The 57,071-nt window shown below is 54.3% G+C and carries 55 protein-coding genes, 1 other RNA gene and 1 other annotated feature (1 of these 57 running past the window's edge); of the genes, 43 read left to right on the forward strand and 13 right to left on the reverse strand.

Annotation, left to right across the window (positions count from 1 at the left end; translation table 11 throughout):
• The first annotated feature begins 116 nt into the window (after nt 1-116).
• The 15 genes from DBY68_RS20225 to selO all read left to right on the forward strand — a co-directional run bounded on the left by DBY68_RS20225 (nt 117) and on the right by selO (nt 13,560).
• Nucleotides 117-353, forward strand: coding sequence for a hypothetical protein (locus tag DBY68_RS20225; RefSeq protein WP_108476852.1), 237 nt, complete (start codon nt 117-119; stop codon nt 351-353).
• A 549-nt stretch (nt 354-902) separates the two neighbouring features.
• Nucleotides 903-2,831 (forward strand): threonine--tRNA ligase, encoded by a 1,929-nt coding sequence (gene thrS / locus DBY68_RS20235; RefSeq protein WP_108476851.1) that lies wholly within the window; start codon nt 903-905, stop codon nt 2,829-2,831.
• A gap of 3 nt (nt 2,832-2,834) precedes the next feature.
• Nucleotides 2,835-3,377 carry a translation initiation factor IF-3 gene (infC, locus tag DBY68_RS20240; RefSeq protein ID WP_071843507.1) on the forward strand — a complete coding sequence of 181 codons (543 nt, stop codon included), beginning with the start codon at nt 2,835-2,837 and terminating at the stop codon, nt 3,375-3,377.
• 91 nt (nt 3,378-3,468) lie between these two features.
• Nucleotides 3,469-3,666, forward strand: coding sequence for a 50S ribosomal protein L35 (gene rpmI / locus DBY68_RS20245; protein ID WP_001124225.1), 198 nt, complete (start codon nt 3,469-3,471; stop codon nt 3,664-3,666).
• Between the two features lie 52 nt (nt 3,667-3,718).
• Nucleotides 3,719-4,075, forward strand: a complete 357-nt coding sequence (rplT, locus tag DBY68_RS20250; RefSeq protein ID WP_000124850.1) for a 50S ribosomal protein L20 — start codon at nt 3,719-3,721, stop codon at nt 4,073-4,075.
• Between the two features lie 117 nt (nt 4,076-4,192).
• Nucleotides 4,193-4,317 (forward strand) — a sequence feature (Phe leader region).
• Nucleotides 4,198-4,242 carry a pheST operon leader peptide PheM gene (pheM, locus tag DBY68_RS22965; RefSeq protein ID WP_001386830.1) on the forward strand — a complete coding sequence of 15 codons (45 nt, stop codon included), beginning with the start codon at nt 4,198-4,200 and terminating at the stop codon, nt 4,240-4,242. (Overlaps the previous feature by 45 nt.)
• 62 nt (nt 4,318-4,379) lie before the next feature.
• Nucleotides 4,380-5,363, forward strand: coding sequence for a phenylalanine--tRNA ligase subunit alpha (pheS, locus tag DBY68_RS20260; RefSeq protein ID WP_108476850.1), 984 nt, complete (start codon nt 4,380-4,382; stop codon nt 5,361-5,363).
• Nucleotides 5,364-5,378: 15 nt separating this feature from the next.
• Nucleotides 5,379-7,766, forward strand: a complete 2,388-nt coding sequence (gene pheT, locus DBY68_RS20265) for a phenylalanine--tRNA ligase subunit beta (protein ID WP_108476849.1) — start codon at nt 5,379-5,381, stop codon at nt 7,764-7,766.
• A 4-nt stretch (nt 7,767-7,770) separates the two neighbouring features.
• Complete coding sequence (gene ihfA, locus DBY68_RS20270) at nt 7,771-8,070, forward strand: integration host factor subunit alpha (RefSeq protein ID WP_003030571.1); 300 nt, start codon at nt 7,771-7,773, stop codon at nt 8,068-8,070.
• 100 nt (nt 8,071-8,170) lie between these two features.
• Complete coding sequence (btuC, locus tag DBY68_RS20275; RefSeq protein ID WP_108476848.1) at nt 8,171-9,151, forward strand: vitamin B12 ABC transporter permease BtuC; 981 nt, start codon at nt 8,171-8,173, stop codon at nt 9,149-9,151.
• Nucleotides 9,152-9,180: 29 nt separating this feature from the next.
• Nucleotides 9,181-9,732 carry a glutathione peroxidase gene (locus tag DBY68_RS20280; RefSeq protein ID WP_108476847.1) on the forward strand — a complete coding sequence of 184 codons (552 nt, stop codon included), beginning with the start codon at nt 9,181-9,183 and terminating at the stop codon, nt 9,730-9,732.
• Complete coding sequence (gene btuD / locus DBY68_RS20285) at nt 9,732-10,478, forward strand: vitamin B12 ABC transporter ATP-binding protein BtuD (RefSeq protein ID WP_108476846.1); 747 nt, start codon at nt 9,732-9,734, stop codon at nt 10,476-10,478. The genes DBY68_RS20280 and btuD overlap by 1 nt, the downstream gene beginning before the upstream one ends.
• A gap of 122 nt (nt 10,479-10,600) precedes the next feature.
• The gene (locus tag DBY68_RS20290; RefSeq protein ID WP_108476845.1) at nt 10,601-11,062 is read left to right on the forward strand and encodes an NlpC/P60 family protein; all 462 of its coding nucleotides are present in this window, start codon (nt 10,601-10,603) and stop codon (nt 11,060-11,062) included.
• Nucleotides 11,063-11,342: 280 nt separating this feature from the next.
• Nucleotides 11,343-12,056, forward strand: coding sequence for an EAL domain-containing protein (locus DBY68_RS20295; protein ID WP_108476844.1), 714 nt, complete (start codon nt 11,343-11,345; stop codon nt 12,054-12,056).
• Nucleotides 12,057-12,117: 61 nt separating this feature from the next.
• The gene (selO, locus tag DBY68_RS20300) at nt 12,118-13,560 is read left to right on the forward strand and encodes a protein adenylyltransferase SelO (RefSeq protein ID WP_108476843.1); all 1,443 of its coding nucleotides are present in this window, start codon (nt 12,118-12,120) and stop codon (nt 13,558-13,560) included.
• 92 nt (nt 13,561-13,652) lie between these two features.
• Here selO and hemP read toward each other — a convergent pair whose 3' ends face one another.
• The 3 genes from hemP to DBY68_RS20315 form a co-directional block, all read right to left on the reverse strand.
• Entirely contained in the window at nt 13,653-13,880 is a 228-nt protein-coding gene (gene hemP, locus DBY68_RS20305) for a hemin uptake protein HemP (protein ID WP_199538679.1), read from the reverse strand.
• A gap of 99 nt (nt 13,881-13,979) precedes the next feature.
• Complete coding sequence (aroH, locus tag DBY68_RS20310; protein ID WP_015964189.1) at nt 13,980-15,026, reverse strand: 3-deoxy-7-phosphoheptulonate synthase AroH; 1,047 nt, start codon at nt 15,024-15,026, stop codon at nt 13,980-13,982.
• 153 nt (nt 15,027-15,179) lie between these two features.
• On the reverse strand, nt 15,180-16,013 hold the full coding sequence (locus DBY68_RS20315) for a pyruvate, water dikinase regulatory protein (protein WP_108476842.1): 834 nt from the start codon (nt 16,011-16,013) through the stop codon (nt 15,180-15,182).
• A gap of 340 nt (nt 16,014-16,353) precedes the next feature.
• Here DBY68_RS20315 and ppsA point away from each other — a divergent pair, with 340 nt between their 5' ends.
• Nucleotides 16,354-18,732 (forward strand): phosphoenolpyruvate synthase, encoded by a 2,379-nt coding sequence (gene ppsA / locus DBY68_RS20320; RefSeq protein WP_108476841.1) that lies wholly within the window; start codon nt 16,354-16,356, stop codon nt 18,730-18,732.
• A gap of 195 nt (nt 18,733-18,927) precedes the next feature.
• Nucleotides 18,928-21,297 carry a glycoside hydrolase family 3 N-terminal domain-containing protein gene (locus DBY68_RS20325; protein ID WP_108476840.1) on the forward strand — a complete coding sequence of 790 codons (2,370 nt, stop codon included), beginning with the start codon at nt 18,928-18,930 and terminating at the stop codon, nt 21,295-21,297.
• Here DBY68_RS20325 and rprA read toward each other — a convergent pair.
• Together rprA and ydiK are read right to left on the reverse strand one after the other, a co-directional pair.
• Nucleotides 21,297-21,404, reverse strand: an RNA gene (rprA, locus tag DBY68_RS20330) — antisense sRNA RprA. The genes DBY68_RS20325 and rprA overlap by 1 nt on opposite strands.
• A 171-nt stretch (nt 21,405-21,575) precedes the next feature.
• Entirely contained in the window at nt 21,576-22,697 is a 1,122-nt protein-coding gene (gene ydiK / locus DBY68_RS20335) for an AI-2E family transporter YdiK (protein ID WP_108476839.1), read from the reverse strand.
• Between the two features lie 236 nt (nt 22,698-22,933).
• On the opposite strand from ydiK, the gene DBY68_RS20340 reads away from it, so the two are divergent.
• The gene (locus tag DBY68_RS20340; protein WP_108476838.1) at nt 22,934-25,990 is read left to right on the forward strand and encodes an FAD-binding and (Fe-S)-binding domain-containing protein; all 3,057 of its coding nucleotides are present in this window, start codon (nt 22,934-22,936) and stop codon (nt 25,988-25,990) included.
• Nucleotides 25,987-26,397 carry a 1,4-dihydroxy-2-naphthoyl-CoA hydrolase gene (gene menI / locus DBY68_RS20345; RefSeq protein ID WP_108476837.1) on the forward strand — a complete coding sequence of 137 codons (411 nt, stop codon included), beginning with the start codon at nt 25,987-25,989 and terminating at the stop codon, nt 26,395-26,397. Before DBY68_RS20340 ends, menI begins: the two co-directional genes overlap by 4 nt.
• Before the next feature lie 37 nt (nt 26,398-26,434).
• Here menI and DBY68_RS20350 read toward each other — a convergent pair whose 3' ends face one another.
• On the reverse strand, nt 26,435-26,626 hold the full coding sequence (locus DBY68_RS20350) for a YegP family protein (protein WP_108476836.1): 192 nt from the start codon (nt 26,624-26,626) through the stop codon (nt 26,435-26,437).
• Between the two features lie 371 nt (nt 26,627-26,997).
• On the opposite strand from DBY68_RS20350, the gene sufA reads away from it, so the two are divergent.
• The 7 genes from sufA (at nt 26,998) to DBY68_RS20385 (ending at nt 33,634) form a co-directional block, all read left to right on the forward strand.
• Nucleotides 26,998-27,366 (forward strand): Fe-S cluster assembly scaffold SufA, encoded by a 369-nt coding sequence (gene sufA, locus DBY68_RS20355; protein ID WP_015964198.1) that lies wholly within the window; start codon nt 26,998-27,000, stop codon nt 27,364-27,366.
• An 11-nt stretch (nt 27,367-27,377) separates the two neighbouring features.
• Nucleotides 27,378-28,865: a Fe-S cluster assembly protein SufB gene (gene sufB / locus DBY68_RS20360; protein WP_108476835.1), complete on the forward strand. Its 1,488-nt coding sequence runs from the start codon at nt 27,378-27,380 to the stop codon at nt 28,863-28,865.
• Between the two features lie 16 nt (nt 28,866-28,881).
• Nucleotides 28,882-29,628: a Fe-S cluster assembly ATPase SufC gene (sufC, locus tag DBY68_RS20365; protein ID WP_108476834.1), complete on the forward strand. Its 747-nt coding sequence runs from the start codon at nt 28,882-28,884 to the stop codon at nt 29,626-29,628.
• Nucleotides 29,603-30,877 carry a Fe-S cluster assembly protein SufD gene (gene sufD, locus DBY68_RS20370; RefSeq protein ID WP_108476833.1) on the forward strand — a complete coding sequence of 425 codons (1,275 nt, stop codon included), beginning with the start codon at nt 29,603-29,605 and terminating at the stop codon, nt 30,875-30,877. Before sufC ends, sufD begins: the two co-directional genes overlap by 26 nt.
• Entirely contained in the window at nt 30,874-32,094 is a 1,221-nt protein-coding gene (gene sufS / locus DBY68_RS20375) for a cysteine desulfurase SufS (protein ID WP_108476832.1), read from the forward strand. The genes sufD and sufS overlap by 4 nt, the downstream gene beginning before the upstream one ends.
• 12 nt (nt 32,095-32,106) lie before the next feature.
• Nucleotides 32,107-32,523 (forward strand): cysteine desulfuration protein SufE, encoded by a 417-nt coding sequence (sufE, locus tag DBY68_RS20380; protein ID WP_108476831.1) that lies wholly within the window; start codon nt 32,107-32,109, stop codon nt 32,521-32,523.
• 103 nt (nt 32,524-32,626) lie between these two features.
• Nucleotides 32,627-33,634, forward strand: coding sequence for a L,D-transpeptidase family protein (locus DBY68_RS20385; protein ID WP_108476830.1), 1,008 nt, complete (start codon nt 32,627-32,629; stop codon nt 33,632-33,634).
• Nucleotides 33,635-33,697: 63 nt separating this feature from the next.
• Here DBY68_RS20385 and DBY68_RS20390 read toward each other — a convergent pair whose 3' ends face one another.
• Complete coding sequence (locus DBY68_RS20390; protein WP_007374746.1) at nt 33,698-33,934, reverse strand: major outer membrane lipoprotein; 237 nt, start codon at nt 33,932-33,934, stop codon at nt 33,698-33,700.
• A gap of 312 nt (nt 33,935-34,246) precedes the next feature.
• Entirely contained in the window at nt 34,247-35,659 is a 1,413-nt protein-coding gene (pykF, locus tag DBY68_RS20395; RefSeq protein WP_108476829.1) for a pyruvate kinase PykF, read from the reverse strand.
• Nucleotides 35,660-36,151: 492 nt separating this feature from the next.
• Between pykF and fumD the strand changes: the two genes are divergently transcribed.
• The gene (gene fumD, locus DBY68_RS20400; RefSeq protein WP_108476828.1) at nt 36,152-36,364 is read left to right on the forward strand and encodes a fumarate hydratase FumD; all 213 of its coding nucleotides are present in this window, start codon (nt 36,152-36,154) and stop codon (nt 36,362-36,364) included.
• Between the two features lie 18 nt (nt 36,365-36,382).
• Here the strand turns inward: fumD and DBY68_RS20405 are convergent, their stop codons facing one another.
• A complete protein-coding gene (locus tag DBY68_RS20405; protein WP_108476827.1) occupies nt 36,383-37,021 on the reverse strand; it encodes a TetR family transcriptional regulator in 639 nt (212 codons plus the stop codon).
• 128 nt (nt 37,022-37,149) lie between these two features.
• Between DBY68_RS20405 and DBY68_RS20410 the strand changes: the two genes are divergently transcribed.
• The 4 genes from DBY68_RS20410 (at nt 37,150) to DBY68_RS20425 (ending at nt 42,299) form a co-directional block, all read left to right on the forward strand.
• Nucleotides 37,150-39,000, forward strand: a complete 1,851-nt coding sequence (locus DBY68_RS20410) for a sugar phosphate isomerase/epimerase and 4-hydroxyphenylpyruvate domain-containing protein (protein WP_108476826.1) — start codon at nt 37,150-37,152, stop codon at nt 38,998-39,000.
• Nucleotides 39,001-39,079: 79 nt separating this feature from the next.
• On the forward strand, nt 39,080-40,426 hold the full coding sequence (locus DBY68_RS20415) for an MFS transporter (RefSeq protein ID WP_108476825.1): 1,347 nt from the start codon (nt 39,080-39,082) through the stop codon (nt 40,424-40,426).
• Nucleotides 40,416-41,249 carry a shikimate dehydrogenase gene (locus DBY68_RS20420; RefSeq protein WP_108476824.1) on the forward strand — a complete coding sequence of 278 codons (834 nt, stop codon included), beginning with the start codon at nt 40,416-40,418 and terminating at the stop codon, nt 41,247-41,249. Before DBY68_RS20415 ends, DBY68_RS20420 begins: the two co-directional genes overlap by 11 nt.
• Nucleotides 41,250-41,576: 327 nt before the next feature.
• The gene (locus DBY68_RS20425; protein WP_108476823.1) at nt 41,577-42,299 is read left to right on the forward strand and encodes a substrate-binding domain-containing protein; all 723 of its coding nucleotides are present in this window, start codon (nt 41,577-41,579) and stop codon (nt 42,297-42,299) included.
• On the opposite strand, the gene DBY68_RS20430 is transcribed toward DBY68_RS20425, so the two are convergent.
• The 4 genes from DBY68_RS20430 to DBY68_RS20445 all read right to left on the reverse strand — a co-directional run bounded on the left by DBY68_RS20430 (nt 42,285) and on the right by DBY68_RS20445 (nt 46,092).
• The gene (locus tag DBY68_RS20430; RefSeq protein WP_108476822.1) at nt 42,285-43,034 is read right to left on the reverse strand and encodes an ABC transporter ATP-binding protein; all 750 of its coding nucleotides are present in this window, start codon (nt 43,032-43,034) and stop codon (nt 42,285-42,287) included. The two genes, DBY68_RS20425 and DBY68_RS20430, sit on opposite strands and share 15 nt — an antisense overlap.
• A complete protein-coding gene (locus tag DBY68_RS20435) occupies nt 43,031-44,038 on the reverse strand; it encodes an iron ABC transporter permease (RefSeq protein WP_108476821.1) in 1,008 nt (335 codons plus the stop codon). The genes DBY68_RS20430 and DBY68_RS20435 overlap by 4 nt, the downstream gene beginning before the upstream one ends.
• On the reverse strand, nt 44,025-45,092 hold the full coding sequence (locus DBY68_RS20440; protein WP_233503912.1) for an ABC transporter substrate-binding protein: 1,068 nt from the start codon (nt 45,090-45,092) through the stop codon (nt 44,025-44,027). The genes DBY68_RS20435 and DBY68_RS20440 overlap by 14 nt, the downstream gene beginning before the upstream one ends.
• Nucleotides 45,093-45,273: 181 nt before the next feature.
• Nucleotides 45,274-46,092 carry a DNA-binding transcriptional regulator gene (locus DBY68_RS20445; protein WP_113856985.1) on the reverse strand — a complete coding sequence of 273 codons (819 nt, stop codon included), beginning with the start codon at nt 46,090-46,092 and terminating at the stop codon, nt 45,274-45,276.
• A 187-nt stretch (nt 46,093-46,279) separates the two neighbouring features.
• Between DBY68_RS20445 and DBY68_RS20450 the strand changes: the two genes are divergently transcribed.
• The 12 genes from DBY68_RS20450 to nagZ form a co-directional block, all read left to right on the forward strand.
• Nucleotides 46,280-47,944, forward strand: a complete 1,665-nt coding sequence (locus DBY68_RS20450) for a bifunctional 3-(3-hydroxy-phenyl)propionate/3-hydroxycinnamic acid hydroxylase (RefSeq protein WP_108476819.1) — start codon at nt 46,280-46,282, stop codon at nt 47,942-47,944.
• 1 nt (nt 47,945) lies between these two features.
• The gene (mhpB, locus tag DBY68_RS20455) at nt 47,946-48,890 is read left to right on the forward strand and encodes a 2,3-dihydroxyphenylpropionate/2,3-dihydroxicinnamic acid 1,2-dioxygenase (protein ID WP_108476818.1); all 945 of its coding nucleotides are present in this window, start codon (nt 47,946-47,948) and stop codon (nt 48,888-48,890) included.
• A 15-nt stretch (nt 48,891-48,905) separates the two neighbouring features.
• Nucleotides 48,906-49,772 (forward strand): 2-hydroxy-6-oxonona-2,4-dienedioate hydrolase, encoded by an 867-nt coding sequence (mhpC, locus tag DBY68_RS20460; protein ID WP_108476817.1) that lies wholly within the window; start codon nt 48,906-48,908, stop codon nt 49,770-49,772.
• 9 nt (nt 49,773-49,781) lie between these two features.
• Entirely contained in the window at nt 49,782-50,588 is an 807-nt protein-coding gene (gene mhpD, locus DBY68_RS20465) for a 2-keto-4-pentenoate hydratase (protein WP_108476816.1), read from the forward strand.
• Entirely contained in the window at nt 50,585-51,535 is a 951-nt protein-coding gene (mhpF, locus tag DBY68_RS20470; RefSeq protein WP_108476815.1) for an acetaldehyde dehydrogenase, read from the forward strand. The genes mhpD and mhpF overlap by 4 nt, the downstream gene beginning before the upstream one ends.
• Entirely contained in the window at nt 51,532-52,545 is a 1,014-nt protein-coding gene (gene mhpE / locus DBY68_RS20475; RefSeq protein WP_015964221.1) for a 4-hydroxy-2-oxovalerate aldolase, read from the forward strand. The genes mhpF and mhpE overlap by 4 nt, the downstream gene beginning before the upstream one ends.
• A gap of 122 nt (nt 52,546-52,667) precedes the next feature.
• Nucleotides 52,668-53,885, forward strand: a complete 1,218-nt coding sequence (gene mhpT, locus DBY68_RS20480) for a 3-(3-hydroxy-phenyl)propionate transporter MhpT (RefSeq protein ID WP_108476814.1) — start codon at nt 52,668-52,670, stop codon at nt 53,883-53,885.
• Nucleotides 53,886-54,104: 219 nt separating this feature from the next.
• The gene (gene hinT / locus DBY68_RS20485; RefSeq protein ID WP_015964223.1) at nt 54,105-54,461 is read left to right on the forward strand and encodes a purine nucleoside phosphoramidase; all 357 of its coding nucleotides are present in this window, start codon (nt 54,105-54,107) and stop codon (nt 54,459-54,461) included.
• Between the two features lie 3 nt (nt 54,462-54,464).
• Nucleotides 54,465-54,839 (forward strand): YcfL family protein, encoded by a 375-nt coding sequence (locus tag DBY68_RS20490; protein ID WP_108476813.1) that lies wholly within the window; start codon nt 54,465-54,467, stop codon nt 54,837-54,839.
• Between the two features lie 22 nt (nt 54,840-54,861).
• A complete protein-coding gene (lpoB, locus tag DBY68_RS20495; RefSeq protein WP_167405854.1) occupies nt 54,862-55,500 on the forward strand; it encodes a penicillin-binding protein activator LpoB in 639 nt (212 codons plus the stop codon).
• On the forward strand, nt 55,481-56,305 hold the full coding sequence (gene thiK / locus DBY68_RS20500) for a thiamine kinase (RefSeq protein ID WP_108476811.1): 825 nt from the start codon (nt 55,481-55,483) through the stop codon (nt 56,303-56,305). The genes lpoB and thiK overlap by 20 nt, the downstream gene beginning before the upstream one ends.
• 11 nt (nt 56,306-56,316) lie before the next feature.
• Nucleotides 56,317-57,071 carry the 5' portion of a beta-N-acetylhexosaminidase gene (gene nagZ / locus DBY68_RS20505; RefSeq protein WP_108476810.1) on the forward strand. The gene runs 271 nt beyond the window's last position, so 755 of the gene's 1,026 nt are visible here — the first part of the coding sequence; the start codon lies at nt 56,317-56,319; its stop codon lies beyond the right edge, outside the window.

Here is a 57,071-nt window from a genome sequence, read left to right on the forward strand (position 1 = left end):
CACGAAAAGCTAAATAATGGGGCTGGTCAAAAGTGTGATCTGGATCTACACTGTTATCAAGGGTGAAAAATGACGCCCGGATTCAAAAGTGCTAATCAAACCAGAGAATAACCATTATGAAAAATATTAAAATCGCAACGGCAGCAGCTGTGCTGTCTGCACTTTCATTCGGTGTTTTTGCCGCTGAACCTGCAACGCCTTCTGCCAGTACTCCTGTTACCCAGCACGTCGGAATTACCTCCGCACATGACGTTGAAGCGGGCTCAAACATCGCGCCTGGCTCTCAATCCACTGGTCATTCCATGGATGATGCCTTTAATGTGCATACCCTGGTCGCAGGCGAGTGGTCCTGATAGCATCACGCCTTATTAATAAGAATTACTTATTGTTTGGTGGTCAGAAAAAGCCGGGTAAAGATGTACCGGTTTTTCTATTTTTAAGTTTTAGCTGATTGGCCGTTAATTGTCAGAATTGCCTACAAAAATGGCAGGTCTGTTAATTTTTCTATTTCCTATCCTCACACCGACAACATTGCTACAACGATTAGAATGTTAATCGATAGCACTTTTTGTTTATTTTTCCCTTCCTATCACGCGTCATTCTCCTGACCAAAATCTTTTCGCTTCCTGCAAACTTTTCGTGGCTCTCCGGTTTGTTGTTGGAGGGAAAAGCAGCATTAGAAGCGGTGAAGGGGAATTGCGGCTTTAATCGGGTAACAATGATGTGTAAACTAGCTAACGGTGTTATCAACAAGCGGATGTAGGTGGCCTCTGTACCTTGTATCGATGCCTCATATTTCGCAGAGTGAAGCGGGAATCAGTCCATAACTTGTTGATAAATTTCATTATATTGTTTTGTATGTGCTCTTTCGTGTGGGGCACCACTGCAAATAAGGACATAACATGCCTGTAATTACTCTTCCTGATGGCAGCCAACGCCATTACGACCACGCAGTAAGCCCAATGGATGTGGCTCTGGATATCGGTCCAGGGCTGGCAAAAGCCACTATCGCCGGTCGCGTTAATGGTGAACTGGTCGATGCGTCTGATGTGATTGAAAACGATGCAACCCTTTCTTTGATTACCGCGAAAGATGAAGAAGGGCTGGAGATCATTCGTCACTCCTGCGCACACCTGCTCGGTCACGCGATTAAACAGCTCTGGCCGAACACAAAAATGGCAATCGGTCCGGTTATCGACAACGGCTTCTACTATGACGTTGATCTTGACCATACCCTGACCCAGGAAGACATCGACGCGCTCGAGAAACGTATGCACGAGCTCGCCGAGAAAAACTACGATGTTATCAAGAAGAAAGTCAGCTGGCATGAAGCCCGCGAGACTTTCGTGAAACGAGGTGAAGTCTACAAAGTTTCCATCCTTGATGAAAACATCGCGCATGATGACAAGCCTGGCTTGTATCATCACGAAGAATATGTCGACATGTGCCGCGGTCCGCACGTGCCGAACATGCGTTTCTGCCATCACTTCAAACTGATGAAAACCGCAGGCGCGTACTGGCGTGGCGACAGCGACAATAAAATGTTGCAGCGTATCTACGGTACCGCGTGGGCAGATAAAAAAGCGCTGAATGCGTATCTGCAACGCCTGGAAGAAGCGGCAAAACGCGATCACCGTAAAATCGGTAAGCAGCTCGACCTGTATCATATGCAGGAAGAAGCGCCGGGTATGGTCTTCTGGCACAACGACGGCTGGACTATCTTCCGTGAGCTGGAAGTGTTCGTGCGTTCGAAACTGAAAGAGTACCAGTATCAGGAAGTTAAAGGTCCGTTCATGATGGACCGCGTGCTGTGGGAAAAAACCGGTCACTGGGATAACTACAAAGACGCAATGTTCACCACCTCTTCTGAGAACCGTGAATACTGCATCAAACCAATGAACTGCCCAGGCCACGTTCAGATCTTTAACCAGGGTCTGAAATCCTACCGCGATCTGCCGCTGCGTATGGCGGAATTCGGTAGCTGCCACCGTAACGAGCCGTCAGGCGCGCTGCATGGCCTGATGCGTGTACGTGGATTCACCCAAGATGATGCGCATATCTTCTGTACTGAAGAGCAAATCCGCGATGAAGTGAACGCGTGTATTCGTATGGTCTACGATATGTACAGCACCTTTGGCTTCGAGAAAATCGTCGTCAAACTCTCCACTCGCCCGGAAAAACGTATCGGTAGCGACGAAATGTGGGATCGTGCTGAGGCGGACTTAGCGGTAGCGCTGGAAGAAAACAATATCCCGTTTGAGTATCAATTGGGTGAAGGCGCATTCTACGGTCCGAAAATTGAATTTACCCTGTATGACTGCCTCGATCGTGCATGGCAGTGCGGTACTGTCCAGCTGGACTTCTCCTTGCCGTCTCGTCTGAGCGCCTCTTATGTAGGCGAAGACAACGAGCGCAAGGTTCCGGTAATGATTCACCGTGCAATTCTGGGGTCGATGGAACGCTTTATTGGCATCCTGACCGAAGAGTTCGCTGGCTTCTTCCCAACCTGGCTTGCGCCAGTGCAGGTGGTGGTCATGAATATTACTGATTCTCAGTCTGAATATGTTAACGAATTGACCCGTAAACTACAAAATGCAGGCATTCGAGTAAAAGCAGACTTGAGAAATGAGAAGATTGGCTTTAAAATCCGCGAGCACACTTTACGTCGTGTCCCTTATATGTTGGTCTGTGGTGATAAAGAGGTGGAAGCAGGCAAAGTCGCCGTTCGCACCCGCCGCGGTAAAGACCTGGGCAGCCTGGACGTAAATGAAGTGATCGAGAAGCTGCAACAAGAGATTCGCAGCCGCAGTCTTCAACAACTGGAGGAATAAGGTATTAAAGGCGGAAAACGAGTTCAAACGGCACGTCCGAATCGTATCAATGGCGAGATTCGCGCCCAGGAAGTTCGCTTAACAGGTCTGGAAGGCGAAGCGCTGGGAATTGTGAGTCTGAGAGAAGCAATCGAAAAAGCTGAAGAAGCTGGAGTAGATTTAGTTGAAATCAGCCCTAACGCCGAACCGCCAGTTTGTCGTATCATGGACTACGGCAAGTTCCTTTATGAAAAGAGTAAGTCTTCTAAGGAACAGAAGAAAAAGCAAAAAGTTATCCAGGTTAAGGAAATTAAATTCCGTCCTGGTACCGACGATGGCGATTATCAGGTAAAACTCCGCAGCCTGATTCGCTTTCTGGAAGATGGCGATAAGGCCAAGATCACGCTGCGTTTCCGCGGTCGTGAGATGGCCCACCAACAGATTGGTATGGAAGTGCTGACGCGCGTCCGTGACGATCTGAGTGAACTGGCAGTGGTCGAATCCTTCCCGACGAAGATCGAAGGCCGCCAGATGATCATGGTGCTCGCTCCTAAGAAGAAACAGTAAGGCCATCAAGTAATCATTCCTGTGGGCCTCGGCTCACAGGGTGATTCGCCTTTGTTTCGTTTATTAACAATGCGAAGTGGAAGTTATTAAAATGCCAAAAATTAAGACCGTACGCGGTGCTGCTAAGCGCTTCAAAAAAACCGGTAAAGGTGGTTTTAAGCATAAGCACGCTAACCTGCGTCACATTCTGACCAAAAAAGCTACCAAGCGTAAACGTCACCTGCGTCCGAAAGCCATGGTTTCCAAAGGCGATCTGGGCCTGGTCATCGCGTGCCTGCCGTACGCATAAGCCGTTAACGTTTTTTTAACTTTTTAATTAGAATAGATACAGGAGAGCACATATGGCTCGCGTAAAACGTGGTGTAATTGCACGTGCACGTCACAAGAAAATTTTGAAACAAGCTAAAGGCTACTACGGTGCGCGTTCTCGCGTATACCGCGTTGCCTTCCAGGCTGTTATCAAAGCAGGTCAGTATGCTTACCGTGACCGTCGTCAACGTAAGCGTCAGTTCCGTCAACTGTGGATTGCACGTATCAACGCTGCAGCACGTCAGAACGGTATTTCTTACAGCAAATTCATCAACGGCCTGAAAAAAGCCTCTGTTGAAATCGACCGTAAGATCCTGGCTGATATCGCCGTATTCGACAAAGTAGCGTTCACCGCTCTGGTTGAAAAAGCGAAAGCAGCTCTGGCATAAGCCAGTTGAAAGAGGGAGCTTGTCTCCCTCTTTTCGTTTCAACGCTATCAAAACATTGACTTTTATTGTGGCAGGCCTTTCAATAAACGTCTTACAAACTTTACCCTTAAGGTAACGCAAGCATGAATGCTGCTATTTTCCGCTTCTTTTTTTACTTTAGCACCTGAAACCAGGAGGCTAGCGCGTGAAAAAAGAAACGAAAAACAGCGCCTGAAAGCCTCCCCAGTGGAGGCTTTTTTCGTTTGTACAGCACAAAAATTAAGTCCAACGAACCAGTGTCTTCACCGACACAATGAGGAAAACCATGTCACATCTCGCAGAGCTGGTTGCCAGTGCGAAGGCAGCCATTAACCAGGCCTCGGATGTCGCCACGTTAGATAACGTTCGCGTCGAGTACCTTGGCAAAAAAGGGCATCTGACCCTTCAGATGACAACACTGCGTGATCTGCCGCCAGAAGAGCGCCCGGCAGCAGGTGCGGTCATTAACGAAGCAAAGGAGCAGGTTCAGCAGGCGATGAACGCCCGCAAAGCTGAGCTGGAAAGTGCGGTGCTGAACGCCCGTCTGGCTGCCGAAACCATCGACATCTCCCTGCCGGGGCGTCGTATTGAAAACGGTGGTCTGCATCCGGTTACCCGTACTATCGACCGTATTGAAAGTTTCTTCGGTGAGCTCGGCTTTACCGTGGCGACCGGCCCGGAAATCGAAGATGATTATCACAACTTCGATGCACTGAATATTCCAGGACATCACCCGGCACGTGCTGACCACGACACTTTCTGGTTTGATGCCACGCGTTTGCTGCGCACCCAAACCTCCGGCGTACAGATCCGTACCATGAAGGATCAGGAGCCGCCAATCCGTATCATTGCGCCGGGTCGCGTATATCGTAACGACTACGACCAAACGCATACCCCGATGTTCCATCAGATGGAAGGTCTGATCGTTGATAAAAATATCAGCTTTACCAATCTGAAAGGTACGCTGCATGACTTCCTGCGTAACTTCTTTGAAGAAGATCTGCAGATTCGTTTCCGTCCATCCTATTTCCCATTCACCGAACCGTCTGCGGAAGTTGACGTGATGGGGAAAAATGGTAAATGGCTGGAAGTGCTGGGCTGCGGTATGGTTCACCCGAACGTGCTGCGCAATGTCGGTATTGACCCGGAAGTATACTCAGGTTTCGCCTTCGGTATGGGGATGGAACGTCTGACCATGCTGCGTTATGGCGTCACCGATTTACGTGCATTCTTCGAAAACGATCTGCGTTTCCTCAAACAGTTTAAATAAGGGCAGGGCAAAACAATGAAATTCAGTGAACTGTGGTTACGCGAATGGGTTAACCCGGCCATCGATAGCGAAGCGCTGTCCGGTCAAATCACCATGGCTGGCCTGGAAGTTGACGGTGTTGAGCCTGTTGCGGGCACCTTCAACGGTGTGGTTGTTGGTGAAGTGGTTGAGTGTGGTCAGCACCCGAACGCTGACAAACTGCGCGTAACAAAAGTGAATGTTGGCGGTGAGCGCCTGCTTGATATTGTCTGTGGCGCGCCAAACTGCCGTCAGGGCCTGCGCGTGGCGGTAGCCACCATCGGTGCCGTACTGCCGGGCGACTTCAAAATTAAAGCCGCAAAACTGCGCGGTGAACCGTCTGAAGGGATGCTGTGCTCTTTCTCCGAGCTGGGTATTTCCGACGACCATAGCGGCATTATTGAACTGCCAGCAGATGCGCCAATCGGCACCGATATCCGTGAATACCTGAAACTTGATGACAACACTATCGAAATCAGCGTGACGCCGAACCGCGCCGACTGCCTGGGTATCATCGGTGTTGCTCGTGACGTGGCCGTGCTGAATAAACTGCCGCTGGTCGAGCCTGAAATCACGCCGGTTGCTGCCACTATCAACGACACGCTGCCTATCACCGTTGAAGCTGCCGACGCCTGTCCGCGCTATCTGGGACGCGTAGTGAAAGGCATCAACGTTAAAGCGCCAACCCCGCTGTGGATGAAAGAAAAACTGCGTCGCTGCGGGATTCGCTCCATTGACGCGGTAGTTGACGTCACCAACTACGTGCTGCTCGAACTGGGCCAACCGATGCACGCATTCGATAAAGATCGTATCGAAGGCGGTATCGTCGTGCGCATGGCGAAAGAGGGCGAAACGCTGGTTCTGCTTGACGGTAGCGAAGCGAAACTGAAATCCGATACCCTGGTTATTGCTGACCATCACAAAGCGCTGGCAATGGGCGGCATCTTTGGTGGTGAACACTCTGGCGTGAATGGCGAAACGCAAAACGTTCTGCTGGAGTGCGCATTCTTCAACCCGCTGTCTATCACGGGTCGCGCGCGTCGTCATGGCCTGCACACGGACGCCTCTCACCGCTATGAGCGTGGTGTCGATCCGGCGCTGCAGTACAAAGCCCTGGAGCGCGCCACCCGCCTGCTGATGGATATCTGCGGCGGCGAAGCAGGCCCGGTTATCGATGTCACCAACGAATCCACGCTGCCGAAACGTGCGAGCATCACCCTGCGTCGCACTAAGCTGGATCGCCTGATTGGTCACCATATTGCTGATGACGTGGTGACCGACATTCTCCAGCGTCTGGGCTGTGAAGTGACCGTCGGTAACGACCAGTGGCAGGCCGTTGCGCCGAGCTGGCGTTTTGACATGGAGATTGAAGAAGACCTGGTAGAAGAAGTTGCGCGTCTGTTTGGTTATGACAACATCCCGAACGAGCCAGTGCAGGCCGGTCTGGTGATGGGGAGCCATAAAGAAGCTAATCTGTCGCTTAAGCGCGTGAAAACGATGCTGAATGACAAAGGCTACCAGGAAGTGATTACTTATAGCTTCGTCGATCCGAAAGTGCAGCAACTGATTCACCCGGGCGAAGAAGCGCTGATTCTGCCAAGCCCTATCTCCAGCGAAATGTCTGCGATGCGTCTTTCTCTCTGGAGCGGCCTGCTGACCACCGTGGTCTATAACCAGAACCGTCAGCAGAACCGCGTGCGCATCTTTGAAACCGGTCTGCGCTTTGTGCCGGACACCCAGGCACCGCTGGGTATTCGTCAGGACCTCATGCTGGGCGGCGTGATTTGTGGCAACCGCTACGAAGAGCACTGGAACCTGGCAAAAGAGACCGTTGATTTCTATGATTTAAAAGGCGATCTCGAAGCTGTTCTCGATTTGACCGGTAAACTGTCTGATATTCAGTTTAAAGCTGAAGCCAATCCGGCACTGCATCCGGGCCAGTCGGCGGCGATTTATCTGAAAGGTGAACGTATTGGTTTCATTGGGGTTGTTCACCCGGAACTGGAACGTAAACTGGATCTCAACGGTCGCACACTGGTGTTCGAACTGGAGTGGAACAAGCTCGCAGACCGCGTGGTTCCTCAGGCGCAGGAGATTTCTCGCTTCCCGGCAAACCGTCGTGATATCGCGGTTGTGGTGGCAGAAAACGTACCGGCAGCGGATATTTTGGCCGAATGTAAGAAAGTTGGCGTAAATCAGATAGTTGGCGTAAACTTATTTGACGTGTACCGTGGTAAGGGTGTTGCGGAGGGGTATAAGAGCCTCGCTATCAGCCTGATCCTTCAGGATACCAGCCGTACACTTGAAGAAGAGGATATTGCCACTACCGTTGCCAAGTGTGTAGAGGCATTAAAAGAGCGATTCCAGGCATCATTGAGGGATTGAACCTATGGCGCTTACAAAAGCTGAAATGTCAGAATATCTGTTTGATAAGCTTGGGCTTAGCAAGCGGGATGCCAAAGAGCTGGTTGAGCTGTTTTTTGAAGAGATCCGTCGTGCTCTGGAAAATGGCGAACAGGTTAAACTTTCCGGTTTTGGTAATTTTGACCTGCGAGACAAAAATCAACGCCCGGGTCGTAACCCGAAAACGGGCGAAGATATTCCCATTACAGCCCGGCGCGTGGTGACCTTCAGACCCGGTCAGAAGTTAAAAAGCCGTGTCGAAAACGCGACGCCCAAAGAAGAGTAATTTGCACTAACCAAAAAGGCCGCTATGCGGCCTTTTTTCTTTTCCCGCGCGTGGAACCACCGTAAAATCAAACACCTCTCTTGCTGGCACATGGAATACTATGCTGGACTACGTACATCTTCAGCAGCGGCGCAATCGGCGCTGGCTCAGGGTACTGGCGCTCACGCTGCTTATAGCGCTGACGATCAGCCTGTGTGCCGGAGACCAGTGGATCGCCCCAGGCAACTGGTTTAGCGCTACCGGAAAGCTCTTTATCTGGCAAATTCGCCTGCCGCGCACCGTTGCAGTTCTGCTGGTCGGCGCCGCGCTGGCGTTGTCTGGCGCGGTAATGCAGGCGTTGTTTGAAAATCCGCTGGCGGAGCCTGGCCTGCTGGGGGTTTCGAATGGTGCTGGTGTCGGGCTGATTGCCGCGGTCATGTTAGGGCAGGGAATGCTGCCTGGCTGGGCGCTCGGTCTGTCGGCTATCCTCGGGGCATTGCTTATCACCTTTATACTGATGCGTTTTGCCAGACGGCATCTTTCCACCAGTAAGCTACTCTTAGCCGGTGTGGCGTTGGGTATTATCTGCAGCGCGCTAATGACCTGGGCCGTTTACTTCTCGACGTCTTTTGATTTGCGCCAGCTTATGTACTGGATGATGGGTGGCTTTGGTGGAGTTGACTGGCAACAAAGTTGGCTAATGCTGGGGCTGATTCCGGTTATCGTGTGGATTTGCCTGCAATCGCAGCCGTTAAATTTACTGGCGCTGGGTGAAACGTCTGCCCGGCAGCTTGGTGTCCCCCTCTGGCTGTGGCGTAAGCTGTTGGTGATCGCCACCGGTTGGCTGGTTGGCGTCAGCGTGGCGCTGGCGGGTGCAATCGGCTTTGTCGGCCTTGTGGTGCCACATATGCTGCGATTGTGTGGCCTGACCGATCACCGGGTGCTGCTGCCCGCCTGCGCACTGGCGGGGGCAAGCACGCTACTGGTGGCGGATATCATTGCGCGTCTGGCGCTTCAGGCGGCAGAACTTCCTATCGGTGTTGTGACGGCAACCACGGGAGCGCCCGTGTTTATCTGGCTATTATTGCGAACCGGGCGTTGAGGCTCAGTACCTAATCTAATGAGGATATTATGGGAAACTCGATTCTGAACATTGAGGTTACAACGATTGATGGTGAAAAAACGACGCTGGAACGTTTCAAAGGCAACGTTTTGTTAATCGTGAATGTGGCATCGAAATGCGGGTTAACGCCGCAGTATGAACAGCTGGAAAGTCTGCAAATGTCTCTTGAAGATGAAGGCTTTGCGGTACTGGGATTCCCCTGCAACCAGTTCCTGGGGCAGGAGCCGGGAAGTGAAGAGGACATTAAAACATTCTGCCGCACCACCTATGGCGTGACATTCCCCATGTTTAGCAAAATCGATGTTAATGGCGGCGGACGTCATCCGCTCTATCAGACCCTAACGCGTGCCGCGCCAAAAGCGATTGCGCCTGGGGGCAGCGAATTTTACGAAAAAATGGTCAACAAAGGACGTGCGCCCGCCGAGCCTGGAGACATACTGTGGAATTTTGAAAAATTCCTTGTTGGTCGTGATGGTCACGTCATCGCACGTTTCTCGCCGGATATGACACCGGAAGATCCGATTCTGATTAATGCGATTAAAAAAGCACTGGCTCTGTGATGACAATGCTGATGCAACTGCAAGAGGTCTGCGAAGGAACGCGTTTAACGCGGTTTAGCGCGGAGGTGCACGCTGGCGAGATAATTCATCTCGTGGGGCCAAATGGTGCGGGGAAGAGCACGCTACTCACCCGCATGGCGGGATTGAGTTTCGGAAAGGGCGTCGTTACGCTAAATGGAAAACCGTTAAGTGAATGGGCATCGCGGGAACTGGCGCAAAGGCGCGCGTATCTCTCTCAGCATCAGGCACCGCCATTCGCCATGCCTGTCTGGCATTTTCTTCTTTTGCATCAGCATGATAAAACCGAACATACACTGTGCGCACAGGTGACGGAAGCGTTAGGCCTGGTGGATAAACTGGGCCGTTACGTCAATCAGCTCTCCGGTGGTGAGTGGCAACGTGTACGGCTGGCGGCGGTGATCCTGCAGATTCATCCCTCAGGCAATCCTCATGGTCAGCTTCTGCTACTGGATGAACCCATGAACAGCCTCGATGTTGCACAGCAGGCCGCGCTGGATAGTGTACTGGACGCGTTGCGCGCTCGCGATATTGCGATAGTGATGAGTAGCCACGATCTCAACCATACGTTACGTCATGCCGATCGCGTATGGCTGTTATGCAAAGGGCAATTAATCGCCAGCGGGGCAACGGAAGATGTGTTAACGCCCAATTCACTTTTTAGCGCCTATAATATTTCATTCCAGCGACTGGAGATTGCCGGCCACCAGATGCTGGTTGCCGGTTAAGTCTGTCCGGGAAAACGAAATACGGGTGCCAGCGAAACATTAAGTGTCATTGCTGACTTGCCAGGGAATAAGTAACCGGGCTAAATTATCGGGAAATTAAAAAAAGTGAGGATTCGCCGGATATGCGATTCTTGATTATTTTCATAACGGCTTTATTTTTGGCGGGATGTAGTCACCATGCGCCGCCGCCCAATCCAAGATTATCGGATTCGATAACCGTAATTGCTAACTTAAACGATCAGTTGCGCAACTGGCACGGTACACCTTATCGCTACGGTGGGATGAATCGTCGTGGAATTGATTGTTCCGGATTTGTCTTAACCACGTTTCGCGATAAATTCGAAATGCAGTTACCGCGTGAAACGCGTCAACAGGCAAAGATTGGCACTGAGATTGATAAAGACGATCTTCTTCCAGGCGATCTGGTGTTCTTCAAAACCGGCTCAGGGGACAGTGGCCTGCACGTGGGAATCTATGACACGGATAATCAGTTTATTCACGCATCGACCAGCCAGGGCGTCACGCGATCATCGCTGGACAACGTCTACTGGCGCAAGAAGTTTTGGCAGGCCAGACGAATTTAATGTAGGAATGACGAAGGGGCGCGATGCCCCTTCGGTGTATTTAAACTAAAGCTATTTTAAAAAAGATTACAACTCATTATTGTTTTTGTTAACAACATGAGGGTTAACTGGTCATAGATTGTATTAATCTATGCTTTTCGATTACAATCATTACATTCCAGCGAAGGAATGCGAAAATAAAACGGAAAATGAAAGCAATCCGACTAGAATCAATCGACCCACGTTTATTGTTTTGTGACTTCAGGACCCTTGAAATGACTTATCGAGAAGGGCTGTCGCAATGATTGTAACCCTTGACCGTGCCTGGCGTTCAGAGCTGTTATTTTTACCTGCCCGAAATGCCAAAGGTAAACTGATTGGTTTAAAAGTCGTTGCACATTTTATTGGTGTAGAAAATTCTGTACGCATCCCGACGAATCTCATCCTGCCGAAACTAACGCCCGATGAGGAGTTAGTACTTTTTCGCGAAAAGCTCGCTCTGCTTAATACCTGCCAACTCTTTTTTATTCAACATCAGGTGACCGCGTGGCTTTCTGTCACACCTGCTATTGTTGATACTTTACTCAAGGATGCTATCCTGGCGGCTGAGCTTTCACGTTACCCCTTTGTTGAACTGGTGGTGAGTGAACGTTTTCCTGGTCTTAACCAACCGGATGATACTCATCCACTCACGTTTCTGGCGAAATGCTTCCCTCTGGCGTTAGCAAACTTTGGTTCCGGTGAAGCCTCAACGCGGGCTGTATTTGCTGGATTGTTTCAGCGCATTGTTATCGACCGCCACTTTGTTCAGCGTCAATTGGATTCCGCTTCTTTTGAGCCCTTTATTCGTGCCATTACCACGCAAATTCAGCCTTATTGTCAAAGCATTATGATTGCGGGAATTAATACGGAATCGGCACGTGAGCGGGTATTACCTTTTGGATTTAGCGGCATGATGGGGGAGCTATGGCCCGCCGTCCCGGAATCCTCATTGCTGACGCTGGTACAGGGATAACCCTGAAGATTGCCGGGTGTTTAAACGGGCATTAACCCCTACACTACAGGCAGGAGGATCTATGACCCTGTCTTTTACTACCCGCTGGCGCGATGAGCTGCCAGATTTTTACAGCGAACTCAATCCGACGCCGCTAAAGAACGCCCGCCTGATATGGCATAACACAGCGCTTGCCGATGAACTCGGTATTGAGCCATCCCTCTTTGCGCCTGAACGTGGCGCTGGCGTGTGGGGCGGAGAAGAATTGCTCCCCGGCATGAAACCGCTGGCGCAGGTGTACAGCGGCCATCAGTTTGGCGTCTGGGCGGGGCAACTGGGCGATGGACGCGGCATCCTGCTGGGTGAACAGCAGTTGCCTGACGGCTCGTCCATTGACTGGCATCTGAAAGGCGCTGGCCTTACTCCGTATTCGCGTATGGGGGATGGCCGCGCCGTGTTGCGCTCAACCATACGCGAGAGTCTGGCTTCGGAAGCGATGCATTATCTCGGCATTCCCTCCACGCGTGCGCTCTCCATTGTCACCAGCGATACCCCTATCCAGCGTGAAACCGTTGAACAGGGTGCGATGCTCGTGCGTATCGCACAAAGTCACGTTCGTTTCGGGCACTTTGAGCATTTCTACTATCGTCGTGAAATGGACAAGGTTAAGCAACTGGCCGATTTTGTCATTCGTCATCACTGGCCGCAACTTCACCAGGAGGCGGATCGCTACGCACTCTGGTTCCGTGATGTGGTGAAACGCACCGGGCTGATGATCGCACGCTGGCAAACGGTCGGTTTCGCCCACGGCGTAATGAATACCGATAATATGTCGATCCTGGGCTTGACGATTGATTACGGCCCATTTGGCTTCCTCGATGACTATCAGCCTGGCTTTATTTGTAATCATTCAGATTACCAGGGGCGTTATAGCTTTGAGAATCAGCCAGCAGTGGGATTATGGAACCTGCAACGTCTGGCGCAGTCGCTCTCGGCTTTTATGGATGTCGACACGCTAAATGAGGCGCTTGATGGCTATCAGCTTGCGTTGTTTACCGAATATGGCACGCGTATGCGTCAGAAGCTCGGGCTGTTTACTGAAGAGGTGGGCGATAACGATCTCCTTAACGGGTTGTTTGCACTCATGGCGCGAGAGGGCAGTGATTATACGCGTACCTTCCGTATGTTGAGCGAAACGGAGCAGTTAAGCGCCGCGTCACCGTTGCGCGACGAGTTTATCGACCGAGCCGCCTTTGATAGCTGGTTTGCTCAGTATCGGGCGCGTATACAACCGGAAGGCATTGACGATGCGACACGCCGGCAGGCGATGAAGCAGGCGAACCCGGCGTTTGTTTTACGTAACTGGCTGGCGCAACGGGCCATAGAAACAGCGGAGAAGGGCGATTATCAGGAACTCCATCGGCTGCATAACGTTCTGAGAAATCCGTGGGGCGATCGTGACGATGATTATGCTCAGCGTCCGCCTGATTGGGGTAAACGGCTTGAAGTGAGCTGTTCCAGCTAAACAACATGCCGGATGCGCTGCGCTTGCCCGGCCTACACATGCACCAGGACGTAGGCCTGATAAGCGAAGCGCATCAGGCAATGCTGTGCCGCTTACTTCGTCAATATCAGCTTTCCGGCCTGCGTCTGACGCAGCAGATACTCCTGACCCTCATGTTCTATCACCACGCGCCCCTCTTCACCTAACAACACCTCGCTGTTTACCCGGCGGTCATGATTTTGCGGGCGGGGCGTATTGTCCTTAACGGAAATTTGCTCTGCGTTATCATCCATAAGCGTCATAAAAAGTAAAATAGTAATAAAAACAACAATGATAAGTATTATCAATAATGAATAAGCGTGTGCAACCGTTTTTTGTGAAAAGAGGTATCGGGAGGAGATAAGACACTCCCCATCGTGAGTACGACAGGGAGGAGAGGACTAAAGGCGAGTCGCGACGGCGGCGGCCAGTTTTTCCAGCAGCACTTCGGTATCTTCCCAGCTCAGGCACGGATCGGTGATCGATTGTCCGTAGGTAAGCGGCTGGTCGGCGACAATCTTCTGCGCGCCCTCGCGCAGGAAACTTTCGGCCATAATACCGGCAATAGCGGTCGATCCGTTGCGGATTTGCTGGCAGATATCATCGCAGACATCCAGCTGACGGCGATGTTGCTTCTGGCAGTTGCCGTGGCTGAAATCGACGACCAGATGTTCTGGCAAATCAAACTGATGCAGCGTATCGCAGGCCGCAGCAATATCGTCGGCGTGGTAGTTCGGTTTTTTACCGCCGCGCATGATGATGTGCCCGTAAGGGTTCCCGCTGGTCTGGTAGATGGTCATCTGACCGTTTTTATCCGGCGACAGGAACATATGGCTGGCACGTGCAGCACGGATAGCATCGACAGCAATGCGGGTATTCCCGTCTGTGCCATTCTTGAAGCCAACGGGGCAGGAAAGCGCCGAAGCCATCTCGCGATGGATTTGGCTCTCGGTGGTTCGTGCGCCAATTGCGCCCCAGCTAATCAAGTCGGCGATAAACTGACCGGTCACCATATCCAGAAATTCAGTCGCAGTCGGCACGCCGAGAGTATTCACCTGTAACAGCAGCTTACGTGCGAGCTCAATGCCGTGATTAACCCGGTAGCTGCCGTTCAGGTCAGGGTCAGAAATTAATCCTTTCCAGCCGACAACGGTACGTGGTTTTTCGAAATAGGTGCGCATCACGATTTCAAGTTGGCCCTGATGCTTTTCGCGCAGGGTTTGCAGACGACGCGCGTAATCCATCGCCGCATCAAGATCGTGTATAGAGCAAGGCCCGACAATCACCAGCAAGCGACGATCTTCACCGTTAAGGATCTTTTCAATCCGCTGACGAGAAGCGGTGACGCTGGCGGCAACATCCGGGGAGACGGGGTAACGCTGAGCAAGTTCAGCAGGCGTAACGAGGCTCTCAATACGAGCAGTACGCAATTCATCGGTCTTATTCATGAGTTTCTCAGAAATTTGTTTCTTCACCAGACAAAACGCCGGGAAGTGATGCACATCACGATAAACCAATCCCGGCTGATTTCAAGAGCGGGGCGTGATGTGCATTCATTCACGGCGTTATGATAAACAAATTTTCCGTATCGTACTAGTGCGTTAGTACATTCTGCGGCTTAATCCCATGATGTCCATGATTTTGGTAGCAATTTCCTCAACGGAGTAATTGGTACTGTTAATCCAGGGAATTTGATTCTTACGATACAGCGCTTCTACTTCTGCCACTTCCATTCGACACTGGCGCATTGAGGCGTAGCGGCTGTTTTCCCGACGCTCCTCGCGAATCGCCGCCAGGCGTTCAGGATTAATCGTCAGGCCGAACAGTTTATGCTGCAACGGTTTGAGCGATGCAGGAAGGATCAGATTATCCATATCATCAGCGATGAACGGATAGTTGGCGGCGCGAATGCCGAACTGCATCGCCAGATAGAGGCTGGTTGGGGTTTTTCCGCAACGAGACACACCGAGCAAAATAACCTGCGCCTGATCGAGGTTGCGCAGGGAAATACCATCATCATGCGCCAGGGTGTAGTCAATTGCCGCAATACGCGCATCGTATTTCAACAGGTTTCCCGGATTCAGCCCGTGGGTACGATGGGCAACTGGCGTCGGATCGAGCTTGAGTTCTTCCTGGAGCGGGGCAACCAGTGCCTGCACAATATCCTGACAAAATCCTTCACATTGCAAAATGATCTCGCGGATTTCCGGGATAACAATGGAGTAGAAAACCAGCGGGCGTACGCCGGTTTGCTGATAAATCGCGTCGATCTGATCTTTCACCGCCCGGGCGCGGCTTTCACTTTCAATAAACGGCAGGGTAATACTGTTGATGACCACCGGGAACTGCGACATCACTGCGTGGCCCAGCACCTCAGCGGTAATCGCCGTGCCATCAGAAATATAAAAAACCTGCCTGTCGACTGCATTTTCCATTTTAACAATCCAGAAAAGTGAGGTTAATTGTCTGAAAGCATAAATTAAATTCGCAGAAAACCCCACCGCATTTGTCTGATATCTGAAAATGGAACGCTATTTTTATTTTTTATGAAAAGTCCGGTTCATTTTTCAAAATATGCATAACATAGCCCATTTTATAACGACTCTCCCAAAGAATCAGCGACTTAACGCAATACGGGGATCTGTCTTAAAAAAGAAAAAATTAATTTGCTTGAACGATTCACCGTTTTTTTAAATTGTTTAAATATGCCAGGATAATTTGAGTAGTCAGTTGTTTCTTAATCACTGCTTTTTTAATCAAAAAAGGATTGTCTCGATGTCCAACAATGGCTCGTCACCGCTGGTGCTTTGGTATAACCAACTCGGCATGAATGATGTAGACAGAGTTGGGGGCAAAAATGCCTCCCTGGGTGAAATGATTACTAACCTGTCCGATCTGGGTGTTTCGGTACCCAACGGATTTGCTACCACTGCCGATGCATTTAATCAATTTCTCGACCAAAGCGGCGTGAATCAGCGCATTTATCAACTGTTGGATCAAACCGATATTGATGATGTCACCGCCCTGGCGAAAGCCGGTGCGCAGATCCGCCAGTGGATCATCGACACACCTTTCCAGAGCGAACTGGAAACCGCTATCCGTGACGCCTACAACCAGCTCTCAGCGGATGACGCCGATGCGTCCTTTGCTGTGCGCTCCTCGGCGACAGCGGAAGATATGCCGGATGCTTCCTTCGCGGGTCAGCAGGAAACCTTCCTCAACGTCCAGGGCTACGACGCGGTACTGGTTGCGGTCAAACACGTTTTCGCCTCGCTGTTTAACGACCGCGCGATTTCCTACCGTGTCCACCAGGGTTACGACCATCGTGGCGTTGCGCTCTCGGCGGGCGTTCAGCGAATGGTGCGTTCCGATCTCGCGTCTTCCGGCGTGATGTTCTCCATCGACACCGAATCTGGCTTCGACCAGGTGGTGTTTATCACCTCGGCCTGGGGGCTGGGTGAAATGGTGGTGCAGGGGGCGGTGAACCCGGACGAATTTTATGTCCACAAACCGACCCTGGCGGCTAATCGCCCGTCGATCGTGCGCCGTACCATGGGTTCCAAAAAAATCCGTATGGTCTACGCGCCAACTCAGGAGCATGGCAAACAGGTTAAAATTGAAGATGTGCCGCAGGCGGAGCGCGATATCTTCTCACTGACCAACGAGGAAGTGCAGGAACTGGCTAAACAGGCTGTCCAGATTGAAAAACACTACGGCCGCCCGATGGATATCGAGTGGGCCAAAGATGGTCATACCGGTAAGCTGTTTATCGTTCAGGCGCGTCCGGAAACCGTGCGTTCTCGCGGCCAGGTGATGGAGCGTTACACGCTGCATTCACAGGGTAAAATCATTGCTGAAGGCCGTGCTATCGGTCATCGCATTGGTGCGGGCCCGGTAAAAGTTATTCATGACATCAGTGAGATGAACCGCATTGAACCCGGCGACGTGCTGGTGACCGACATGACCGATCCGGACTGGGAACCGATCATGAAGAAAGCGGCGGCGATTGTTACTAACCGTGGCGGGCGTACCTGCCACGCGGCGATCATCGCGCGCGAACTGGGCATTCCGGCAGTAGTGGGCTGCGGCGACGCGACCGAACGCATGAAAGATGACGAGAAAGTCACCGTTTCCTGTGCGGAAGGGGATACCGGTTACGTTTACGCTGACCTGCTCGACTTTAGCGTTAAAAGCTCCAGCGTTGACACCATGCCGGACATGCCGCTGAAGATCATGATGAACGTCGGCAACCCGGATCGCGCATTTGATTTCGCCTGCCTGCCGAATGAGGGCGTAGGTCTGGCGCGCCTGGAATTTATTATCAACCGTATGATTGGCGTTCACCCGCGTGCGTTGTTGGAGTTTGATGATCAGGAACCCGCGTTACAAAACGAAATCCGCGAGATGATGAAGGGCTTCGACTCACCAAAAGAGTTTTATGTGGGGCGCCTGACGGAAGGGATCGCGACGCTCGGCGCGGCATTCTACCCGAAACGCGTGATTGTGCGTCTGTCCGATTTTAAATCGAACGAGTACGCTAACCTCGTCGGTGGTGAACGTTACGAACCGGATGAAGAGAACCCCATGCTGGGCTTCCGTGGCGCTGGCCGTTATGTTTCCGAAAGCTTCCGAGACTGCTTCGCGCTGGAATGTGACGCGGTGAAACGCGTGCGTAACGATATGGGGCTCACTAACGTTGAAATCATGATTCCGTTCGTGCGCACCGTTGAACAGGCGAAAGCTGTGGTAGACGAACTGGCGCGTCAGGGGCTGAAACGTGGTGAAAACGGATTGAAAATCATCATGATGTGCGAGATCCCGTCTAACGCTCTGTTAGCCGAACAGTTCCTCGAACATTTTGATGGCTTCTCCATTGGCTCTAACGACATGACACAGCTGGCGCTGGGCCTTGACCGCGACTCCGGCGTGGTCTCTGAACTGTTTGACGAGCGTAATGACGCGGTCAAGGCGCTGCTGTCGATGGCCATTCGTGCCGCGAAGAAACAGGGTAAATACGTGGGTATCTGCGGGCAGGGGCCGTCTGACCATGAAGACTTCGCCGCCTGGCTGATGGAAGAGGGTATCGATAGCCTCTCCCTGAACCCGGATACGGTAGTACAAACCTGGTTGAGCCTGGCAGAATTAAACAAGTAATCTTTTAAATAAGCCCCCGGTGGAATCAACGCCAGGGGCTTTCTTATTTCTTCCCTATCAGACCCTCCTTAACTTGCGACCGATCACACTCCTGCGAAAAAACCAAAAAACGTAAATCTTCTGCGAATTTAGACAATTGTTGTCTCGGTAGTGCTTCTGAATACTGGTTTTACTCAACCTGTTCAGGAGAAGGCGATGACCCCCATTTATAAAGACCCTCTGCATCCTGTGAACGCACGTGTTGCCGACCTGCTGGCACGCATGACTCCCGAAGAAAAATTTGCCCAGATGCATGCCTACTGGTTGGTGCTGTCTGAAGACGGTCAGCACCGGGAAAGAAGCGATATGAGCGATGAATTTTCCGGCGTCAGCGAGCAGGAATCGCTGGGCGAGCGTTTAATGTTGGGCGTCGGCCAAATCACGCGCCCGCTGGGTACACACATTGTGGATGCGAGAACCGGCGTGCGGGCGGCTAACCGCCTGCAAAAGATGTTGATGGAAGAGACGCGTCTTGGCATTCCGGCACTGTTCCACGAAGAGTGCCTGGTGGGCCTGTTGTGCAAAGACGCAACCTTATTTCCCTCCTCGCTGAATTACGCGTCCACATGGGATCCTGAACTGGTCAGGCGCGCCGCACAACAGATTGGCGAAGAAGCGCGAACAACGGGCTGTAAACAGGGGCTGGCGCCGGTGCTGGATGTCTCGCGTGATGTGCGCTGGGGGCGTACCGAAGAAACCTTTGGCGAAGATCCGTGGCTGGTGGGCGTCATGGCCTGCGCGTACGTTGACGGGCTTCAGGGGGCGAAACGCGACGTGCTGGCGACGCTTAAGCATTACGTTGGTCACTCATTTAGCGAAGGCGCGCGTAACCATGCACCAGTGCATTTGGGTTTTCGCGAACTCAACGACACTTTCCTGTTGCCTTTTGAAATGGCGGTGAAACTGGCGAATGCCGGTTCGGTGATGCCTGCGTATCACGATATTGATAATCAACCGGGGCACAGCGATGCATTCCTGCTGACCACGCTGCTGCGAGAACGCTGGGGGTTCGATGGCATTGTGGTGGCGGATTACGGCGGCGTTAGCCTCCTGCATCAGCACCATGGCGTCAGTGAAGATGCCGCGCACTCGGCGGCACTGGCCTTTAATGCCGGGCTGGATGTTGAGCTGCCAAAAGATGATTGCGCGCGTCATCTGGCGCAAGCGCTGGAACGCGGGCTTATCAGCATGGCGAAAATTGATGAAATCGTCGCGCGGTTGCTCACCGTAAAATTCCGTCTGGGGCTATTTGAACATCCGTATACCGACGAAAGCGCCATTTCCCTCCAGTCTCCCGCCACGCGTCAGGCGGCCAGAGACGTTGCTACGCGATCAATTACGCTGCTGGAAAACCGAAACATTTTGCCGCTGACAGGAAAACCGCGCGTGGCGATCGTAGGCCCGACGGCGGACGATCCGCTGGCGTTGTTGAGCGGCTACAGTTTCCCGGTACATTTGATAATCAGTGATATGGTGGATAACACGGCGCAGGTCACCACACCGTTGACAGCGCTGCGCAGTTATCTGGGCGAGGACAACATTCGCTACGCCAAAGGTTGTCACATCATCAAAGAACGCCTGGCTGGTGCGCCGGTATTCCCGGGGGACAGTACAGGTAAGCCAATGCAATCATCCCCGGTCTCCCTCGATATCTCGCTGATTGACGATGCGGTAAACGCGGCGCGGGAAAGTGAGGTGGTGATTGCCTGCGTGGGCGATCTTGCCGGGCTGTTCCAGAGCGGAACTGTGGGCGAGGGGTCAGACACCGATAGTTTACATCTGCCGGGCGTGCAGCAACAGTTGCTGGAAGCGCTGGTGGCAACCGGGAAACCGGTGATTGTGGTGATGACGGGCGGACGCCCCTACAACCTGCAAGGGCTGGAGTCGAAGGTGGCGGCGTTTATGCTGGCATGGGCACCGGGTCAGGAGGGCGGTTGGGCGATTGCTGATGTGCTGACCGGCCGCGCGGAACCGCAGGGCAGGCTGGTGGTGAGCGTGCCGAAAAGTGCCGGGGCGATGCCGTTTTATTACAACCATAAGCTGAAAAGCGGCGGCACGCCGTTCGCTTTTCATTTTGGCGCGCTGTATCCGTTTGGGTATGGCCTGAGCTGGACGACGTTCGATTATGGCACGCCGACGCTACAAAGCGAAAATGTGGATATTCACGGCGACGTGACGCTTAGCGTCACAGTAAAAAACAGCGGCGAGCGCAGCGGCAGCGATGTAGTGCAGGTGTATGTACGCGACAACATTGCCTCGATGGTCAGACCGCTCCAGGAACTGAAAGCGTTCCAGCGAGTGGATCTGGCACCAGGCGAATCGGCCACGCTCACCTTTATGATACCGGTGGATATGCTCAATTTCACCAGCCATCAGGGGCAACGCATCGTGGAGCCCGGTGAGTTTGAGTTCCAGATTGGTCGTTCGTCGGCGGATATTCAGGGGCGGGTGACGGTAAATGTCACAGGCGAAACGCGGGTTCTGCCCGAAAACTGGCGCATGATGAGTTGGTGCGATGTGAAGTGATAAAAAAAAGCCCATCGTGGGAGATGGGCAAAGACTACACACAGCAATTCATTGTTTCACTCAGGGGATTTCCATGCTTATAAATCAAGCTGTTGATTTATAACCGTGTCCTAATAGTAGGCATGCGACATTTTCACGTCGATCGGATTCGTCTCAATAGTTAAAATAGTGTGAATGATTTTTAGTTAAGGCAGGTAAGGATGCCATCATTTGATGGCATCCATTAACATTACTACCCTTTATTGATAAGAAATGCTTAAGTGGGGCGAGGCGGGGGATTACTCTTTTTTCTCAATACTCATATCAAACTGCTGCAACTCTTCCAGCACCTGATCCGGGTCGGTCGTCGGAGGGGGCACTTCATGCATCCAGGCGTCAAACAGACGCCAGGAGACCGCCAGCACTACCGGGCCAATAAACAGCCCAATCATGCCGAATGCCACCAGACCACCGATAACGCCGGACAGAATCAGAATCATCGGCAGATCGGCACCCATGCGAATCAGCACCGGACGGATAAAGTTATCCATGGTGCCCACCACGCAGCTCCACACCAGCAGTACGGTGCCCCAGGTGGTATCGCCGGTCCAGTAGAGCCAGATGATTGACGGTATCAGTACGATGAGCGGCCCAAGTTGCACCAGGCAGGAAAAAATCATCACAACTGTTAGCAGCGTGGCATACGGTACGCCGGTGATGGCGAGGCCGATACCGCCGAGAATTGCCTGTGTTAACGCAGTCACCACCACGCCCAGCGCGACGGCGCGAATCGCCTGACCGGCCAGAAGTACGGCGGCATCGCCACGTTTGGACGCCAGACGGGTCGCGAAGTAGCGAATACCAAAGGCGACTTTTTCACCCTGCCAGTAGAGCAGCGCGCTGAACAGTAACATTAATCCGCAGTGCAGCAGGAAGCGGCCAATATGCGCCGCCTGGCCGACAAACCACGTGGTGGTGGTGCCGATATAGGGGCGGACTTTTGCCATAATAGCGCTACCGCCCATATCCAACAGGCTGTGCCAGCCCTGATAGAGCTTCGCGCCAACAAAAGGAATGCTGTTAAGCCACGCAAAGTCCGGCAGTTCCAGCGTGCCAGAGGTGATGTCATGCACCAGTGGCGCGCTGCCGTCGACGACGCTATTGACCAGCAAGGCGATGGGAATAACGAACAGTAAAAAAAGCAACAGTGTCATCACCAGAACCGCTAAACTCCGGCGGCCAAAAAGTATGCGTTGCAACCGAAGCAGTACCGGCCAGGTGGCAATGACGATCGTGGCCGCCCAGGCAAAGCCCAGAATAAACGGCTGAATAATCCATAGACAAGCGATGATCATCAGGGCCAAAAACAGCACCGATAGCAATATTTGCGGTATATCGCGAGGACGTTGAAGCGTACTCATATATCAAATTTACCTTCTTCTGTGCGCCAGAACGCTGGCGCGGCGTAAACCCTGTTATTGATAATAATATCAATCCACTTAGGCGGCCGATTTTGCACTTAAATCTACCGGGCGCATAAGAAAAAAATGTGATACAACGTTGAATGCACTACGCAAACGATTAAACATGCGCTAACCGCCCATGGCGACGCTGCGCGTGTATAACAACACTAACTATTCAGACAGGGTCAAGCGTCATGATCCCACAGATTTCTCAGGCACCGGGCGTCGTTCAACTGGTGCTGAATTATTTGCAAGCACTGGAGCAACAAGGTTTTACTGGCGATACTGCCACCCGTTATGCCGACCGGCTAACGATGGCAACCGATAACAGCGTGTATCAGCTATTACCGGATGCGGTGGTATTCCCGCGTTCAACGGCAGATGTGGCCCTGCTGGCTCGTCTGGCGGCGGAAGAGCGTTTTCAGTCGCTTATCTTCACCCCGCGCGGCGGCGGCACCGGTACCAACGGGCAGGCGCTGAACCAGGGCATCATCATTGATATGTCCCGCTATATGAATCGCATCATTGAAATCAACCCCGAAGAGGGTTGGGTGCGGGTCGAAGCCGGGGTTATCAAAGATCAACTGAATCAATATCTCAAACCGTACGGCTATTTCTTCGCGCCGGAACTCTCCACAAGTAACCGGGCGACGCTTGGCGGCATGATCAACACTGATGCCTCCGGACAGGGCTCGCTGGTGTATGGCAAAACGTCCGATCACGTCTTAGGCGTACGCGCTGTTCTACTGGGCGGCGATATTCTGGATACCCAGCCCGTGCCGGTTGCGCTGGCGGAAACGCTGGCTAAAGAGCAGTCCACCTCCGGGCGAATTTATCGCACGGTATTTGAAGGCTGTCGCGCTAATCGTCAGCTCATCATCGATAAGTTTCCAAAACTCAACCGTTTCCTGACCGGCTACGATCTGCGCCACGTCTTCAACGACGAAATGACCGAGTTTGACTTAACCCGCATTCTCACCGGCTCAGAAGGTACGCTGGCATTTATCACCGAAGCGCGGCTGGATATCACCCCGCTTCCGAAGGTGCGTCGTTTGGTGAACATTAAGTACGACTCGTTCAACTCTGCGCTGCGCAATGCGCCGTTTATGGTGGAAGCCCGCGCGCTGTCGGTGGAAACGGTTGATTCTAAAGTCCTGAATCTGGCGCGAGAAGACATTGTCTGGCATTCGGTCAGCGAATTGATCACCGATGTGCCCGATAAAGAGATGCTCGGCCTGAATATTGTCGAATTCGCCGGTGACGATGACGCGCTGATTGAAGAGCAGGTCACATCGTTATGCCAGCGTCTGGACGCACTGATCGCGAATCAGGAAGGCGGGGTGATTGGCTGGCAGCGCTGCAATGAGCTTGACGGCATCGAGCGCATCTACGCGATGCGTAAAAAGGCGGTTGGCCTGTTGGGCAACGCCAAAGGCGCGGCGAAGCCGATTCCGTTTGCCGAAGATACCTGCGTGCCGCCGGAACATCTGGCGGATTACATCGTTGAATTTCGCGCGTTACTCGACAGCCACGGTCTGAGCTACGGTATGTTTGGTCATGTCGATGCGGGTGTGCTGCACGTGCGCCCGGCGCTGGATATGTGCGATCCGCAGCAGGAGATCTTAATGAAGCAGATCTCCGACGATGTCGTGGCGCTCACCGCGAAATACGGCGGTCTGCTGTGGGGCGAGCACGGGAAAGGCTTCCGCGCGGAGTACAGCCCGGCTTTCTTTGGTAATGCGCTATACGGTGAGCTGCGTAAAATCAAAGCAGCGTTCGACCCGCTTAACCGTTTAAATCCTGGGAAAATCTGCCCGCCGGAAGGCGTGGATGCGCCGATGATGAAAGTGGATGCGGTGAAACGCGGCACCTTTGACAGGCAAATCCCGATTGCTGTGCGATCCTCCTGGCGCGGGGCGATGGAGTGTAATGGCAACGGGTTATGTTTTAACTTCGATGCCAAAAGCCCGATGTGCCCGTCAATGAAGGTAACCAACGATCGTATCCACTCGCCGAAGGGGCGCGCCACGCTGGTACGTGAATGGCTGCGTTTGTTGGCCGATCGTGGCGTCGATCCGTTATTGCTGGAGAAAGAACTGCCGGGCAAACGTGCCAGCCTGCGTTCATTGATTGAGCGTACCCGCAACAGCTGGCACGCGCGTAAGGGCGAATATGATTTCTCACACGAAGTGAAAGAGGCGATGTCGGGCTGTCTGGCCTGTAAAGCCTGTTCCACGCAGTGCCCAATTAAAATTGATGTGCCGGATTTCCGCGCGCGTTTCTTACAGCTTTATCACACGCGTTATCTGCGTCCGCTCCGCGATCATCTGGTGGCGACGGTTGAAAGCTATGCGCCGCTGATGGCGCGTGCGCCGAAAACCTTTAACTTCTTTATGAGCCAGCCACTGGTGCGCAAGCTGTCGGAAAAACACATTGGTATGATTGATTTGCCGATGCTTTCCGCACCGTCGTTGCAAAAGCAGATGATTTCGCACCGTTCCGCCAATTTGACGCTGGAGCAGCTTGAGGCATTGTCGCCCGAACAAAAAGCGATGACCGTGCTGGTGGTGCAGGATCCCTTCACCAGCTACTACGATGCGCAGGTGGTGGCCGACTTTATTCGTCTGATCGATAAGCTGGGCCTTCAGCCCGTGCTGTTGCCGTTCTCATCCAATGGTAAAGCACAGCATATTAAAGGTTTCGTGACGCGCTTTACCAAAACCGCGCGTAAAACGGCGGAGTACCTTAACCGGGTGGCGGAGCTGGGCATGCCTATGGTGGGCGTCGACCCGGCGCTGGTGCTGTGTTACCGCGATGAATACAAGCAAGTGCTGGGCGATAAACGCGGCGATTTCAACGTCATGCTGGTGCATGAATGGCTGCCTCAGGCGCTGGACGGTATTGATAGCCACGAATCCGGCGGCGAGCCCTGGTATTTGTTTGGTCACTGTACCGAGGTGACCGCGCTGCCTTCCGCGCCAAAACAGTGGGCGTCCATATTTGCCCGATTTGGCGCGAAGCTGGAGAACGTCAACGTTGGCTGCTGCGGCATGGCGGGAACCTATGGTCACGAAAAGAAAAACCATCAAAACTCGCTGGGGATTTATGCGCTATCATGGCAGCAGGCCATGCAACGCCTGCCGCGTAATCGCTGTCTGGCAACCGGATATTCCTGCCGTAGCCAGGTGAAGCGCGTGGAAGGTAATGGCGTTCGCCATCCGTTACAGGCACTTCTGGAGATTATTGGATGATTTGGAGACGTCAGACGACCCTCGATGCCCTGAATGCGATGAACGAAGGGACGATGATGGCGCTGCTGGATATTCGCTATGTGGCGTTAACCGATGATGCGCTGGAGGCGACGATGCCCGTTGACCATCGCACGCACCAGCCATTCGGTCTGCTACACGGCGGAGCATCGGTTGTTCTCGCCGAGACACTAGGTTCAGTGGCGGGTTATCTCTGTACCGAGGGCGATCAAAAAGTTGTCGGGCTGGAAGTCAATGCCAACCATATCCGCGCGGTGCGTAGCGGCCGGGTACGCGGCGTCTGTAAAGCTATCCACACCGGGCGTCGCAGCCAGGTGTGGCAAATCGAAATCTTCGATGAGGAAGGGCGCTTGTGCTGCACATCGCGCCTGACAACCGCCGTGGTGTAAATTAGATGCAAAAGGCCCAAATTGCTGGGCCTTTTAATTATTTCGCCGTATCGTCTTTAATCGTTTCGCTCGCACCGTTCTTCTGAACGGACGCAATGCCCTTCTTCGCCGCGTCCTTGCTTGAGTACATCTCGCTGGTGGCGATGGTTTCGTGATTATCGGCCTTCAGCAAAAAATACCACGGCTGCGCAACGTCTTTATCAGATTTCTTAAGCACATAATAACCCATGATTTCTCCCGATAGTTTTGAAGGGGTCATCAATGATTTAGGTCAGATTTAGCGATTCGGCAAGTTAGCGTATCGAAGATGTGAGTCGTATGGTACTGAGAGGCGAAAAACTATCAAATAAATAGGCATTATCGATGCATGTTTTATTCTTCAACCACTTCCGGTAATTACCTTTTCTTAATCTATTATTTTTCAATGCGTTGTAAAAAATCATCTCTCCCGGTTGCCCGCACAATGAGGGTCTATGCTTATAAAAAGCCACTGTAAAACAGGTTCGAAGGTAATACCCCTGTTGCAGATGGGTTGAAGTGATAATCATTATCACTAACATGGCGTTATGCCTTCGATGGCTTAACCGATGAGGTAGACCAATGGAAGTAGATTCTGGAACGTTTGATCCCAATGATTTTGCCTGGCGTGGCCTGACGTTAACGCCTGCGGCAGCAACACAAATTCGCAATCTGGTGAGTAAACAACCAGGGATGCAGGGCGTGCGTCTTGGCGTGAAACAGACCGGCTGTGCAGGATTTGGCTATGTGCTGGATACGGTAACCGAGCCTCATGCCGATGACCTGTTATTTGAGTCTGACGGCGCAAAACTGTGGGTGCCTCTTTCCGCGATGCCGTTTATCGATGGCACCGAAGTGGATTACGTGCGCGAAGGATTGAATCAGATATTTAAATTTCATAACCCGAAAGCGCAGAACGAATGCGGCTGCGGCGAAAGTTTTGGGGTATAGGCGGTACGATTATGACGCGCAATACTGAAGCAACTGACGATGTCCAGACCTGGACCGGCGGCCCGCTGAATTACAAAGAGGGCTTCTTCACCCAGTTAAAGACCGACGAACTGGCGAAAGGAATCAACGAAGAGGTGGTCCGCGCGATTTCGGCAAAACGTAATGAGCCCGAATGGATGCTCGAGTTTCGCCTGAATGCCTTCCATGCCTGGGAGCAGATGAAAGAGCCGCACTGGTTGAAAGCGAACTATGCTTCGCTCAATTATCAGGACTACAGCTACTACTCTGCGCCCTCATGCGGCAACTGCGATGAGACCTGTGCCTCTGAACCGGGCGCGGTGCAGCAGACGGGCGCCAATACCTTCCTCACCGATGAAGTCGAAGCGACGTTTAACCAGCTTGGCGTACCGGTTCGCGAAGGTAAAGAAGTGGCTGTTGATGCGATTTTCGACTCGGTTTCCGTGGCGACCACCTATCGCGAAAAACTCTCTGAGCAGGGCATTATTTTCTGTTCGTTTGGCGAAGCGATTCACGATCATCCAGAACTGGTGAAACAGTATCTGGGCACGGTTGTGCCATCGAACGATAACTTTTTTGCTGCCCTGAACGCGGCGGTGGCGTCAGATGGCACCTTCATCTACATCCCGAAAGGTGTGCGCTGCCCGATGGAGCTGTCGACCTATTTTCGCATTAACGCGGAAAAAACCGGCCAGTTTGAACGCACCATTCTGATTGCTGATGAAGGCAGCTATGTGAGTTACATCGAAGGTTGTTCTGCCCCGGTGCGTGAAAGTTATCAGCTGCACGCGGCGGTCGTGGAAGTGATCATCCACAAAAACGCGGAAGTGAAATACTCCACGGTGCAAAACTGGTTCCCTGGCGATAACAACACCGGCGGTATCCTTAATTTTGTCACCAAGCGCGCCCTGTGCGAGGGCGAAAACAGCAAAATGTCCTGGACCCAGTCAGAAACGGGTTCCGCCATTACCTGGAAATACCCGAGCTGCATTTTGCGCGGCGATAATTCGATTGGCGAATTCTTCTCGGTGGCGCTGACCAGCGGGCATCAGCAGGCCGATACCGGCACCAAAATGATCCACATCGGCAAAAACACCAAATCGACGATCATCTCAAAGGGGATATCCGCCGGGCATAGCCAGAACAGCTATCGCGGGCTGGTTAAAATCATGCCCACCGCCACCAACGCGCGTAACTACACCCAGTGCGACTCAATGCTGATAGGCCCGGACTGTGGCGCGCATACCTTCCCGTATGTTGAATGCCGCAATAACAGTGCACAGCTGGAACATGAAGCCACTACCTCGCGTATCGGTGAAGATCAATTGTTCTACTGCCTGCAGCGTGGGATCAGCGAAGACGATGCGATCTCGATGATCGTTAACGGGTTCTGTAAGGACGTCTTCTCCGAGCTGCCGCTGGAGTTTGCCGTGGAAGCGCAAAAACTGCTGGCGATAAGCCTCGAACACAGCGTCGGATAAGAATTAAGGGATCTCTATGTTAAGTATCAAAGATTTACAGGTTGCCGTTGAAGAGAAAGAAATCCTGCGCGGCTTGAGCCTTGAGGTAAAGCCGGGGGAAGTGCACGCCATTATGGGGCCGAACGGCTCCGGGAAAAGTACGCTTTCCGCTACGCTTGCCGGGCGCGAAGACTATGAAGTGACCGGCGGCACGGTGACCTTTAAGGGTAAAGACCTGCTGGAACTCTCCCCTGAAGAGCGGGCGGGGGAAGGGATCTTTATGGCGTTCCAGTATCCGGTGGAAATACCGGGCGTCAGCAACCAGTTTTTCCTGCAAACGGCGCTGAATGCCGTGCGTAAATATCGTGGTCAGGACGCGCTGGATCGCTTTGATTTTCAGGATCTGATGGAAGAGAAAATCAACCTGTTGAAAATGCCGCAGGACTTGCTGACCCGCTCGGTTAACGTCGGTTTCTCCGGCGGTGAAAAAAAGCGCAATGACATCCTGCAGATGGCGGTGCTTGAGCCAGAGCTGTGCATTCTGGATGAAACGGATTCCGGGCTGGATATTGACGCCCTGAAGATTGTGGCAGACGGCGTGAACTCTCTGCGTGATGATAAGCGGTCATTTATCATCGTTACCCACTACCAGCGCATTCTCGACTACATCAAACCCGATGTGGTGCATGTGCTTTATCAGGGGCGGATTGTGAAATCCGGCGACTTTACCCTGGTGAAACAACTGGAGGAGCAGGGCTATGGCTGGCTTACCGAACAGCAGTAACGCGCTGCAACAGTGGCATCATCTGTTTGAGGCGCAGGGCGAACAGCGTTCCCCTCAGGCGCGGGAACATTTGCAACAGGTGCTGCGACTGGGTCTGCCCACGCGTAAAGATGAAGACTGGAAATACACCGCACTGGATAGCCTGCTCAATAGCCAGTTTGTCGCGCCACGGCTGACCACGCTTGAAGATATTGCGCCCGATTCACTGGCCTTAACGATGGATGCGTGGCGTCTGGTGTTTGTCGACGGTCAGTTTGCGCCTGGACTGAGCGATGCGCTGGACGAGAGCGGGTTTGAGGTTGCGGTCAATAACGTGCGTGAAGACCTGCCTGCGGCGGTTAACGGCGAAGTTTTTCTGCATCTCACCGAAAGCCTCGCGGCAACGGTGACGCACATACGCGTCGCCCGTAATCAACGTCCGGCGAAACCGTTGCTGCTTATGCACATCACGCGGGGGCTGATGGGTGATGAAATGAACACCGCCCATTATCGCCACCACATCACGCTGGAAACTGGCGCGGAAGCGACGGTGATAGAACATTACGTCAGCCTCAACGATCAACGCCACTTTACCGGGGCGCGATTCACCATGGATGTGGCGGACAATGCGCATCTGCATCATCTAAAGCTGGCCTTTGAAAATCCGCAGAGCTTCCACTTTGCCCATAACGACATTCGTTTGGGTCAGGATGCCAGCGCTCACAGCAGCAGTTTTCTGCTCGGCGCGTCGGTAACGCGACACCACACCAGCACTCAGTTAAACGGTGAAAACACCACTTTACGCATGAACAGCCTGGCGATGCCGATCAATACGGAAGTGTGCGACACCCGCACCTGGCTTGAGCACAACAAAGGCTATTGCAACAGCCGACAATTGCACAAAACCATCGTCAGCGATAAAGGCCGTGCGGTTTTTAATGGTTTGATTAACGTGGCGAAACACGCCATCAAAACCGACGGGCAGATGACCAATAACAATCTGCTGCTGGGGCGACTGGCGGAGGCGGATACTAAACCGCAGCTGGAAATTTACGCTGATGACGTAAAGTGCAGCCACGGCGCGACGGTCGGCCGCATTGATGATGAGCAGCTTTTTTATCTGCGTTCGCGCGGTATAAACGACAGCGACGCGCGCAAAATCATTATCTATGCCTTTGCTGCCGAATTGACGGAAGCCATCGCCCATGATGCGCTGAAACAGCAGGTACTGGCGCGGATCGGCCAGCGCTTGCCAGGAGATTCACAATGACATTTTCCGTACAACAGGTGCGCGACGATTTCCCGGTGTTAAGCCGGGAAGTGAATGGTCAGCCACTGGCGTATCTCGACTCCGCCGCCAGCGCGCAAAAACCGGAGCAGGTGATCCGCGCAGAAGCGGAGTTTTATCGTCATGGTTACGCGGCGGTGCATCGTGGCATTCATACGCTGAGCGCTGAAGCGACGCAGCGGATGGAAGAGGTGCGTCAGAAAGCGGCAAACTTCCTTAATGCCCGTTCCGCTGAAGAACTGGTTTTCGTGCGCGGTACCACCGAAGGGATAAACCTGGTGGCCAACAGTTGGGGAAACGACAACGTCCGTGCAGGCGATAACATTGTGATCACCGCGATGGAGCACCACGCCAATATTGTGCCGTGGCAAATGCTTTGCGCCCGGACAGGCGCGGAACTGCGCGTGATCCCGCTCAATGTTGATGGCACATTGCAGATGGATATTGCACCAACGCTTTTCGACGAGCGCACCCGATTGCTGGCGGTGACCCAGGTGTCTAACGTCCTCGGCACAGAAAACCCCGTGGCGGCGCTTATCGCACTGGCGCATCAGCATGGCGCGAAAGCACTGATTGATGGCGCGCAAGCGGTGATGCATCACCCGGTCGATGTGCAGGCGCTGGACTGCGATTTCTATGCCTTTTCGGGCCATAAACTGTATGGGCCGACGGGGATCGGCGTGCTGTATGTGAAAGAAGAAATACTGCAGGCGATGCCGCCGTGGGAAGGGGGCGGCTCGATGATTGCGACCGTCAGCCTGACGGAAGGCACGACCTGGGCGAAAGCGCCGTGGCGCTTCGAGGCCGGGACGCCGAATACGGGCGGTATTATGGGCCTCGGCGCGGCGTTCGATTATCTCAGTGCGCTGGGGCTTGAAGCGGTTGGCGAGTATGAACAAACGCTAATGCATTACGCGCTGGCGTCGCTTGCGGACGTGCCCGATCTCCATCTTTATGGCCCGGCGGACAGGCTGGGCGTCATCGCCTTTAACCTCGGCACGCACCACGCCTATGACGTCGGCAGTTTCCTGGATAACTACGGCATTGCCGTGCGAACCGGACATCACTGTGCGATGCCGCTAATGGCATTTTATCAGGTGCCGGCAATGTGCCGGGCGTCACTGGCGATGTATAACACCTTTGAAGAGGTCGACCGTCTGGTGACGGGTCTGCGACGCATTCATCACTTATTGGGATAACAGGGAGGAACGATGGCTGCTTTACCGGATAAAGAGAAGCTGCTGCGTAATTTTGGCCGGTGCGCAAACTGGGAGGAGAAGTATCTCTACATTATCGAGCTGGGGCAGCGTCTTGCGCCCTTGACCCCGGAGGCGCATAACCCGGAAAACAGTATTCAGGGCTGCCAGAGCCAGGTGTGGATTGTGGTTTCCCGTAATGCGGACGGTATTGTCGAATTACAGGGCGACAGCGATGCGGCAATTGTGAAAGGATTGATTGCCGTGGTGTTTATTCTCTTCGATAAAATGACACCGGACGATATCCTCGCCTTTGACGTTCGCCCGTGGTTCAGCCAGATGGCGCTGACCCAACACCTCACGCCCTCGCGTTCGCAGGGGCTGGAAGCTATGATTCGCGCGATTCGCGCGCAAGTCGCTAACTTCAGCTAATATAATATAGACAGCTTTCATACAGTTACGCGAGGCAGGAAGCGCCTCGCTGGCCGTTCTGCTTTCTGGCGGTTTGTCAGTGAATGTGAATAAGGAATCCCATATGAAGCGCGCGTCTCTTATTACTCTTAGCATTTTGGCGGCTCTTGGTGCGATACAAAGCGCCTGGGCTGTTGATTATCCGCTGCCTCCGGCCAACAGTCGCCTGATTGGCCAGAACCAAACCTACACGGTTCAGGAGAGTGATCGTAACTTACAGGCCATTGCGCGACGTTTTGATACGGCGGCGATGCTGCTTATTGAAGCCAATAACACCATGGCACCGGTACCGAAACCGGGAACGGTCGTAACCATCCCATCGCAGATGCTGCTGCCGGATGCTCCGCGTGAAGGCATCATCGTCAACCTGGCTGAGCTACGGCTCTACTACTATCCACCGGGAGGAAATCAGGTTCAGGTTTATCCGATTGGTATCGGATTACAGGGGCTTGAAACGCCGGAGATGACCACACGCATCGGTCAGAAGATCCCCAATCCAACCTGGACGCCGCCAGCGGGCATTCGCGCGCGTTCTGCTGCGAAGGGGATCCATCTGCCTGCCGTAGTACCTGCCGGGCCGAATAACCCGCTGGGGCGCTATGCACTGCGTCTGGCATACGGTAACGGTGAATATCTGATTCACGGCACCAGTGCGCCGGACAGCGTGGGTCTGCGCGTGAGTTCAGGCTGCATCCGTATGAATGCGCCGGATATCAAAGCGCTGTTCAGTCAGGTTCGTAGCGGCACGCCGGTGCGCGTCATCAACGAGCCGGTGAAATATTCCGTTGAGCCGAATGGCATGCGTTACGTGGAAGTGCATCGTCCGCTATCGCAGAATCCGGAACAGGATACGCAGAATCTGAGCTTCACGCTCTCGTCTGACTTCACGCAGTTCTCACAGCATGCGGATGTACGCAAGGAGCAGCTTCAGAAGGCGTTGACGCGTCGGGCGGGGTATCCGGTCGCCGTGAGTGCTGAAAGTGGCACAGCGCGCGCGACAGAGCCGTCATTATCGATGCAGCATGGTGATGCGGTGTCGGAGGGCGAGGTTTCGGGAACGATAACGCAGTAGCGATTGTTAAATCACAGGCAAAAAAAATGGCGCACAATGTGCGCCATTTTATTACCAGAACTCTTACTTACGGTAAGAGTGAGCCTGGTTGTCCAGACGCTGGTTAGCGCGAGCTGCGTCATCTTTAGCAGCCTGAACGTCGGAACGGATTGCGTTCACGTCGTTGCTCAGCTGGTCAACTTTAGCGTTCAGAGTCTGAACGTCAGAAGACAGCTGATCGATTTTAGCATTGCTGGAGCAACCTGCCAGCAGAGTAGAACCCAGGATTACCGCGCCCAGTACCAGTTTAGTACGATTCATTATAAATACCCTCTAGATTGAGTTAATCTCCATGTAGCGTTACAAGTATTACACAAACTTTTTTATCTTGAGAATATTTTTTTATCCGAAAACCCTTATTTTTGATCGTTCGCTCAAAGAAGCATCGACTTTCCCTCTGATGAAAGAAAAACTCTATGAAAACAGGGGAGTTCCATCGGATTCGTCTTAGATAATTTTAGTTTAAAGAGTAAAATCTGATTTGCTTTTTTATTGAGCATGGTGATTAGACGTAATAAAAAAAGCGCCCCGAAGGGCGCTTTTTATTCGCATCTGAAATAGATCTGTAAATTATTACAGTACGTGTACGGATGCAGTATTGGTGGTTCCGCTTGGTACCAGTGCGCCAGAAACCATCACGACAACGTCGCCTATCTGCGCCAGGCCGCTTTCCAGAGCGACTTCTTTACCCAGACGATAGAAATCATCAGTAGAGGAGATTTCTTTCACCAGCTGTGGCACAACGCCTTTGCTCAGCACCAGCTGACGCGCGGTGGTTTCGTTGGTGGTCAGCGCCAGGATGGTGGCATCCGGGAAGTATTTACGCACTGCGCGAGCCGATTTACCGCCCTGGGTAGCAACCACGATCAGCGGCGCGTCCAGTTTCTCTGCAGTTTCAACCGCGCCACGGCAAACGGCTTCAGTGATGCGCAGTTTACGGCTGTCGTTGTTGAACTCCAGACGGCTGGTCATCACGCGGTCAGTACGTTCGCAGATGGTCGCCATGATGGTCACAGCTTCCAGCGGGTATTTACCTTTCGCGGATTCGCCAGACAGCATTACGGCATCGGTGCCGTCCAGGATGGCGTTGGCAACGTCACCGGCTTCTGCGCGGGTAGGGCGTGGGTTTTTGATCATGGAATCGAGCATCTGGGTCGCAGTGATAACGACTTTACGTGCACGGATACATTTTTCGATGATCATTTTCTGCGCGAAGATAACTTCTTCAACCGGGATTTCAACGCCCATGTCGCCACGCGCAACCATGATGCCGTCAGACGCTTCAAGGATTTCGTCGAAGTTGTTCAGGCCTTCCTGGTTTTCAATTTTGGAGATGATCTGGATCTTCTCGCCGCCGTGCGCTTTCAGGTGCTCACGGATTTCGACTACGTCAGAACGTTTACGGATGAAGGACGCCGCAACAAAGTCAACGCCTTGTTCGCAACCGAAGATCAGGTCTTGTTTGTCTTTTTCAGCCAGTGCTGGCAGCGCGATGGAAACGCCCGGCAGGTTAACGCCTTTGTTTTCACCCAGGTCGCCGTTGTTCAGCACTTTACAGATAACTTTGTTACCTTCGATAGCGGTAACTTCCATGCCGATCAGACCATCGTCAACCAGAACGGTATTGCCAACGGACAGGTCGGTGGTGAAACCTTCATAGGTTACAGCAACGATTTCGTTGTTACCGACAACAGATTTGTCAGTGGTGAAGGTGAAGGTCTGGCCTGCTTTCAGGGAGACGTCGTTGCCGCCTTCCAGTTTGATGGTACGGATTTCCGGACCTTTGGTGTCCAGCAGGATAGCGGCTTTCTGGCCGGTTTTCTTCATCACGTTGCGCAGGTTCTGGATGCGCTGACCGTGTTCAGCATAGTCACCGTGGGAGAAGTTCAGACGCATAACGTTCATGCCCGCATCGAGCATTTTGCCTAACATCTCTTCGGATTCGGTTTTCGGACCGATGGTGCAAACAATTTTGGTCTTTTTCATGACAGTCTTAGTCTTTAAGTTGAGTAAGTTGAGAAGGATATGGGAATCTCGCTCCATAAGCGCACAGCCACGGAGTCAAACCTGTGTTACGAAACTTGCGACGCCACGCCATCATAAGGATAGGTGACATCAAAAAAGCGTGCAGAGGAAAGTGTGCTAGTGGTTCAGCAAACTGAAGGGTACGATAATTATGTTGGTTATTAATACAGTTCAATGAGCTGAAACCATTCAAGAAAGAATCGGCGCGTATTATACGGTGTAACATCACAAAAAGAAAATAAAAACAGCGTTTCAAAATTCGAAATATTGGCATTAACAAAATAAAAACCTTTCCAGTAAGGTATTATAACAACGTGGTAAGGATTATTGATGAATTCCTCGCCATAAAAGGCGGTTTGGCGGGGGAAAGAGGTGTACATTCATCAATTTGATTTATATTAAATTTGAATCAATAATATTTTGATTATTAATGGAAAACAGGGAGCGCGCGGAATGGGAAGTTTGAGTAAAGACGAGGTTCTGTACCAGGAGATGTGTCGAGTGGTCGGTAAAGTTGTGCTCGAAATGCGCGATTTGGGCCAGGAACCGAGACATATTGTGATTGCGGGCGTAGTGCGTACGGCGCTGGCCAATAGCAAGATTCAGCGTTCAGAACTGACGCGTGAAGCGATGGAAAAGGTGATTAAAGCACTGGCAGGGCAGTAACCCCGCCGGGCAATGTACTCAGGCAATCACAAAACGTAGCACCGCTTTAACGGCAATATCGCTGTGATGCGCAATTAACGCTTCATCATCAATTTCCGGCAACGGGCCATCCAGATACAGGCTATTAAAACTGTAAAAGTTGGAGACCTGATAAAAGCTGAAGCTGCTGATGAGGCGGTGCACATCGCGCGCTTCCACGCCGGGCTGAAAAATCGTTTGCTGCTGACCGCGCTGAAGAATATTCTCCAGCAGCGAAAGCGCGCTCTTATTCACCCGCTTAAAGTCATCGGACGATAATAGCCATTTCCCGCGCTGCATATTCTCCATACAGATAATCCGCATGTAATCGGCATGCGTGGCGTGATAACGCACGCTCCATTTCACCAGTTGCACCAGCGCCTCGACCGGTGGCACATTTTCCAGCCCCAGTTGCTGTTCCGTTTCACGTATACGCGCATAAACGTGCTGCAACACGGCCTGATAAAGCTGTTCCTTCGTTTTGAAGTAGTACACCACCATGCGCTTAGTGGTTTGTGCTTCCCCGGCAATTTGTTCCATACGCGCCCCGGCGAGCCCATGCTCGGCGAAAACGGCGATCGCGGCGGTAAAAATCCTCTCTTTCAGAGACTGTGCTTCATCGTGAGCAACGGCGGACATAGCAACTCCTGTTTTTTCTCAAGAACAAAAAATACACACAATGATCACAATTTAGCAACCGAATCTGGCGTAAATGAACCAAATGATTCATATTCGTTTCATCTTTTCATTCACACAGGGCGAAACCTATGCTGCGCTCCATTGCCACCGTTTCCATTTCCGGTACGCTGCCTGAAAAACTGAGCGCCATTGCGGCGGCGGGCTATCAGGGCGTTGAAATCTTTGAAAACGATCTGCTCTATTATACCGGTACGCCCACCGATATCCGAATGCTGGCCGACGATCTGGGCTTAAAAATTACCTTATTTCAGCCATTTCGTGACTTCGAAGGCGCAAGCCGCGAACAGTTTGCCGCCAATCTTGCACGAGCGAAACGTAAATTCGCGCTGATGCATGAGCTGGGGTGCGACACCATGTTGCTGTGCAGCAATGTCTCGCCGAACTGCTCGGCAGATTTTGACCGGCAGGTTGCCGATCTGCGGGCGCTGGCAACGCTGGCGGAGCAGGAGAATATCCATATTGGCTACGAAGCGCTGGCCTGGGGGACACACGTCAATCGCTGGTATCAGGCGTGGGAGCGCGTCAACGCAGTCAATAGCCCGGCGATGGGGATTGTGCTGGACAGTTTTCACGTGCTGTCGCTTGGGGATAATCTCACGCGCCTGAATGAGGTGCCGCTGGAGAAAATCACTTTTTTGCAACTGGCCGATGCGCCACTAATGAAAATGGATGTACAGGAGTGGAGTCGTCATTTTCGTTGCTTCCCGGGTCAGGGCGAGCTGCCGCTGATTGAATTTGCGACCGAACTGACGCGCCGTGGTTATCGTGGCCCCTGGTCGCTGGAAATTTTTAACGACGGTTTTCGCGCCTCGCCCAACGGCGCGACGGCGAAAGATGGCTATCGCTCTCTGCTGTGGCTAGAGGAGCAAACCCGCATAGCGTTGTCTAAAAGCGATGCGGATCTGTTTATCACCGAGCCATTGCCACAATGGCTCGGTATGGAGTTTATTGAGTTTACCGCCAGCGCCGCAGAGGCGAAAAAACTGGGCTCGATGCTGGCGGGAATGGGATTTCGCCAGACCGGGATGCACCGTTCTAAGCTGGTATCGCTGTGGAGCAATGGCGATGCGCGGGTCATCATTAACTATCAACCGCACAGCTGGGCGGATCACTTCTATCAACGTCATGGCGTCTCTCTTTGCGCGATGGCGTTGCGCGTCAGCGATAGTACGGCGGTGATTGCCCGGGCACGTGCGTACGGCTACGCCACCTGGCAAGGGGAAGTCGGCCCGAATGAAAGCACCATTCCGGCGGTGTGCGCGCCGGACGGGAGCCTTATCTATCTGGTTGATGAGAAACAAAATATCTACACCCAGGACTTCACCCTGACGCCTGATGATAACCTTGAGGGTTTTACGGGGATCGATCATCTGGCGCTGGGTATGGAAGCCGACAGCCGTGATAACTGGGTGATGTTCTTCCGCTCGGTGTTTGGTTTTGAGCTTGAGCACGAACAAACCATGCCCGACCCGTACGGACTGGTGCGCAGCCTGGCAGTGCAAAGCCCGCAGGGCAACATTCGTTTTGCACTCAATATTTCGCAAAGCCGTGCCACGCAGATTGCGCGCTCTGTTGCTTGTTATCAGGGCGCGGGCTTGCAGCACGCCGCTTTTTCCTGTCGCGATTTACCGGCGATGCCGCCGTTCTCCCCGGCCATTTCGCTGCCAGTTCCGGCGAATTATTACGAGGATCTGGTCGCGCGCTTTGGTCAGGCGGAAGGGATGGCAACCCTGCAACAGCAGCAAATTCTGTATGACCGCGATGCGCAGGGTGGTGAGTTTTTCCATCGCTATAGCTGGCCGTTCAGTGAAGGGCGCTTCTTTTTCGAATTGACCGAAAGGCGCGGTGGTTACGCCCAGTACGGGGCGGTAAATGCCGCCGTACGCCTTTCGGCGATGCAGTACCGTCAGATGCTTTAACTGTACCATCCGGTTCACTTCGAACGTAAGACCATAACAATAAACATTCATCTGCACTCTACAACGACAGGTAAGCCCTATGAACACATATAGCCATAATCGCGTGGCAACCGTTGAGGCGGTGGCGGTGGTTCCCCGCTCAAGGCGGCGTATTGGTATTCTGACGCTGCTGGCCGCGGGTACCATGATCAATTATCTCGACAGAACGGTTTTAGGTATCGCCGCCCCACAACTGACGCAAGATCTGGGGATAGGCGCGGCAATGATGGGGATTGTTTTCTCTGCATTTGCCTGGACTTACGCGCTGGCGCAAATTCCCGGCGGGATGTTCCTCGACCGCTTTGGCAACAAAGTCACCTATTTCCTGGCGCTGAGTTTCTGGTCGCTGTTTACCTTACTGCATGGTTTCGCGATTGGCCTGAAAACGCTGTTGCTGTGCCGTTTCGGCCTTGGGGTGAGTGAAGCGCCATGCTTCCCGGTCAACAGTCGGGTCGTCAGCGCCTGGTTCCCGCAGCAGGAGCGCGCGCGCGCCACGGCGGTGTATACGGTGGGGGAATACCTCGGGCTGGCCTGCTTCGCGCCATTACTGTTCTGGATAATGGATGGTTTTGGCTGGCGAACATTGTTTATTACCGTTGGCGTCTTTGGTCTGCTATTCGCGCTGGTGTGGTGGCGCTGTTATCGCGAACCGCACGAAGATAAACATCTGAGCGATCAGGAGCGAGATTACATCGCGGCAGGCGGCGGTATCACCACTGGAACGGAGAAAAAAACGCATTTCAGCTGGCCGCTGGTGCGCCAGTTGTTGAGCAAACGGCAAATTCTCGGGGCCAGTATTGGGCAATTTGCCGGCAACACGGTGCTGGTCTTCTTCCTGACCTGGTTCCCCACTTATCTGGCAACCGAGCGCCATATGCCGTGGCTGAAAGTGGGCTTCTTCGCCATTCTGCCGTTCCTGGCGGCGGCGGGCGGCGTGATGTTCGGCGGCTGGGTATCGGACAAAATTCTTAAAGCCACAGGCAGCGCCAACCTTGGCCGTAAGCTGCCGATCGTGGTGGGGCTGCTGATGGCAAGCTGCATCATCTCCGCTAACTGGCTGGAGAGCGACACGGCGGTGATCCTGGTGATGTCCTTCGCGTTCTTTGGGCAGGGAATGGTCGGGCTTGGCTGGACGCTTATCTCCGATATGGCGCCCAAAGGACTCGGTGGCCTCACCGGCGGGTTGTTTAACTTTTGCGCTAACTTCGCGGGTATCCTCACTCCGCTGGTGATTGGTTTTATCGTCGCCGCCTTTGGCAACTTCTTCTATGCGCTTATCTATATCGGCGGTGCCGCACTGCTCGGCGTGGTGGCGTATCTCTTTATTCTTGGTGATGTAAAACGTATTGAACTGGATATTACGCAGGGAGAAACCGATGCAAATTAGTGGTCACACGCGGTTAATTGCCCATCTGGGTTATCCGACGGAAGGCTTCAAAGCACCGATGATCTACAACCCGTGGTTTGCGGATCAGCAGGTGGATGCCAGAGTGGTGCCGGTGGGCGTCATGCCTGAGGATTACGCGGCTTTCGTCCCGACACTGTTCAAAATGACCAATATTGCCGGAGCGCTGGTCACTATGCCGCACAAAGTGGCGACCTGTGCGCTCATGGCGCGTCTGAGCCCGACAGCGGCCATTGCCGGCGCATGCAATGCCATTCGTCGCGAGGCGGATGGCACGCTTACCGGAGAAATGTTCGACGGCGACGGTTTCGTACGTGGTATTCAACGCAAAGGCTTTCAAACCCGTGGAGCTAGTGCGCTGGTGGTTGGCAGCGGCGGAGTAGGCTCGGCGATTGCCGCCTCTTTAGCGGCGGCAGGCGTTACGGCGCTCAGCCTGTATGACAACCGCCCGGAAATGGCTGCGGCGCTCGCCACGCGTTTACAGGCGCATTACCCGCGGCTGAAAATCACCCTGATGGCGAACGATCCTACCGGACATCAGTTGGTGGTGAACGCGACGCCTTTAGGGATGAGCCCGGATGATCCGTTGCCGCTGCCCGCTGAATTGCTTACGTCGGAGATGTTCGTCGGTGAAGTGGTCATGAAGCAGGCCGTCACGCCACTGTTGGCGATGGCAAAAGCGCGCGGTTGTGCGACTCAGCAGGGCACGGATATGTTGTTTGAGATGATTCCCGCGTATCTCGATTTCTTCCATCTCCCCGTGGCAACGCCGGAACAGTTGCGCGCCCTGGCTCAAATCGATTAATGCTGCTTTTGCCTGATGCGCTGCGCTTATCAGACCTGCGGGATTTTGAGCCTTTGTAGGCCGGGCAAGCGCAGCGCCCCCGGCGAGTAAGGAGATGATGCCTGATGCGCTGCGCTTATCAGACCAACGGGAATATCAGCCCTTGTAGGCCGGGCAAGCGCAGCGCCCCCGGCGAGTACGGAGATGATGCCTGATGCGCTGCGCTTATCAGACCAACGGGAATATCAGCCCTTGTAGGCCGGGCAAGCGCAGCGCCCCCGGCATTTTTACGGGCTGCACATTGCGCATAATCCCGCTAAAATATCCGTTTTCCCGCTGGATATTGCTATGCCATCCCCCTTAACGCTTTTCGCCGCAGGCAGCCTGCGTCGCGCATTTATTCCTCTGATTGAATGTTTTACCGCGCAAACAGCCATCCCGGTGAACCTGAATTTTGGTCCGGCCGGGCTGCTGCGTGAGCGTATCGAAGCGGGTGAGGCGTGCGATGTGTTTGCTTCGGCTAACGCGCAGCACCCACAAACGCTGGTTGCGCAGGGACTGGCGCGGGAAAGCCAGATCTTTGCTCGCAACACGCTAATTCTGACCGCGCGTCGTCACCTCGAGGGCGACGCATTAACACTTCTGCGCAACCCAGCCTTGCGGCTGGCGACCTCTACGCCAGGCTGTGACCCTTCCGGTGATTACACCTGGCAGCTGTTTGATAATCTAAACAGCCTTGAGCCCGGCCTCGGTGAGCAACTGAAATCCCGCGCTATGCAACTGGTCGGTGGGCGCGACTCGCTCTGCATTCCGTCAGGTGAAATCGCCAGTAAATGGTTGCTGCAACAGGAGCTGACCGATCTGTTTATCGGCTATGCGCACTATGCCGCCGCGTTAACGCACGACGACGCTCTGCGCGTGGTTTCGCTTCCGTTGGCGCAGAATATTCGCTGTGATTACCATGTCGCACGGCTGGCTGAGAGTGAAAATGCGCAGACACTGTATGCCTTTATCCTTGCGGACGTTGGGCAACGTTATCTGCGCGACGCAGGTTTTTTAGCGGTGAATTGAAAACAGCGGCGCCAGAACCGGGCATGCGTAATCAATAAGCTGAATTTTACGCACCGGCAGGCCATACGCGCGTTGCAGGTTTTCTTCCTGAACGATGTCCGATGTTGCGCCTGCCAGCCACTCGCCGTTGGGCAACAGCAGCAACGTGTGGCTGGCGATTTGTAACGCATGAGTGGGATCGTGTGTGGTGAACACCACCGTGCGCGACTGACCATGAGCCAGGTTACTGATCAGCTGCAACACGGTTTGCTGATTGGCGAGATCCAGCGCCGAGCAGGGCTCATCGAGCAAAATATTCTGACTGGCGCTGACCAACGCGCGCGCAATCATCACCAACTGCTGCTGGCCGCCGGAAAGGGCGTGGAACAATGTATCGGCCAGATGCGTAATATTGAGCTGCGCCAGCGCCTGCGTCACCTGTTGCTCATCCTCCTGTTTGGGTTGCGCAAACAGGGCGATGTGACGCGCACGGCCCATCATCAGCACATCCCGCACCCGCCAGGCAAACGCCGGGCGAAAAGATTGCGGCACAATCCCCACGCCGCCGCGTACGTCTACGCTGCCAGAAATTGCCCGCAGCACGCCGGTCACCGTGTCGAGCAATGTGCTCTTCCCGCGCCCATTTGCCCCCAACACCGCCCAGATTTCACCGGGACGGCACTCGAGTGTCATCGGGGAAAACAACGGCTGCTGATGACCATATACCAATGCATTCAGAGAAAGTGACGCGGTCATGAGCGGGCTCCTCGGCGCGCGTTGCGCACCAGTAACAGGGTAAACAGCGGCGCGCCAATCAATGCGGTCAGAATGCCGATGGGGATCTCCGCCGCCGTCAGCGTGCGCGCCACGTCATCCACCACAATCATAAAGCTGGCACCCAGCCAGAACGCGGTTGGCAGCAGGCGACGGTGATCCGCACCCGCCAGCAAACGGGCCAGATGGGGAATCACCAATCCCACCCACGCAATACTGCCGCTTACCGCCACCTGTGCGGCAACCAGCAGAGCGCAGCACACCAGCACCCCGCGACGTAGCGGTGTGACGTTAACGCCCAACGCGCGCGCATCTTTATCGTCGAGGGTCAGTAAATTAATGCGCCAGCGCAGTTTAAACAGGACCGCAGCGGCCAGGGCGACCGGGAGCGCGAGCATCAGCGTTTTGTGCCAGTTTGCCGTCGCAAAGCTGCCAAGCAGCCAGAAAACGATGTTGGGCAGCGTCTCTTCCGTATCAGCGAGATACCGCATCAGGCTCACCAGCGCGGCAAAGAAACCGCTGAGAATGATCCCGGCGAGGATCAAAATCAGCGTGCTTTCTCGCCCCTGTAACGCAGCGATGAGATAGACCAGGCACAGCGCCAGCAGGCCAAAGAAGAACGTGGATCCCATCATCAGCGGGGCGCTAAACCCCAGCAAAATCGCCAGCGTTCCGCCAAAAGCGGAGCCGGAGGTAACGCCGATGATATGCGGATCGACCAGCGGATTCTGGAACACGCCCTGAAGCGTCGCACCGCACAACCCCAGCGCGCCCCCCGCCAGCAGCGCCATCAACATGCGCGGTAAGCGCACTGACCAGACTATCTGCTGCGCGATATCCGCAGACGCATTGGGATGAAACAGCTGCCAGAGCACATCGCGCAGGGGCAGAGGATACTGACCAAAGCAAAGGGACACCACGGCAAGAAAAAGGGTGAGCAGCATCAACCCACCCTGAAGCGCCAGCGGCTGACTACGGTTGAGCATGCGGCTGCCAGTCAGTGTGGTAGAAGTGTTGGTAATAATCCTGGGCCTGAGCATCGACATCGACGTTTTTGTAGCGCTCTGGATAGAGTTTCTTCGCCATCCATAATTCGCCAATCGCCAGCGCTTCCGGCATCGGGTAGCCCCAGGCTTTGGCGTATTCAGGCATCAGCCAGACGCGATGATTTTTCACGGCATCAATGGCCTGCCATTGTGGATCAGTGGTGATTTCTTTCACCACGTCCGGGTAGCGATCCTGCACGAAAATCACCTGCGGGTTCCATTGCAATACCTGCTCCAGCGACACCTGATGCGCACCTTTCACGGTCGCCGCTGCGACGTTCATCGCACCCGCATGCTGCATCATTAGCCCGGTATATTTTCCGGAGCCGTAGGTGTTGAGATCCGGGTTCGCCATATAAACGCGGACTTTTTTGTCTTCGGGAATATCCGCGACCGGTGCGTTGAATTTCTGGCGCGCGCTAAAGGTGTAGCGGATCAGCTCGTCTGCCTGTTTGTCGCGATTCACCACCGCGCCAATCAGGCGAATACCCTGTTTCAGCCCTTCGTTATAGGCGTGTTCTTCATCAGCCATCGTCGGGTTCATCTTGTTTTTTTCACCAGCGGCATCTTCACGCAGCGAAATCGCGACCACCGGGATCCCGGCGTTCTGAATCTGCTGAATCATCGCCGCAGGCGCATAGTTGGCGACGAATACTACCTGCGGGCGCAGCGCCAGCAGGCTTTCGATATTCACCTGCGTCAGGTCGCCGGGCATGGGCAAAGAGGAGAGTGCCGGCATAAAGCGTGCGAAATCGGGGCCCAACTGTTTTTCCCAACTGCTGAGTACGCCAACCACGTCTTTACTGGCGTCTAACTGCACCAGCAGATTGAGCGTCTGATGTTGCAGTACTACCACGCGGTTAACGGTATCGGGCAGGGTGACCTGACGGCCAAGCTGGTCGGTGAGCGTGCGATCCGCCTCGGCGGGTGAAACAACGGCACACGTGGCGCAGAGCAGCACGATGCCGGGAAGCAGACGTTTAACATTCAACATGAAGTGACTCTATGGGAAGGGAAATTTCGATGTGTATTTGAATATATAACGGTGGGGATTGCAAATGGTTGTGGGGGAGATACCTATTAATTTCTGGGGGAGGGTGCGCGATGGGGCTCTCAGCCGCAGGGAGAGATCTGCAAACCCGGCTCGGTCGGTTCCCTCTCCCTGTGGGAGAGGGTTAGGGTGAGGGGTGCTCGTAGATAATCTCCTGCTCCTCCATGCGCGCCTCAATCTGCTTCGCTACCCGCTGTAACGCACTCAAATGCTTCGCTGCCGCCTGTTCAATGGTCATCGCTTTGGCGATATACACCAGGTTCAGACAGCCCATTACCCGGCCCTGACTGCGTACCGGCACCGCGATCGAGGCGATTTTTTCCTCCTGCTGCCAGCCGCCAAAATTTTCCCCGTAGCCATTATGTCGTGTGCGTTCCAGAATTGATGCCAGCTTCTCGGGTTCGCGCGCCAGTTGATATTCCGGCTCCGGGCGGCCAGCCAGCATGTCGATAATCGGCTGGCGGTCGTGTTCCGCGGAAAACGCCAGCCAGGTAATACCCGACGCGGTCAGCAGCAGCGGCAGGCGGCGCCCCACCATGGCACGGTGAAAAGAGAGACGGCTAAAACGGTGCGTGGTTTCGCGTACCACCATTGCGTCAACGTCGAGCGTGGTTAAATCAGTCGGCCAAATGACCTCGCGCAATAATTCGCCAAGTAATGGCGTTGCAAGTGCAGAAATCCAATGTTCGTCACGAAATCCTTCACTCAACTGACGAACTTTCATCGTCAAACGGAAGCTGTCATCGGACAAACTACGGCGAACGTAGCCTTCATCCTGAAGTGTTTCCAGCAGTCGCCGCACGGTAGTGCGATGCAGGCCGCTAAACTCAGCCAGCGTCGCGGTTGACGCGCCTCCGTCGAATTTATTTAACAAGTTTAATAACATTAACCCTCGGGTTAATCCGCGTACCGTTTTGTATTCCGTCGCCTCGTTATTCTTCATATTTCCTGACAATTCTATAGCTAAAACAACGGTGTGCACAGAGTGCACATTCGGGCCTGTTTTGATTGTAGCCTAAATCTCCGGACATATACTGAGCGCATTATAAAAAAATGTTTACATCAAATTAACAAATGGCGGCGCGGGCGTATCCGTACCGATCATTTGGTCCGAGAAGTGAGGTAATGACATGACAACGATAAATCCCGATATCCAGCCTGCCGTTCAGCAGTCCGCTCAGGTCGCCATTATTGGTGCGGGCCCGGTGGGCCTGATGATGGCGAACTACCTTGGGCAGATGGGCGTCGAGGTACTGGTGGTTGAGAAGCTCGACAAACTGATCGACTACCCGCGCGCCATCGGTATTGACGATGAAGCGCTGCGCACCATGCAGTCGGTCGGCCTGGTGGAGAAAGTGTTGCCGCATACCACACCGTGGCATGCGATGCGTTTTCTGACTCCAAAAGGTCGCTGCTTTGCTGATATTCAACCGATGACCGATGAGTTTGGCTGGTCGCGGCGGAACGCCTTTATTCAGCCGCAGGTCGATGCGGTGATGTATGAAGGGCTGGCGCGTTTCCCGAACGTGCGGGTACTTTTCTCACGCGAGCTGGAAGCGTTTAGTCAAAATGGTGACAGTGTCACAATTAATCTGCAAGGCCCGGAAGGGCAGCGCGAAACGGTGAAAGCCGACTGGCTGGTGGCCTGCGATGGTGGGGCGAGCGTGGTGCGTCGTACGCTCAATGTGCCGTTTGAAGGCAAAACCGCACCGAATAAATGGATTGTGATAGATATCGCCAACGATCCTCTGGCGACGCCACACATCTATCTGTGCTGCGACCCGGTACGTCCTTATGTTTCCGCTGCGTTGCCGCATGGCGTGCGCCGCTTCGAGTTCATGGTGATGCCGGGCGAAACCGAAGAACAACTGAGCGAGCCGCACAACATGCGTCAGTTGTTGCGCAAAGTGCTGCCGAATCCCGATCACGTTGAACTGATTCGCCAGCGCGTTTACACCCACAACGCGCGCATTGCCGAACGTTTCCGTGTTGATCGTATTCTGTTGGCGGGCGATGCCGCGCACATCATGCCGGTCTGGCAGGGGCAGGGTTATAACAGCGGGATGCGCGACGCCTTCAACCTCGCCTGGAAACTGGCGCTGGTGGTGAACGGGAAAGCGGGTGAGCGTCTGCTGGATACCTACCAGCAGGAGCGTCGTGACCATGCCAAAGCGATGATTGATTTATCCGTCACCGCCGGAAATGTCCTCGCCCCGGCAAAACGCTGGCATGGCAACGTGCGTGATGGCATCTCGTGGTTGTTGAACTATATCCCGCCGGTAAAACGTTATTTCCTCGAAATGCGCTTTAAACCGATGCCGCAGTACCGCGAAGGCGCGCTGGTGATGGACACCAGCGCCAAAAACTCCCCGGTCGGCAAGATGTTTATTCAGCCGAAAGTGACCCGAGAGAACGGCGAGGTGACGCTGCTGGATGACGTGATTGGCGCAAAATTCGCCATTATCGGCTGGGGCTGTAACCCACTGTGGGGCATGAGCGAGCAGCAAATTGTCCGCTGGCGCGCGCTGGGTACGCAATTCATTCAGATCGTGCCAGACGTACAGATTCGAACCCCACAGGACAACGTCGAGGGCGTGATTCGCCTCGGTGATACGCAAAACCGCCTGAAAACCTGGTTTGCGGCGCAGGATGCGTCGGTGGCGGTCATTCGCCCGGACCGTTTTGTCGCCGCGCTGGCAATTCCGCAAACGCTGGGTAACCAACTAAACGTGCTTGCCAGCGTCATGGCGTTGCAAGCCGTTTCATCCTCCGCTCCTGTTGAAAAGGTGGCCTGATATGAACGCATATCTTCATTGTCTCTCCCACACGCCGCTGGTCGGCTATGTCGACCCGGCCCAGGCGGTACTGGATGAAGTGGATGGCGTGATTGCTGCAGCGCGCAAACGCATTGCGGCTTTTGACCCGGAACTGGTGGTGCTCTTTGCGCCCGATCACTACAACGGCTTCTTCTACGACGTGATGCCGCCGTTCTGCCTGGGCGTTGGCGCGACGGCGATTGGCGATTTCTCCAGCGCTGCGGGTGAACTGCCGGTGCCGACGGATATCGCAGAGGCCTGCGCACACTACACCATGAAAAACGGCATCGACCTCGCGGTTTCCTACTGTATGCAGGTTGACCACGGTTTTGCCCAGCCGCTGGAGTTTCTGTTAGGCGGGCTGGATTCACGCCCGGTGCTGCCCATCTTCATTAACGGTGTCGCCACGCCGCTGCCCGGTTTCCAGCGTACCCGCATGATGGGGGAAGTGATTGGCCGTTTTCTCACGACCCTCAACAAGCGCGTCCTGATTCTTGGGTCTGGCGGGTTATCGCATCAGCCGCCGGTGCCAGAGCTGGCGAAGGTAGACGCCCACATGCGCGATCGTCTGCTGGGCAGCGGTAAGCATCTGCCGCCGGATGAGCGTGAGCTGCGTCAGCGCCGCGTCATCGAAGCCGCCGAGAAGTTTATTGAAGACCAGAAAAGCCTGCATCCGCTCAACCCGGTCTGGGATAACCAGTTTATGACGCTGCTTGAACAGAAGCGTCTGGGCGAGCTGGATGCCGTCAGTAATGAAGAACTTTCGGCCATTGCCGGGAAATCTACCCACGAAATTAAGACCTGGGTTGCCGCGTTCGCTGCGCTGTCGGCCTTTGGCGACTATCGCACCGAGGGGCGTTACTACCGCCCAATCCCTGAATGGATTGCCGGTTTTGGTTCCCTCAGCGCCCGTTCACAGAATTAAAGCAGGAGAAAAACAATGACTTATCAACCGCAAACTGAAGCCGCAACCAGCCGTTTCCTGACCGTTGAAGAGGGCGGCCAGACGCTGCGCATCCATTTTAACGATTGTGGGCAGGGCGATGAAACCGTCGTCATGCTGCACGGTTCTGGCCCCGGCGCAACCGGCTGGGCGAACTTTAGCCGTAACATCGATCCGCTGGTGGAAGCCGGTTACCGCGTTATCCTGCTCGACTGTCCGGGCTGGGGGAAGAGTGACACCATCATTAATAGCGGTTCCCGTTCCGACCTCAACGCGCGCATTCTGAAAAGCGTGGTTGATCAGCTGGATATCCAGAAGGTGCATCTGCTGGGTAACTCCATGGGCGGGCACAGTGCGGTGGCGTTTACCTTAACCTGGCCGGAACGCGTCGGCAAACTGGTACTGATGGGCGGCGGTACGGGCGGAATGAGCCTGTTCACCCCGATGCCGACGGAAGGTATTAAGCTGCTGAATGGCCTGTATCGTGAACCCAATATCGATAACCTGAAGAAGATGATGAACATCTTCGTCTACGACCCAAGCGATCTGACCGAGGCGCTGTTTGAAGCGCGTCTCAATAATATGCTGGCGCGTCGCGATCACCTGGAAAACTTTATTAAGAGCCTGGAAGCCAACCCGAAACAGTTCCCGGACTTTAGCCCGCGGCTGGCTGAAATTAAAGCCCCGACGCTGATTGTCTGGGGCCGCAACGACCGTTTCGTCCCGATGGATGCAGGTTTACGTCTGCTTTCCGGCATTAATGGCTCTGAGCTGCACATCTACCGCGACTGCGGGCACTGGGCGCAGTGGGAACATGCGGATTCCTTCAACCAATTGGTGCTGGATTACCTCAAACGCGCATAAGGAGCCGTGATGTCTGTACAAACACTGGAACATCTGGCCGCCGCTCTACGCGAGGCCGAACAAACCGGACAGGCGATTGCGCCGTTACGCGACATTATCGGCCCTGATAATGCCGAAGCCGCCTATGCCATCCAGGCCCTCAATGTGGAAAACGCGGTGGCGAAAGGCCGTCGCGTGGTCGGGCGCAAAATTGGCCTGACCCATCCGAAAGTGCAACAGCAACTGGGCGTTGATCAACCGGATTTTGGCACGCTGTTTGCCGATATGTGTTACGGCGACAACGACACGATCCCTTTTGATCGCGTGATGCAGCCAAAAATTGAAGCGGAAATTGCGCTGGTGCTGAACCGCGATCTGCCAAACGTCGATACCACCTTTGATGAGCTATACGGCGCTATTGAATGGGTGTTGCCTGCGCTGGAAGTGGTGGGCAGCCGTGTGCGCGACTGGTCAATTAAGTTTGTCGATACAGTGGCGGACAACGCCTCCTGCGGCGTGTACGTCATCGGTAGCCCGGCGATGCGCCCGGCAGGCTTAGACCTGAAAAACTGCGCCATGCGCATGACGCGTAATAACGAAGAGGTGTCCAGCGGGCGCGGCAGTGAATGTCTGGGGCATCCGCTTAACGCCGCCGTCTGGCTGGCGCGCAAGATGGCGAGCCTTGGCGAACCGCTGCGTGCGGGTGACATCGTGCTGACCGGCGCGCTGGGCCCGATGGTCGCCATCAATCCAGGCGATCGTTTCGAGGCGCGTATTGAAGGTATTGGTTCTGTGGCAGCCACGTTCTCTGCCGCACAAGAAGGAAGTCAGTCATGAGTAAGATAAAAGTCGCCATCATCGGTTCAGGCAATATCGGCACCGACCTGATGATCAAAATTCTGCGCAACGGCAAACACCTGGAAATGGCGGTGATGGTTGGAATCGACCCGGAATCCGACGGTCTGGCGCGCGCGCGTCGTATGGGCGTTGCCACCACCCATGAAGGCGTCAACGGCCTGATGGCGATGCCGGAATTCGCCGACATTGATATCGTCTTTGACGCCACCAGCGCCGGGGCACATGTGAAAAACGACGCCGCGCTGCGGGCGCAGAAACCCAATATTCGCCTGATTGACCTGACGCCTGCGGCAATTGGCCCGTACTGCGTGCCGGTGGTGAATCTCGATAAAAACCTCAGCCAGGGCAACGTCAACATGGTGACCTGCGGTGGTCAGGCGACTATCCCAATGGTGGCGGCGGTTTCCCGCGTGGCGAAGGTTCATTACGCGGAAATTATCGCCTCAATTTCCAGTAAATCCGCCGGGCCGGGCACACGCGCCAATATCGACGAATTTACCGAAACCACCTCGCAGGCTATTGAAGTGGTGGGCGGCGCGGCGAAAGGCAAAGCCATCATTATTCTCAACCCGGCAGAGCCGCCGGTGATGATGCGTGACACCGTGTATGTGCTGAGCGAGGACGCCTCGCAAATTGAAATTGAAGCGTCGATTGAAGAGATGGCCGCGGCCGTGCAGGCGTATGTACCGGGCTATCGCCTGAAGCAGAAGGTGCAGTTTGAAATGATTCCGCAGGATAAACCGGTGACCATTCCGGGAATTGGTCAGTTCTCCGGGTTGAAAACGGCGGTGTATCTGGAAGTCGAAGGCGCGGCGCACTATCTGCCGGCCTACGCCGGAAACCTCGATATCATGACCTCAGCGGCGATGTCGACGGCGGAAAAAATGGCGCAAACCATGGTGAAAGCAGCAGGAGAAGTCGCATGAACGGTAAAAAACTCTATATCTCCGACGTCACTCTGCGTGACGGCATGCACGCCATTCGCCACCAGTATTCCTTAGACAATGTGCGCCAGATTGCCAAAGCGCTGGATGACGCGCGCGTGGATTCTATCGAAGTGGCGCACGGCGATGGTTTACAGGGGTCGAGCTTTAACTACGGTTTTGGCGCGCACAGCGACATCGAATGGATTGAAGCGGCCGCCGATACGGTGAAGCACGCCAAAATCGCCACCCTGCTGATTCCTGGCATCGGCACGCTGCATGATCTGAAAGCCGCTTATCAGGCTGGCGCACGCGTAGTACGTGTGGCGACGCACTGCACCGAAGCGGATGTCTCCGCACAGCATATCGCCTTCGCGCGTGAACTGGGCATGGACACTGTCGGCTTCCTGATGATGAGCCATATGACTACACCGGAAAATCTGGCGAAACAGGCGAAGCTGATGGAAGGCTACGGTGCAACTTGCATCTATGTGGTTGATTCCGGCGGCGCGATGAACATGAACGACATTCGCGACCGCTTCCGTGCGCTGAAAGCGGTGCTCAAGCCGGAAACACAAACCGGGATGCACGCACACCACAACCTGAGCCTTGGCGTAGCGAACTCTATCGTAGCGGTGGAAGAGGGCTGTGATCGTATTGACGCAAGTTTGGCAGGAATGGGCGCAGGGGCAGGGAATGCGCCGCTGGAAGTTTTTATTGCCGCGGCGGATAAGCTCGGTTGGGATCACGGCACGGATCTGTATGCGCTGATGGCGGCGGCAGACGATCTGGTGCGTCCGTTGCAGGATCGCCCGGTGCGCGTTGACCGTGAAACGCTGGCGCTCGGTTACGCCGGGGTGTACTCCAGCTTCCTGCGTCACAGCGAAGTGGCGGCGCAGCGCTACGGCCTCAGCGCGGTGGATATTCTGGTTGAGCTCGGTAAACGTCGAATGGTTGGCGGCCAGGAAGACATGATCGTCGATGTGGCACTCGACCTGAAAGCCAAAGCGTAAAACATAACAAGAAAGCTTCGCCCGCCCGGCATGATGCCCGGCGGGCGCGTTTGCAAGGAAAAAATGCGCGGCTGGCAACGTATCAGCTGCCTTTCACCTGTCACCCTCGCAAAGGTAACGCTATGTCGAACATCGCCTCTACACCTGCAACATCACGCCTGATACTGACCATCGGGCTCTGTTTTCTGGTCGCCCTGATGGAAGGGCTGGATTTACAGGCGGCAGGCATTGCCGCTGTTGGTATCGCCCAGGCTTTTGCGCTCGATAAAATGCAGATGGGCTGGATTTTTAGCGCCGGGATACTGGGTCTGCTGCCCGGCGCGCTGGTAGGTGGAATGCTTGCCGACCGCTATGGTCGTAAACGCATTCTGCTGGGATCGGTTATGCTGTTTGGTCTCTTTTCGATAGCCACCGCGCTGGCGTGGAGTTTTCCGTCGCTGGTCTTTGCGCGTCTGATGACCGGTGTGGGGCTGGGCGCGGCGCTACCTAATCTGATAGCCCTGACCTCTGAAGCGGCAGGCCCGCGTTTTCGCGGCACGGCGGTGAGCCTGATGTACTGTGGCGTGCCGATTGGCGCGGCGCTGGCGGCAGCGCTGGGGTTTAGCGGCCTGGCGCAGGCGTGGCAAACCGTATTCTGGGTGGGCGGCGTCGTACCGCTGCTGCTGGTGCCGTTGCTGATGCGCTGGCTGCCGGAGTCGCAGGCTTTTACCCATCAACAGGCATCGTCGCCCGCACCACTTCGCGCGTTACTCGCGCCGGGGACGGCCTCCTCCACGTTACTGCTGTGGCTCTGCTACTTCTTCACCTTGCTCGTGGTGTATATGCTGATCAACTGGCTGCCAATGCTGCTGGTTGACCAGGGCTTTAGCGGCTCGCAGGCGGCGGGGGTAATGTTCTCCCTACAAATGGGTGCCGCGGTGGGCACGCTTATCCTCGGCGCATTGATGGATAAACTGAGCCCAATGCGCATGTCGCTGCTGATTTACAGCGGCATGCTGGCCTCGCTGCTGGCGCTCGGTTCGGCGGAATCGCTGAGTACGATGCTGCTTTCCGGATTTGTCGCCGGGTTATTTGCCACGGGGGGGCAGAGCGTACTGTATGCGCTGGCGCCGCTCTTTTATCGCACCGAAATCCGCGCCACAGGTGTTGGCACGGCGGTCGCGATTGGCCGTCTGGGGGCGATGAGCGGCCCGCTGCTGGCCGGAAAAATGCTGGCGCTGGGTACCGGCACGGTAGGCGTGATGGCCGCCTCCGCGCCGGGGATCGTTTTGGCTGGTGTAGCGGTTTTCTGGTTAATGAATCGACAGAAGCAGGCATCCACCGCGATTGAAGCGTCTTAAGCGTAATTTTACCGGGCGGTGCAAGGCTGCCCGGCCTATCAATTCCCCTCTGTTTTGACCTTCTTGCCGGGGTTTTTCCGAGTTAATACAATAAAAAACGTAATCAGGTTGAAAGAGAAGGAGTAAGTCGCTCATACTCTTACCCAGTCTCCCGTGCATCAGAAAACCCTGAAGATCAATAACAGGAATTCGCACGGTCGCATAATTAAGGAATCCCTCATGGCAGAAGAAACTATTTTCAGCAAAATTATTCGTCGCGAAATCCCGTCGGATATCGTTTATCAGGATGAGCTGGTTACCGCGTTCCGCGATATCTCCCCACAGGCGCCGACTCACGTTCTGATCGTGCCTAACATCCTGATTGCCACGACCAATGACGTGGCGCCTGAACACGAACAGGTGCTGGGTCGTATGGTGACCGTGGCGGCAAAAATTGCCCGCGACGAAGGCATTGCTGATGATGGCTATCGTCTGATCATGAACTGCAACCGCCACGGCGGGCAGGAAGTCTTCCATATTCATATGCATCTGCTGGGCGGTCGTCCGCTTGGGCCGATGCTGGCACATAAAGGTTAAGTGATGAAAGCAGGCTTTTCAGCCGCGCTACTGGCCGCATTTTTGCTGGCCGGTTGTGGCTCGCATCCGGAAATTCCGGTAGGCGATCAGCAAACGCTGGTGATGGAATCGAATGTCCTGGCAGCCGGGATCAGTGCGGAAAAGCCTGAGCTGACGCGGTCGGAAATTCAGGCGACCGCCAGCGCGAAACTGTTCAATGAACGGCGTGAACCTGTCACCCTTCATTATCGTTTTTACTGGTATGAAGCCAGAGGACTGGAAATGCACCCGCTTGAAGCGCCGCGTACCGTCACCATCCCGGCTATGGGATCGGTCACGCTGTACGGCAGCGCCAGCAGCCTGGGCGCACATAAAGTCCGACTTTATCTTTATTTGTAAGGGGTAAAACGGAATGACTACATTGCGTCGCTATGCGCTAATCTCGGCACTGGCTGTCCTGCTCTCCGGGTGCGTGGTGAAACAAGAACAACCCGCACCGGTGGAAGAGGCGAAGCCAACACCACAACAGCCTGTCGAACCGCAGCAGCCGGTACCTACGGTGCCTTCTGTTCCGACGATCCCACAGCAGCCAGGCCCCATTGAGCATCAGGATCAACAGCCTACGCAGCCTGCGCCACGTGTTCGTCACTATGACTGGAATGGCGCGGTGCAGCCGATGGCAGGCAAAATGTTGCAGGCGAGCGGCGTGAATGCGGGCAGCATTCTGCTGGTCGATAGCGTGAATAACCGTACCAACGGCACGCTGAACGCGGCTGAAGCGACAACGGCGCTGCGTAACGCACTGACCGGCAACGGTAAATTCACCCTGGTTTCCGCGCAGCAGCTGGCTGTTGCTAAACAGCAGCTTGGCCTGTCACCGCAGGATAGCCTCGGTTCGCGCAGCAAAGCGATGGGAATTGCCCGTAACGTCGGCGCACAGTATGTGCTCTACAGCAACGCCACCGGCAACGTGAATTCCCCGGTACTCAAAATGCAGCTGATGCTGGTACAGACGGGCGAGATTATCTGGTCAGGTAGCGGTGCCGTCACTCAGCAATAAACTCACGTGTGACGCGGTTCTGTCACGCTATTTCCCTCAGTATCATCTTGTCGCCAGCCCTGATTATTCAGGGCTGAGCGGCAGTAGCTGTATCATCGCCTGCGGTGAGCAGCAGCGGGTTTTGCGCCAGCACCATACGGCGCAGGCCCGCGAATTTCACTTCCTGCGTCACTATCACGCGCTCACGCGTTTACCCTCCACGCTCGCTCCGAAGCCGGTTTTTTATACCGCTGGCTGGATGGCCGTTGAATTTTTCAGCGGAGAGGTGAAAAGCGTGCTGCCGCCCCCTCGCCAACTGGCGTCTCTCCTGTATCATCTGCATCAGCAGCCGCGTTTCGGCTGGCGCGTAACGGTGCTGCCGTTGTTGGAACGCTACTGGCAGCAGTGCCACCCTGCGCGACGCACGCCGTTCTGGCTGCGGACGTTACATCGCCTGCAAAAGCAGCGCGAGCCACAGCCGCTGCGCCTTTCGCCATTGCATATGGATGTTCACGCGGGCAACATTGTGCATACGTCTGCCGGGTTGCGGCTGATTGACTGGGAGTATGCCGGGGACGGCGATATCGCACTGGAGCTGGCGTCGGTGTGGATGGAGGACGAGCGTCAACGCCGTGACTACAGCGATGTGTACGCGACGCTGGCGAGCATTGCGCCAGACGCGCTGTGGCAACAGATTTTACGCTGGCGGCCCTGGGTGTTAATGCTCATGGCGGGCTGGTATGAGTGTCGCTGGCAGCAAACCGGCGACCGACAATTTATCACGCTGGCAGATGAAATTTGGTGTCAGTTAAAGGAAAAACGATAAGAGAGGTCAGTGTGGGTCCGGTAATGTTGGATGTGGAAGGCTACGAACTGGATGCGGAAGAGCGCGAGATTCTGGCGCATCCGCTGGTAGGCGGCCTGATTTTATTTACCCGAAACTATCATGATCCGGCGCAGTTGCGTGAACTGGTGCGCCAGATCCGTGAAGCATCGCGCAATCATCTGGTGGTGGCGGTCGATCAGGAAGGCGGTCGCGTGCAGCGTTTCCGCGAAGGATTTACCCGCCTGCCTGCCGCACAATCTTTTGCCGCCGTGCTCGGCGAGGAAGAGGGCGGACGGCTGGCCGTTGAGGCCGGTTGGCTGATGGCCAGCGAAATGATCGCCATGGATATCGATATCAGCTTTGCGCCGGTGCTGGACGTTGGGCATATCAGCGCCGCGATTGGCGAGCGCTCCTATCATGCGGATCCGCAAAAAGCGCTGGCGATGGCGCGTCACTTTATCGACGGTATGCACAGCGCCGGGATGAAAACCACCGGCAAACACTTCCCGGGGCACGGGGCGGTCACCGCCGATTCCCATAAAGAGACGCCGCGCGATCCGCGTCGCGAAGCCGACATTCGCGCGAAAGATATGGCGGTTTTCAAGACGCTGATTACGGAAAACAAACTCGATGCCATTATGCCTGCACACGTCATCTACAGCGACGTTGACCCACGCCCGGCAAGCGGCTCGCCGCACTGGCTGAAAACTGTGTTGCGCGGTGAGTTAGGTTTCGATGGCGTGATTTTCTCTGATGATTTGTCGAT

The sequence above is a fragment of the Pseudocitrobacter sp. RIT415 genome, from assembly GCF_003057695.2.
Lineage (GTDB): Bacteria > Pseudomonadota > Gammaproteobacteria > Enterobacterales > Enterobacteriaceae > Pseudocitrobacter > Pseudocitrobacter faecalis.

What these genes read in the sequence shown, in the direction of transcription:
- fumD (WP_108476828.1), top strand. Translation starts at nt 36,152, where the DNA reads ATGGGAAGTTTGAGTAAAGACGAGGTTCTGTACCAGGAGATGTGTCGA.
- mhpF (WP_108476815.1), top strand. Translation starts at nt 50,585, where the DNA reads ATGAGTAAGATAAAAGTCGCCATCATCGGTTCAGGCAATATCGGCACC.
- DBY68_RS20420 (WP_108476824.1), top strand. Translation starts at nt 40,416, where the DNA reads ATGCAAATTAGTGGTCACACGCGGTTAATTGCCCATCTGGGTTATCCG.
- sufS (WP_108476832.1), top strand. Translation starts at nt 30,874, where the DNA reads ATGACATTTTCCGTACAACAGGTGCGCGACGATTTCCCGGTGTTAAGC.
- hinT (WP_015964223.1), top strand. Translation starts at nt 54,105, where the DNA reads ATGGCAGAAGAAACTATTTTCAGCAAAATTATTCGTCGCGAAATCCCG.
- rpmI (WP_001124225.1), top strand. Translation starts at nt 3,469, where the DNA reads ATGCCAAAAATTAAGACCGTACGCGGTGCTGCTAAGCGCTTCAAAAAA.
- DBY68_RS20340 (WP_108476838.1), top strand. Translation starts at nt 22,934, where the DNA reads ATGATCCCACAGATTTCTCAGGCACCGGGCGTCGTTCAACTGGTGCTG.
- DBY68_RS20415 (WP_108476825.1), top strand. Translation starts at nt 39,080, where the DNA reads ATGAACACATATAGCCATAATCGCGTGGCAACCGTTGAGGCGGTGGCG.
- DBY68_RS20315 (WP_108476842.1), bottom strand. Translation starts at nt 16,013, where the DNA reads ATGGAAAATGCAGTCGACAGGCAGGTTTTTTATATTTCTGATGGCACG.
- DBY68_RS20410 (WP_108476826.1), top strand. Translation starts at nt 37,150, where the DNA reads ATGCTGCGCTCCATTGCCACCGTTTCCATTTCCGGTACGCTGCCTGAA.
- sufC (WP_108476834.1), top strand. Translation starts at nt 28,882, where the DNA reads ATGTTAAGTATCAAAGATTTACAGGTTGCCGTTGAAGAGAAAGAAATC.
- selO (WP_108476843.1), top strand. Translation starts at nt 12,118, where the DNA reads ATGACCCTGTCTTTTACTACCCGCTGGCGCGATGAGCTGCCAGATTTT.
- sufD (WP_108476833.1), top strand. Translation starts at nt 29,603, where the DNA reads ATGGCTGGCTTACCGAACAGCAGTAACGCGCTGCAACAGTGGCATCAT.
- DBY68_RS20425 (WP_108476823.1), top strand. Translation starts at nt 41,577, where the DNA reads ATGCCATCCCCCTTAACGCTTTTCGCCGCAGGCAGCCTGCGTCGCGCA.
- pheT (WP_108476849.1), top strand. Translation starts at nt 5,379, where the DNA reads ATGAAATTCAGTGAACTGTGGTTACGCGAATGGGTTAACCCGGCCATC.
- ppsA (WP_108476841.1), top strand. Translation starts at nt 16,354, where the DNA reads ATGTCCAACAATGGCTCGTCACCGCTGGTGCTTTGGTATAACCAACTC.
- mhpD (WP_108476816.1), top strand. Translation starts at nt 49,782, where the DNA reads ATGTCTGTACAAACACTGGAACATCTGGCCGCCGCTCTACGCGAGGCC.
- DBY68_RS20450 (WP_108476819.1), top strand. Translation starts at nt 46,280, where the DNA reads ATGACAACGATAAATCCCGATATCCAGCCTGCCGTTCAGCAGTCCGCT.
- sufA (WP_015964198.1), top strand. Translation starts at nt 26,998, where the DNA reads ATGGAAGTAGATTCTGGAACGTTTGATCCCAATGATTTTGCCTGGCGT.
- DBY68_RS20295 (WP_108476844.1), top strand. Translation starts at nt 11,343, where the DNA reads ATGATTGTAACCCTTGACCGTGCCTGGCGTTCAGAGCTGTTATTTTTA.
- DBY68_RS20430 (WP_108476822.1), bottom strand. Translation starts at nt 43,034, where the DNA reads ATGACCGCGTCACTTTCTCTGAATGCATTGGTATATGGTCATCAGCAG.
- DBY68_RS20280 (WP_108476847.1), top strand. Translation starts at nt 9,181, where the DNA reads ATGGGAAACTCGATTCTGAACATTGAGGTTACAACGATTGATGGTGAA.
- rplT (WP_000124850.1), top strand. Translation starts at nt 3,719, where the DNA reads ATGGCTCGCGTAAAACGTGGTGTAATTGCACGTGCACGTCACAAGAAA.
- mhpT (WP_108476814.1), top strand. Translation starts at nt 52,668, where the DNA reads ATGTCGAACATCGCCTCTACACCTGCAACATCACGCCTGATACTGACC.
- DBY68_RS20490 (WP_108476813.1), top strand. Translation starts at nt 54,465, where the DNA reads ATGAAAGCAGGCTTTTCAGCCGCGCTACTGGCCGCATTTTTGCTGGCC.
- thrS (WP_108476851.1), top strand. Translation starts at nt 903, where the DNA reads ATGCCTGTAATTACTCTTCCTGATGGCAGCCAACGCCATTACGACCAC.
- aroH (WP_015964189.1), bottom strand. Translation starts at nt 15,026, where the DNA reads ATGAATAAGACCGATGAATTGCGTACTGCTCGTATTGAGAGCCTCGTT.
- menI (WP_108476837.1), top strand. Translation starts at nt 25,987, where the DNA reads ATGATTTGGAGACGTCAGACGACCCTCGATGCCCTGAATGCGATGAAC.
- DBY68_RS20435 (WP_108476821.1), bottom strand. Translation starts at nt 44,038, where the DNA reads ATGCTCAACCGTAGTCAGCCGCTGGCGCTTCAGGGTGGGTTGATGCTG.
- DBY68_RS20350 (WP_108476836.1), bottom strand. Translation starts at nt 26,626, where the DNA reads ATGGGTTATTATGTGCTTAAGAAATCTGATAAAGACGTTGCGCAGCCG.
- DBY68_RS20405 (WP_108476827.1), bottom strand. Translation starts at nt 37,021, where the DNA reads ATGTCCGCCGTTGCTCACGATGAAGCACAGTCTCTGAAAGAGAGGATT.
- sufB (WP_108476835.1), top strand. Translation starts at nt 27,378, where the DNA reads ATGACGCGCAATACTGAAGCAACTGACGATGTCCAGACCTGGACCGGC.
- DBY68_RS20445 (WP_113856985.1), bottom strand. Translation starts at nt 46,092, where the DNA reads ATGAAGAATAACGAGGCGACGGAATACAAAACGGTACGCGGATTAACC.
- pykF (WP_108476829.1), bottom strand. Translation starts at nt 35,659, where the DNA reads ATGAAAAAGACCAAAATTGTTTGCACCATCGGTCCGAAAACCGAATCC.
- btuC (WP_108476848.1), top strand. Translation starts at nt 8,171, where the DNA reads ATGCTGGACTACGTACATCTTCAGCAGCGGCGCAATCGGCGCTGGCTC.
- mhpB (WP_108476818.1), top strand. Translation starts at nt 47,946, where the DNA reads ATGAACGCATATCTTCATTGTCTCTCCCACACGCCGCTGGTCGGCTAT.
- DBY68_RS20390 (WP_007374746.1), bottom strand. Translation starts at nt 33,934, where the DNA reads ATGAATCGTACTAAACTGGTACTGGGCGCGGTAATCCTGGGTTCTACT.
- DBY68_RS20440 (WP_233503912.1), bottom strand. Translation starts at nt 45,092, where the DNA reads ATGTTGAATGTTAAACGTCTGCTTCCCGGCATCGTGCTGCTCTGCGCC.
- ydiK (WP_108476839.1), bottom strand. Translation starts at nt 22,697, where the DNA reads ATGAGTACGCTTCAACGTCCTCGCGATATACCGCAAATATTGCTATCG.
- DBY68_RS20225 (WP_108476852.1), top strand. Translation starts at nt 117, where the DNA reads ATGAAAAATATTAAAATCGCAACGGCAGCAGCTGTGCTGTCTGCACTT.
- sufE (WP_108476831.1), top strand. Translation starts at nt 32,107, where the DNA reads ATGGCTGCTTTACCGGATAAAGAGAAGCTGCTGCGTAATTTTGGCCGG.
- mhpE (WP_015964221.1), top strand. Translation starts at nt 51,532, where the DNA reads ATGAACGGTAAAAAACTCTATATCTCCGACGTCACTCTGCGTGACGGC.
- mhpC (WP_108476817.1), top strand. Translation starts at nt 48,906, where the DNA reads ATGACTTATCAACCGCAAACTGAAGCCGCAACCAGCCGTTTCCTGACC.
- DBY68_RS20325 (WP_108476840.1), top strand. Translation starts at nt 18,928, where the DNA reads ATGACCCCCATTTATAAAGACCCTCTGCATCCTGTGAACGCACGTGTT.
- ihfA (WP_003030571.1), top strand. Translation starts at nt 7,771, where the DNA reads ATGGCGCTTACAAAAGCTGAAATGTCAGAATATCTGTTTGATAAGCTT.
- btuD (WP_108476846.1), top strand. Translation starts at nt 9,732, where the DNA reads ATGACAATGCTGATGCAACTGCAAGAGGTCTGCGAAGGAACGCGTTTA.
- DBY68_RS20385 (WP_108476830.1), top strand. Translation starts at nt 32,627, where the DNA reads ATGAAGCGCGCGTCTCTTATTACTCTTAGCATTTTGGCGGCTCTTGGT.
- pheS (WP_108476850.1), top strand. Translation starts at nt 4,380, where the DNA reads ATGTCACATCTCGCAGAGCTGGTTGCCAGTGCGAAGGCAGCCATTAAC.
- DBY68_RS20290 (WP_108476845.1), top strand. Translation starts at nt 10,601, where the DNA reads ATGCGATTCTTGATTATTTTCATAACGGCTTTATTTTTGGCGGGATGT.